Origin of the sequence: Pseudomonas sp. BN515 (genome assembly GCF_029873155.1) — a bacterium.
GTDB lineage: Bacteria > Pseudomonadota > Gammaproteobacteria > Pseudomonadales > Pseudomonadaceae > Metapseudomonas.
In genome coordinates, this window is sequence record NZ_SSOH01000042.1 from 1 (window position 1) to 55,406 (window position 55,406).

Consider the following 55,406-nt stretch of genomic DNA (forward strand, 5'->3'; position numbering starts at 1 on the left):
CCGGCACAGGCGCCGCAGCGTTGGGTTTCGCTGCGCTCTAGCGGAACGCCGCCCGCACCAACCTACGAAACTGGTCGGCAGTCAGCCGGCCTGTAACTACCCTCACCCACAGCCCCTCTCCCGCAAGCGGGAGAGGGGTGCCTCTCAGCCCACCATCGGCTCAGGCCCTGTAGGGGCGAATTCATTTGCCATGGGCCGTGCAGCGGCCCCGTAGGTTGGTCCGAGCCCGCGAGGCCCAACGTGGCCCGGCACAGGCGCCGCAGCGTTGGGTTTCGCTGCGCTCTAGCGGAACGCTGCCCGCACCAACCTACGAAACTGGTCGGCAGTCAGCCGGCCTGTAACTACCCTCACCCCCAGCCCCTCTCCCGCAAGCGGGAGAGGGGTGACTCTCGGCCCACTATCGGCACAGGCCCTGTCGGGGCGATTTCAATCGCTATGCAGGACGCCGTCCTGCCCCTCGGGCAATCAGGAAAATCCAGGTCTAGTCTTGAGCCTGCCGGGGACGTAGCTCAGCTGGGAGAGCGCGGCGTTCGCAACGCCGAGGTCGGGAGTTCGATCCTCCTCGTCTCCACCAGAAAAAAGCCCCCGACGGTGACTGGCCTTCGGGGGCTTTGCATGTCAGGCGTGGCCATAGGCGAGCCAGGCAAGGCCGCTCAGGGTGGTGGCGATGGCCAGGCTGAGGAGTTGGTGTTCCAGCATGAGTTCGAACGAAAGCATGGGGCAGTCCTCGTGTCCGGTTGGGAATCCAGCAGCCACGATCTTGATCCGCCCTGTCGCGTCGGTCGATCTGTCAACTTTTCGCCCTGTAAAGAAAAAGCGCAGGTCGATGCCTGCGCTTGATTCGATCCGACGAACTCAAGTGCCCTTCTTGGCCTGCTTCAAAGGTTCTTCGGAGCTGGACGCGGGACGGCGGCGGTCAGAGAGCACCCAGGCGCCGTCATAGAGTTTCAGAGGAAAGCTCACTTCGCCGCCACTGCGCCTTTCTACCTGCGTCGGCTGCTCGCTCGGCGCCTCCTGTTCGCGCATTGCCGCGCTGGGCAGGCCGTGGAGCACCACATTGCCCAGTTCGGGCAGCGGGAAGGGCTTGAGGAGGATGATGTCGATGCTGCGCTCGATGGCACGGTTGCACACTTCGATACTGGGGTGCGCGGTCATCAGCACCGCTTCGCAGCTATGCAGGCCTTGAATGGCATCGAAGACATCGAAGCCGGTCATGTCCGGCAAGCGATAGTCGAGCACCAGCAGGTCGGGCTTGAAATCCGCGACGACCTGCTGGGCGATTGCGCCATTGGCTGCAGTGCGGACTTCACAGCCGAGCATCTCCAGATAGGTCTGGAAGTTTCCGGCAAGGATTTCTTCATCGTCGACTATCAGTACTTTCTTCGACACTGCGGCTACTCCCCTGTCAGGAGATCGGACGACGGCCAGGCTGACCGCTGCTTGCATCCCTGCACGTTCCGAGCCAAGGCTGCATCGACCCTCTGGGGCCGATGATTACTAGAGTCTAGTTCCGTGGAAGCGTTTCACCAGACGAAAACCCCCGACCCTGGTCGGGGGTTTTCCCGTTAACGGGGCATTCAGTGCTGGTGACGGTCGGGGCGCTCCAGGCCCAGCTTGTCGATGCGATAGCGCAGCATGTCGCGGGTCAGGCCGAGCATGCGGGCGGACTTCGAGATGTTCCAGTCGGTCTTGCCCAGCACCTTCACCACCAGGTCGCGCTCGGCGTCGGACAGGCTCATGTTCTCGTCTTCCAGCCCCAGCTGGCCGCCGTTCACCATGGGCGCGGCGGCCTCGGTGACGCCCGCGCCCGCCAGCAGGCCGCGGCAAATGGTGAGCTGCTCGGGGCCGATGTTGTTGCCCGACGCCAGCAGCACGGTCTGTTCCAGCATATTGCGCAGCTCGCGCACGTTGCCCGGCCAGCTGTAGCCCCTGAGCACGGCCTTGGCTTCCGGGCTGAACCGCAGCCCCGGCTTGCCGTAGCGCTTGCCGTGCTGGGTGACGAAGTGGTCGGCCAGGGTCAGGACATCATCGCCACGGGCGCGCAGCGGCGGCACCTTGATGGTGATGATGCGCAGGCGGAAGAACAGGTCGCGGCGGAACTTGCCCTCCTGGACCATCTGTTCGAGGTTGCAGTTGGTGGCGCTGATGATGCGCAGGTTGACCTTGCGCTCGCGCACCGAACCCAGGCGGCGGATGGTGCGGTCCTCCAGCAGTTTGAGCAGCTTGGCCTGGAGCAGCAGGTCGATCTCGCCCACTTCGTCGAGGAACAGGGTGCCGCCGTCCGCCGCTTCCACGAGTCCCACACGACGGTCCTTGGCATCGGTGAAGGCGCCTTTCTCGTGGCCGAAGAGTTCGGCCTCCAGCAGATGCGAAGGAATCGAGGCGCAGTTGAATTCGACGAAGGGACCTTTGCTGCGCGCGCCGTCGAAGTGCAGGGCGCGAGCCACCAGTTCCTTGCCGGTGCCGGTCTCGCCTTCGATCAGCACCACCGGCAGGTCTTCCCCGGCCATGCGTTCTTCGGCCGCCAGCACCTGGCGCACCATGTCCTTCATGTTGCGCATGGGCTCGGAGTCGCCAATCAGCTCGGTAAGCCCGGAGTCCTGGGCTTCACGCTGTTGGTAGAACGACAGCCGTTGTTCCTGGCGACGCGCCTCCAGCACCTTGTCCACCACCAGCTTGAGCTCGGCCAGGGCCACCGGTTTGGTCAGGTAGTCGCTGGCGCCGGCCTTCATGGCTTCCACTGCGCCCTGCACGTTGCCGTGGCCGGTGATCATGATGACCTTGAGCTGCTCGTCCATGGCACGGGCGCGACTGATCAGGTCGCAACCGCTCATGCCCGGCAGGCAATAGTCGGTGAGGACCAGGTCCGGGTGCTGCGCCTCGATGATCGGCAGGGCTTCCTCGGCAGAACTGCAGACCATGACGTCGAACTGGCGCCGCTGCAGGTAGGTGCAGAAGTTGTCGGCCAGGATCTCGTCGTCCTCGACGATCAGAATGCTGTTACCCATGGTTTGTTATCCCCCTGCCGTGGCCCTGAAAGTCAGGTGCACGTTGGTGCCGGCGTTCTCCCGGCTGTCGATGCTGACGTCACCACCGAAGCGCTCGATGATCTTGCGCACCAGCACCAGGCCAACGCCCAGGCCGCCACGCTTGGTGGTGTGGAAGGGTTTGAAGGCCATCTCCAGCATGGCCGGCGACATGCCGCTGCCGGTGTCGCTGACGGTCAGTGTGAGCAGGCGGCGGCGCGCATCCGGCTCCAGGCAGATGGCCAGGCGGCCGCCGCGCGGCATGGCTTCGATGGCGTTGGAAAGCACGCTGCCCAGCAGTTGCTGCAGCAGCACCGGGTGGCTGACCACCTTGGGCGCCTGCCGGCTCTGCCAGTCCACCTCGATGCCGGCATGGCGGATCTGCGGTTCGTAGGCGGCCAGGGTTTCCTCCAGGGCGACCGTGAGGTCCACCGGCTCCTGGTCGCCGGAGAGCGGGCGGGCCGACATCAGCAGCTCGCGCACCCACTTCGACATGCGATCGACCTGGGTAATGATGTCGCCCAGGTTCTTGTGCAGCGGCCCCGGGTCCACCTCCAGCGCCAGCTCGGCACTGGAGCGGATGGAAGCCAGCGGGTTGCGCAGGCTGTGGGCGACGGCGGTGGACATTTCGCCGAGCAGGGCCAGGGTTTCGTTTTCCACCAGTTTGCGCTGCTGGTCTTCCACCAGGCGCGAGGCGTGGCGGACGAACCAGAACAGGCTGAGGTAGATGACCGCGCCACCCAGCGCGGTGGCGGTCCAGAGCAGGACAAGGCCGCGATTCATGCGGGCAATCAGGTCCACCGGCTCCTTGTAGATCTCGATGACCGAGAGCACTTCGCCCCGGCTGTCCTGCAGCGGAATGAAACTCTCCAGGTAAAGCCCCTTGGGCGCCTGCAGGAAGTAGCGTTCCACCAGGCGCTCGCCGCCGTGGCGGTCGACGGTGACGGTGCTGCGGGTCTGGATGGCTTCCTTGAGGCGGCTGTCGCTGCTGGCGTGGCGGCCCACCAGTTCAGGGCGGGTGGACCAGATCACCATGCCGTCGGGCGCGTAGACGCTGGCCAGCAGCACATCGGGCAGACGCACGATGTGGTCGAAGAATTCCTCGTGGGATTTCACCAACTGTTCGTGGGAAACGCCGAGACGCGCGCCGTCGACGCGCTTGTCGAGGAATTCGCTGAGGCTGAGGCCTGGCGAGAAATTACCGTGGATGACTTCGACATCGGCAATGGACTTGATGAACTGGGCGCTGAGCATGGCATCGCGGTCGATGCTCTCGCGCATGAGAAAACGGGTTGCCGCCGAGCCGAGCAGAATGGCCACCACGAGGATGATCACCAGGCTCACCAGGGAAAACCAACGGAACAGATTGAAGGGCTTGGCAGCCATCGCCATCTTCATCGAGACCTCCCCGTAGGTGACCGTCGGTTCGCTCGCAAGGCGAGTGTCAAAACGGGCCGTCGGCCGGGCCGGCAACTCCTGCGCCGGCTCCGGGTAGTTATAGCGCAGGCCCCGTCGTCCGCGGCCCTACCGTTCAGCGGCGGGTGAGCGGTCGTCCTGGGGATTCCCCATTTCCCTACCCAATTTCCACCCAGATCTGGGGAGCCAGTCCCCAGCGGTCGTCGAGCACATTCGTGCCATCAAGTGCGCGTTTTTTCGCCATCCCCGCGAGGCAGAGCGGGCGGAACCAGATGGCATGGGAGTTGCGCTTTCCCCCTGTCAACGACGGGCCTCCCGCCCATCGGAGCCGGACAAACGGCGAAGTTCATCGACTGGAAGGGCGACACCATGCACAACGCACTCCCGAAACTCGCGCTCCCGCTGCTTCTAGGACTCACGGTCGTCCCGGCCAAGGCCGGTCTCTATGCGGTCGACCAGACAACCTTTACCGAGGCCAACGGATTCTTCGCCGCCTGGTATCAAGACACCCACGGCCGCGCCCTCGACCTGTGCCTGTCCAAGGCACTGAGCACACGCGTACCCGGCTCGTTCATGTGCAACCTGCTGCCGACGCCCGGGGTGTTCGACGAAACCCAGCCCATCGTCTTCCCCGGCAACTTCCCGGATGAGGCGTTCTGGTTCACCGGCGATGCGGCCATCACCGACGCCGCCACCGGCATCGACCTCATCTATGTCTCCGCGCTGGAGGCCGCTTTCAGTGGCGATGCGCCGGCGGCGGGCGACCAGATCAGCTTCGCGCGCATCCGTATCCGGGTGACGGTACCGGTGGCCGGTACCTACACCATCACCCACCCCTACGGCGTGGAAGTGTTCGATGTGGATGCGCCCGGCACCCGCGCGATCAATCTGACCCGCGACGTCGGCATCGGCGCGCCGGGAGATTTCGCTGGCGCGTTGAAGGGCGACATCGGCCCCTTCCTGCGCTCGGTGAACGGCCCCTATGTGGAGACCAACCCGCTGACCGGACTATCGGAGTCCTTCATCGGCGACCCGAATATCCTCGAAGAAGTCACCGGAAGCCCCTTCAGCACCAACTTCGTGCGCATCGAAGGTCCCAACGGAATGCGTGCCGAAACCCGGCTGTTCGCCATCTCCGGCAAGCTGTCGCAGGTGCAGCTGCCGACTCCGCTGATCGTCGAGCGCGCCACCTATTCCCGTGGCGGCGCCAACGGGGTGGCCCAGCAGGACTACTTCACCCAGGCGCCACCGGCCCCCGCCACCGTGACCTGGACCGATACCGCCGGCATCAGCGGCGCCATGCAGGGCAACGCCAACGGCGCCTGGTACGGCCAATCCGCCAGCAGCCCCGCCGGTAGCGGCAGCGTGTCCTTCACTGCCGACAACGCTGCAGCCATTCCCGGCAGCACGGCTACTACCCTGTCCGCCCCGCTGGTGGACCTGGTGACCATCAGCCGCGCCGAGTACAGCGTGGGCACCGGCCAGCTGACCGTGGACGCCAGCTCCAGCGACGAGACCGGCCAGCCCGCGCTGACCCTCGAAGGCCTGGGCACGCTGGTCGCCGGTCACCTGCAGCTACCGCTCAACAGCATTCCTCCGGCGACCGTGCGCGTGCTCTCGGCCAACGGCGGTTCCGATACCGAAGAAGTCCAGATTCTCCCCTGAGGACAACACTCACCCGCCGCCAGCGGGTGAACGGAGGCAGTCATGTTCAAATGGCCAGGAATACTCACCGTGGCGCTGGGCCTGCTCATCGGCCTGCCGGTTGCCGAGGCGCAACTGGCAGCGGTGGACCTCGGACCCTACACCGCCGCCAGCGGCTACTTCCCGCGCTGGTACCAGGACGAGCCAGGCGTACCCCTGGAGCTGTGCCTGTCCAAGGCGCGCAGCTCGCGGGTGCCGGGCAGCTTCATGTGCACCCTGCTGCCGACCCCCGGTGTCTTCGACGACACCAAGCCCATCGTCTTCCCCGCCAACTTCCCCGATGAAAGCTTCTGGATGCTCGCGGAAACCAGCATCGACGACCCCGGCAACGGGCTTCAGCTGGATACCTATGTGGCTGGTGTCGAAGCAGCCTTCGCCGCCGAGGTACCACGCCTGGGCGACCAGCAGAGCTTCGCGCGCATCCGCATCCGCGCCACGGTTCCGAGAGCCGGGACCTACACCGTCACCCACCCCTACGGCGTGGACACTTTCACCGTCACCGGGTCCGGCCGGCGCGCGATCAACCTGACCCGTGACATCGGTATCGGCGCACCCGGCGACTTCACTGGCGCCCTGACCGGCAACATCGGCCCCTTCCTCCATCGTGACGGCCCGCTGTACACGGAAACCAACCCGGAAACCGGCGAGACGGAAACCTTCATCGGCGACCCGAACCTGGCCGAGCGGGTCACCGGCAGCCCCTTCGGCACCAACTTCGTGCGCATCGACGGGCCAAACGGCCTGTCCATCCGGACCGAACTGTTCAACCTGTCCGGCAAGGTGTTCACCGGCGGCATCGCCAGCCAGATAGGCGTCGACCGCGCGACCTACAGCCGCGATGCCCAGCGCACCTGGATCTCGGTGTTCGCCAACTCCGGCGCCAATGCCACGCTGTGCTTCCGCGAGAGCCTCGACCTGGTGGGCGACCCGCCGTCACCCTGCCAGTTCCAGATGACCGGCGATGGCAGCGGCCACTTCTTCGGCCAGGACGTCGCCCCGGCCAGCCTGCCGCCCTTCGTGCTGGTCACCGCCAATGACACCAACGCCTCGGCGACCACCCAGACCCAGCCGCTGGTCGACGTCGTCAACATCACCCAGGCCCGCTACTCCTGGCCGGACAAGACGCTGACGGTAGAGGCGCGCTCCAGCGATGAAGTCGAGATCCCGGCCATGGTGACCGAGGGCTTCGGACGCTTGCTGCCGGTCAGTGGTGCGACCCAGCGCCTGGTGGCCGTGGGCATCGAGCAGCCGCCGGCGATGATCACGGTGAAGTCCGCCGCAGGCGGCAGCGATACCGAGTTCGTGGTCATCGAAGGCAGCCCCTTCCCCCGCCCGGACAACCAGCCGCCCGTGGCCAATCCGGACAGCGCCAGCACCACCGCCGGCGTGCCGGTGACCCTGGCCCTGACCGCCAACGACAGCGACCCGGACGGCAACCTGCCGCTGATCATCGACAATTTTGGCAGCGTCACCCTCGGCGGCCTGGTGCAGAGCGGCAACGGCTCGCTGATCTACACCCCACCGGCGCAGGTCGACACGACGCAGACGCTGACCTTCACCTATCAGGTCCGCGACAATCTCGGCGCCCTCTCCATCCCGGCACCGGTGACCCTCACCGTGCAGCCGAACCTGGCGCCGGTGGTCGCCAACGACACCGCCACCACCAGCGCCGGCGCGCAAGTGACGATCAACGTGCTGGCCAATGATGTGGATCCGGAAGGCAATGCCATGACCGTGGTGAACCTGACGCCGCCGGCGGCCGGGAGCGGCACCGTCAGCACCAATGGCACGACGGTGACCTACATCGCGCCGGCAAGCCTGAACGCCCCCTTGACCGCCACCTTCACCTACCAGGTGCAGGACGCCATCGGCGCCACCTCCACCACCGCGACGGTGACCGTGACGGTGAACCCGGCGACGGCCGCCGATACCCTGGCGATCACCACGGCCAACGTGAAGGCAGGCAACAACGGGCGCGTTTCCTGGGACATCCAGGGCACCACGTCGCGGCCCCAGGGCAACCAGATCCGCATTGAAGTCACCACTACCCGGGGCGTGGTGCAGTTGGGCACCGCCACCCCGGCCGGCAATGGCCGCTGGAAGCTGTCGGTGAACAACTCAACCACCTTCATCCCCAGCGCCACCCCCAGCGTCACCGTCCGCTCCACGTTCGGCGGCGTGAGCACCGCACCGATCACCGTGCGCTGACGGTCCGGCTCCAGTTGCCCCCGGCCGCGCGAGGCGCGCCGGGGGATTTTTTTGTCCGGGGTTGATGGGACACCTTTCCCCGTGGGAGCGGACTCATTCACGATTCCCCCGACGGTCGGCACCTGCACAAAAAATGCACATCAACGCTTGAAAAACCGCGTTATCTCCCGATAATCCCGCCCCCTGCCCTTCCTGCCTCGCAGGCGGCCATGACCAACCAGTCAAGTTTCCACACAGATGGAAACGCTCGAAAACCATTGGAACCCTTGATGAATCGCGCCCTTTCTTCCCTGATGCTCGCCGGCGGCCTGCTGGCGACCGGCAACGCCCTGGCCGACGGCCCCCTGCTGTGGCAGGACAACAGCCTGACCTACCTGTACGGCCAGAACTTCCAGATCAACCCGGAAACCCAGCAGACCTTCACCTTCGAGCACGCCAGCGGCTGGAGCTTCGGCGACCTGTTCATCTTCGTCGACCAGATCAACTACAACGGCGAGGAAGACGCGAACCTGGGCAAGAACACCTACTACGGTGAAATCTCCCCGCGCCTGTCCTTCGGCAAGATGTTCGACCAGAAACTGGAATTCGGCCCCATCAGCGACGTGCTGCTGGCCGCTACCTATGAGCGTGGCGAGAACCGCACCCAGAACTACCTGCTCGGCCCGGGCTTCGACCTCAAGGTCCCCGGCTTCGACTACTTCCAGCTGAACTTCTACTACCGCAAGCCCGACGGCATCACCAACAACCCGTCCGGCCAGTGGCAGGTCACCCCGGTGTGGTCCTACACCATTCCGGTGGGCAACTCGGACGTTGTGATCGACGGCTTCATGGACTGGGTGTGGAACAACAAGGACGCCACCTCCGACCGTCCCAACGACCTGCACGCCAACCTGCACTTCAACCCGCAGATCAAGTACGACCTGGGCAAGGCCATGGGCTGGAGCGCGGTGAAGCACTTCTACGTCGGCATCGAGTACGACTACTGGAAGAACAAGTACGCCATTGACGACAACGGCTTCCTCGGCGACGACATTCTCGGCGGCACCGACCAGAACACCTTCAGCCTGCTGGCCAAGGTGCACTTCTGATATCCGTGGGGCCCGTCGCAACGGCGGGCCCCTCTGGCTTGCGCCATTGGGGAGGCAGGTAGAGAATGCGCGACAGTCTCAGCCTGCAGTCAGACAAGGAACCCACCGATGGCCAGCGACAGCGCCCAAGCCTCCCCTCGCACCCGGGGTGAGAAACTGGTTACCTGCGGCTGGCTCGCCCTGGCCGTTGCCATCCCCGTCAGCTGCATCTTCTCCAGCGAGCCCTTCGACTTCTCCGCAAGCCTCGCCGCGCTTTCCCTGATCACCCTCTGCGCCGCCTTCGCCTGCTGGCCGAAGCTCTTCATCGCCCCCATCGACTACAAGCACCTGTGCGACACCGTGCCCCGCAAGAGCCAGATCGCCATGAGCCTGTTCGTCGGCCTGACCGTGCTGCGCGGCTTCGTCGAACTGATGGCCTGATTGCCACCCGTGGGTCGGGCACTACTCCTGTAGGGGCGAATTCATTCGCCAAGCAGGCCCAAGGTCTGCCCTGTAGTGCCAAACGGGGCAGCTGCGCTGCCCTTGGCGAATGAATTCGCCCCTACAAGCAATTCGCCGCACATGAAAAAGCCCCGCACTTGGCGGGGCTTTTTCATGCGTCGGTCGATCAGGCGCTAGCCGGGGTCGCACCGATGATCTCGGCACGGCTGCGCACGAACTGCGGCAGCAGCGAGCCAATGACCATGCCCAGGGCACTCATCAACAGGCCAGCCAGTTGCGGCGGCCAGAAGTCGGTTTCTGCGTAGGTCGCTTCCAGGAAAACCCAGGAGGCCAGGCCGAGGGCGATGGCTACCAGGGCACCCTGAGTGGTCGCACGCTTCCAGAACAGACCGGCGAACAGCGGGACCACGGCGGCAACCAGGGTCACCTTGTACGCGTTGCCCACCATCTCGTAGATGCTCGCGTCGGAGTACAGGGCGAACAGCGAGGTCGCGATGGTCATGGCGATTACGCTCAGGCGCATGGCCAGCAGGAACTGACGGTCGCTCATGTCCGGGATGAAGCGCTTGAGCACGTTCTCGGTGAAGGTCACCGACGGTGCCAGCAGGGTGCCGGAGGCAGTGGACATGATGGCCGACAGCAGCGCACCGAAGAACATGATCTGGGCGAACAGCGGCGTGCGCTCCATGATCAGGTGCGGCAGGATCATCTGGGAGTCTTCGGCCAGCCACTTCTGCACCATGGCCGGGTCGATCAGCGACGCGGCGTAGGTCAGGAAGATCGGCAGCATGCAGAAGGAGAGGTAGAACACGGCGCCGGTCATGGAAGCGCGGGCGGCGATGTTCTCGGTCTTGGCCGACATCACGCGGGCGTATACGTCCTGCTGCGGAATGGAGCCGAACATCATGGTCACCGCGGCGCCGATGAAGGCGACGATGTCCCGAGGCTCGAAGCTGTGCATGAAGGTGAACTTGCCTTCGCTGGCAGCATGGCTGATCACCACGTCGGCACCACCGGCCATGTCACCGATCAGCCAGGTCAGGTACACCAGGCCGACGACGATGATGATCATCTGCATGAAGTCGGTCAGGGCCACCGACCACATACCGCCGAACAGGGTGTAGAGCAGCACGATACCGGTGCCGATCAGCATGCCCTGGGTGGTAGTGATGGAGCCATCGGACAGCACGTTGAACACCAGGCCCAGTGCGGTGAGCTGTGCAGCCACCCACCCCAGGTAGGAACCGATGATGACCAGGCTGGTGATCATCTCGACGTTCGGACCGAAGCGCTTCCTGAAGAAGTCACCGATGGTCAGCAGGTTCATGCGGTAGAGCGGACGGGCGAACACCAGCCCCACCAGCATCAGGCAACCGAAGGAGCCGAAGGGGTCCTCGATGATTCCGGCGAATCCTTCCTCGATGAAGCTCGCGGGAATGCCCAGCACGGCTTCCGAGCCGAACCAGGTGGCGAACACCATCGCCGCGACCAGGGGGAAGGACATGCTCCGGCCGCCGGCCGCGAAGTCCTTGGAATTTTTCACACGGGTGGAGGCGTAGAAACCGACACCTACGGTGACCAGCAGGTATACCGCAACAAACCAGATCAGCATTTGTTCTTGTTCCAGAGGCACGCCCGTCGGGCCGGAGACCTGGTACTCAGGTGTCTCGACTGACGGAGTTTTTGTTATTGACGGCGAAGCCCGGCACGGAGCGAACCGGACGGTTACCACGGGAGCGAAGTCTGCCAAAGACGTAAAATATGTCAAACGATTACGGCGTCTATGAGCAAAAAAATCGACAGGATGCCTGTGCAAGTACGACACAACGATGAATGCAATGCCTTGATTTGAAAGGCCTCAGAACGTCAGCTTGTGACTCGTCAGTTTTTTATTTTTTACATGCTCCGTTGCTTAAGAAAAACACCAAGCTACCGTTCGTCGTCGTGCAGGAAGCATCTGCTAGCATCCACGCGTCACCCCCACGGAGCCGCTCCGCATGTACGCGCTGACCCCGCAGCAGACCGAAGCCTATCTGCGCCACCTGGACACCCCCGCGCCACAGCGTCCCGACCTTGCCAGCCTCGACCGGCTGATCGCCGCCCACCAGCAGCGGGTGGCGTTCGAGAACGTCGACGTACTGCTGGACCGCCCCATCCACATCGACGCCGATGCGGTGTTCGCCAAGGTGGTGGAGCGTGGCCGGGGTGGCTACTGTTACGAGCTGAACAACCTCTTCGCCCGCTTGCTGCTCGCCCTCGGCTACCAGGTCGAAACGCTGGGCGGCCGGGTGCGCTGGGGCCTGCCGCTGGACGCGCCGCAGACCATGCTCTCCCACCTGATGCTGCGCGTGCTGCTGCCGGAAGGTCCGCATCTGGCGGATGTCGGCTTCGGCTCCGCCACCCCCTGGCGCGCCGTCCCCCTCGAAGGGCCGATGCCCGATGACCTGCCGTACCGGCTGAGCCCCCAGGTCGACGGCACGGGCGAGGTACAACTGGAAAACTTCCGCGCCGAGACGGGCTGGGCGGCCTGCTACCGCTTCGGCCCCGAGGTGAACGCCTGGGTCGATTGCATCCCGCGCAACTGGTACACCTCCACTCACCCCGACAGCGTTTTCCGCAAGATGCTGATGACCGCCTGCAGCGACGGCGAGTGGCGCCTGACCCTGGCCAACGGCACCTTCAACAGGCGCCACCGCGACGGCCGTCTGGAAAGCCGCAAGATCGAGGATGCCGCCGAGTTGGTGGAGGTGCTGAAGAACGACTTCCTGCTGAATCTCACGGACGACGAGATCGAGCCGCTGCAACTTCGCCTGGCCGGCCTGCTCCAGGGCTGACGGTAGGGTGCGCTGCGCGCACCGCTGTCCTGTGCCGAACGGCTGGTGCGCGCGGCGCACCCTACGGCGAAGTCCCGGGCTCCAATGGTGGACCGCTGGAGCCTGGTCCACCCTTGTAGCTCCCCAGTGCAAGAGGACATGCCCATGTCCACCGCCGACCATCTCACCGCCCTGCACGAGCAGGGCTTCACCCTCCTCCCCGGCGTGCTCGATGCAACCGCCGTCGCCACCCTGCGCCAGCTGATGGACCAACTCCAGCCCGTCCACTGGGACTACCTCGGCCTGGTGGACGATCACTTCAAATGCGTGTTCAACCGGGGGCCGGAATGGCTGCCCTGGCTCGACCTGCCCGGCGTGATCGAGCTGGCCGAAGCGGCGCTGGGCGGGGATTGCCATGTGATTGGCCAGACCGCCTGGCGCTGCCATCCGGGCTTCGTCGGCGCCGAACTGCACCTGGATCACCTGGCGATGGAGCTGCCGGAAAGCCTGCTGGCCGATCCGTCCTTCACGCTGCCGATGCAGGTCTGCACCGCGCACCTGTACCTCGACGATATCGACGCCGACCTCTGCCCTACCCTGGTGATCCCCGGCAGCCACCGCGCCGGCCGTAAACCCCGGCCCGGCGAAACCCATTGGCACGGCAAAACGGCCGAGCCCGTACTGTGTCGGGCGGGCGATGTGCTGATGTTCCGCAGCGAGCTCTGGCACGCTGGCAGCCGCAATCGCACCCACGACCGCAGCCGCTACCTGCTGCAGGTCCACTACGGACGGCGCATGGTGGCGCAGAAGTTCTCGCCCTATCTGGACTTCCGCTTCAACCCGCAGGTGCTCGCTGCCTGCACGCCACGCCAGCGCCGGCTACTGGGCGATCACGAGGCTGCCGAGTACGACTGACGCCGAAAAACCGAGCAACCGCTTCCAGCCCAGCTCCCATGGGCAACCCACGCAGTTATCCCGAAGATATCCACAGGACGGCCCACAGATTTTGTGGGCATTCCCCCTTCGTGTGCGACGCGCTATCCGGACCTTCCGGGAGCGAATCCATTTGTGAAACGCCCCAGCATCGCAACCCATCCCGCGAGCACCATCATCACCTGAACAAAATCCGATCACCGCGCTGAAAGCCTCGCAGATCGAGCCCTCCAGCCATTCACCCCAAAGCTATCCACAGCTTGCCCCACAGAATCCGTGGGTATCCGCAATGGGCTGCACGCTCGACAGGGTTGCACCTCATTCGCCCAGGAAACGAGCAACCCGAACCAGCCCTTGCAGCACGGGCTCTGGCGCAATCCATCCAGACGATATCCACAGCCCGATCCACAGAAAATGTGGGTACGTCGACGCCGGGCTGTTCTTTACTCAAGGCAAGCCTCCACGCAGGATTCCGTTCATGCGCGCCATCATCCCCGCCGCCCTGCTACTTGCCTTGTCGCTCCTGGCCGGATGCGTCGGCTTCGTCCAGCACGATCCCTTGCAGGTGGACATGGCGGGCATGGAGCCGATCCATGGCGAGGGCATGGAAATGCGCTTCAACCTCAAGCTGCGGGTGCAGAACCCCAATGAAAGCGCGATCCACTACAGCGGCATCGCCCTGGAACTGGACCTGAACGACCTGCCGCTGGCCAGTGGCGTCAGCAGCCAGGACGGCACGGTAGAGGGTTTCGGGGAAAAGCTGATCGAAGTGCCGGTGACTATTTCCGCCTTCTCGGTGCTGCGCCAAACCTGGAACCTCACTGGCGGCAGCCCGATCCAGAATGTCCCCTATGCCTTGCGCGGAAAACTGGGTGGTGGCTTCTGGGGAACCCGGCGCTTCTCCGATGCCGGCGTGTTGAGCATTCCCGAGCCGATCGACACGCCCTGATCCTCAGTTGCTCAGCACGAACCCAAGCAGTTCGTGGATTGCCAGCGGCAGTGCGGTCACCTCGGTGTCCACTTCCCAGTCCGCATCGAGTGGCGGTTCGTAGGGGCTGTCCAGGCCGGTGAAGTTACGAATGCGCCCTTCCAGCGCCGCCCGGTACAGCCCTTTGGGGTCGCGGCGGGCGCAGGCGTCGAACGAGGTGCTGACGTAGACGGTGGAGAACTCCCTCGGCGCGAACATCTGCCGCGCAGCCTCGCGATCGGCGCGAAACGGCGAGATCGCCGACACGATCACCACCAGCCCCGCATCCACCATCAGCCGCGCCACCTCGGCGATACGCCGGACGTTCTCGCGGCGATCTTCCGCAGACATGCCCAAGTCCCGGCACAAGCCGCCGCGCAGGTTGTCACCATCCAGCACATAGGTGTGCAGGCCACGGGCGTTGAGCTCCACTTCCAGCGCATTGGCCAAGGTGGACTTGCCCGAGCCGGACAGGCCGGTCAGCCAGATGCAGCGCGGGCGCTGATGTTTGATCGATGCCCTGGCCCACATCGGCAGGGTCAGTTCGTAGGGAACGGCGTCATTCATAATCCCAGCCACTCGTAGTCACTTTCGTAAGCCCGCGATTTCTCCGAGCTGGGAGACTAGCAGCCGTTCTGCGCGAATAGATTTGGATAGGGTCAAGTCGATAAAGCATCCGATACATCTGACATACGAAATCGCAGAAATGGGCAAAGCAGCGGCAAAACCTTATATAATTCATGGTTTTTCGTGACACCGAAGTCGAGGTCCCCATGAGCACCCTGCCGCCCTGCCCCAAATGCAACTCCGAATACACCTACGAAGACGGCGCGATGCTGATCTGCCCCGAGTGCGCCCATGAGTGGTCCGCTGACGCCAGCAGCGATGCCACCGGTGATGACAAGGTGATCAAGGATTCCGTCGGCAACGTCCTGCAGGACGGCGACACCATCACCGTGATCAAGGACCTCAAGGTCAAGGGCTCGTCCCTGGTGGTGAAGGTCGGCACCAAGGTGAAGAACATCCGCCTGGTGGACGGCGACCACGACATCGACTGCAAGATCGACGGCATCGGCGCGATGAAGCTGAAGTCGGAATTCGTGCGCAAGGTCTGAGCCACGAATCCACCCCGAGAAAGCCCGGCCTGTGCCGGGCTTTTTTGTGGGCCAGGCAGCGCCTTGCCGCCTATCCCGCTGTCATTCCGCCCTGGACTGACATGCGGAGGATTTTTCGGTTGTCCTCCATCGCCCCACCAAGCTAAACAGTCGTTCAACGAGCAGCAGGATGCCGGCGACAGGAACGACTGATGAGCCCCCAATTTCCCAAGACCTACTACGAAGCCACGGTCGATCGGACCGCCTACCCTGCCCATTCGGGCCGCACCGACGCCAGGGTGTGCATCCTCGGTGGCGGGCTGGCCGGACTGTCCACCGCCCTGGGGCTGGCCGAGCGTGGCGTCACCGATGTGGTGGTGCTGGAGTCCCACGATGTCGGCCACGGCGCCTCGGGGCGCAATGGCGGTTTCGTCTTCGGCGGCTACAGCCTGGGCAACGCCGATCTGCTGGCCACCCTGGGCGCCGAGGAGGCGCGTCGCCTGTATCAACTCACCCTCGATGCGGTCGAACTGATCCGTCACCGCAGCCGCCACTACGGCATCGACTGCGACCTGGTGGACAAGGGTGTAATCCTCGCCAACTGGTTCAACGACCCCGCGCGCCTGGAGACCCCGCGCCAGTTGATGAAGCAGGCCTACGGCGTGGATTGGGAGTACATCCCGCCCGGCGAACTGAAGGAGATGCTCAGGACCGAGCGCTACTTCGGCGGCCTGCTGGAGCGCAACGCCTTCCACTTCCATCCGCTCAAGTACGTCTGTGGCATCGCCCGGACACTGGCCAACCTGGGCGTCCGCCTCCACGAACGATCCCCCGCCCTGGCCATCGAGAAGCGCGCCGGAAAGTACGTGGTCAGGACCGCAGGCGGTGAAGTTCACGCCGAGCATGTGGTGTTCTCCGGCGGCGGCTATTCACGCGGCCTCCACCGCCCCGTCGAGCGCGCGGTGCTCCCCATCGCCACCTACGTGGTCGCCACCGAGCCCCTGGGCGCGCACCTGGCGGAGGCCATCGATTGCGAGTCGGCGGTCTACGACACCCGCTTCGCCTTCGACTATTACCGTCCGATGCAGGACAGCCGGATTCTCTGGGGTGGCCGCATCTCCATCCTCGACCGTAATCCAGATGCCATCGCGAGATTGCTCAAGGCCGACCTCGTCGCGGTCTATCCGCAGCTGGAGGATGTGGAGATCCAGTATTCCTGGGGAGGACTGATGAGCTACGGCCGCCACCAGATGGCGCAGATCGGCCGGGACGCCGATGGCATCTGGCACGCGGTTGGCTTCGGTGGCCACGGCATGGCGCCGACCACAGTGGCGGGCGAAGTGCTGGCCGACGCCATCGCCAACGCCACGCCGATTCCCCCCGGCTTCAGCCGATTCGGCCTGACCCGCACCTTCGGCCTCGCCGGGCTGGTTGCCGCGCAGATGACCTACACCGCCTTCCAGGCCCGCGATGCGTTCGATGCACGGCGGTTGAATCGGTAATCAGGACTCCTGCAACACTCGTAGAGCCGCCGCGGCCAGAAAGCCCGAGCGGCTCTTCTGTTCGGGGTGATTCCGTACGTAATCGTCGATGCGATTCAACAGATAGCCGGGCAAGGTGATGTTCAGCTTCTCCGCCTTGCCCATGTAGCGGGTCACATCGATTTCCACCAGCGCCCAGGTGCAGCCGGCATAGTCTGGATTGGCGGCGTGGAACGTGACCTTCTTCGCCACCGGAATTGGCGCCCCCTCCTCCGCCAGGATTTCCAGATGCCCCTCGATGGCTTCCCGCGCCATCGCCATCGCCTCATCCAGATCATCGCCAGCCGAGAAGCAGCCAGGCAGGTCCGGTACTTCCACACCCCAGGCGTGCCCATCGTCACCGGGGAGAATCGCAATCGGATAAAGCATGTTGAAGCCCTTCGGAAGAGATGAAGACAAGCTCACTTGAGCCCTGCCTGTTTGAGAATGCTAGCCGCGGTCCGAGGTAGCAGGTCCTTCTTCGGATAGGGGATCGTCACCAGACCCGGCTTGCTCGGGTGCTTGAAGTGGTGATGACTGCCCCTGATCCTGACCAGAAACCATCCATCGGCTTCGATCAGTTCCATGAGTTGTCGGCTGTTCACGTCCAGTCCTTGGCCCAGATTTGGTGGTTATAGTAACCACCAAACAGCAAACCGCAATTCCTCCGTCCGATGGGTTGGCGCTGCCCAATGACTTCGCAGTATGTTCAGCCATCCCTCTTCAAGGACGAGCCATGGCCAGCAAAGCTCACCCGACGCACCAGCAGAAGCACCTCGCCGTGCTTATCGATGCCGACAACGCACAAGCGTCCATCATCGAAGGGCTGTTCGAAGAAATCGCCAAGTACGGCGTCGCCAGCGTCAAACGCATCTATGGAGACTGGACCGCGCCGCAGCTAGGTAGCTGGAAGAAGGTCCTGCTCGACCACTCCATTCAACCCATCCAGCAGTTCGCCTATACCAAGGGCAAGAATGCCACCGATAGCTCACTGATCATCGACGCCATGGACCTGCTCTACACCCGGCGTTTCGATGGCTTCTGCCTGGTTTCCAGCGATAGCGATTTCACCCGTCTGGCCGCGCGCTTGAGGGAGGAAGGCCTGACGGTATACGGCTTCGGTGAAGAGAAGACGCCCAAGCCCTTCGTCTCCGCCTGCGACAAGTTCATCTATACGGAGATACTGCGCGCGGAAGCGCTGCCGGAGCCCGCTGCCAGCGGCGACAAACCACAGCCCGTAGCTCCGGCGCCAGCCGCCGAGCCTGCCAAACCGACTGATAAGCCTGCTCCGATCAAGCCGCAGAAGGTTCCCGTGGATGCGATCGCCACGGTGATCGACGGACTCGACGACGAAGACGGCTGGGCTCCGCTCGCGGCAGTTGGCTCCGATATCACCAAGATTCGAACCGACTTCGATCCACGCCTGTACGGCTTCAAGAAGCTGAGTGACCTGATCAAGGGAAACCCTCATCGCTTCGAGCTTGAAGAGCGCGGAACCACGAGCACAGGAGGCAAGGTGCTCTTCGTCCGCAATCGCAAGAACAGCAAGTAGCCGCAACAGCTCCCAGGGTGATCGTGGGATTTTTCCCAAACCATTCGGCGGCCCTTGTTCGTCCCCTCCTCTCTCCCTAACGTGCCCCGGTCGCGGTCAATCCCGCGATCGGGTTTGACGACCTGAAGCCATACGCGCGACTTTGCCTACGGTGCATGTGGGAAACGACGGACGATTCCTACCGCCCCTACCTTGTGTGCAGTTTCTTACACTGCACCGCCCTAATGGCATACCGCGCGGGGAGATCCCTCGGGGTCTGCCGGATCTATGGCCCGGTTCGTCAACCCCGTGCGGTCTGCCACCCTTTCGCTTGACGACGAAGGTGGCAGCTCCTTAACGAGCCATAGGAGTTACACCATGCACGACGCATACATCCCCACCTTCTTCCACCGCCACAACCGCCCTTTGCGCGGCGTGATGATCGACAACCAGCCCTGGTTCTCCGCCTACGACTTCGCCCGCCTGCTCGGTCTACACCATCCCCAATCCCTTCACCGCCGCCTGCGTCCCCACGAGACCCGCCGCATCCCCATCCAGTACGCCAACGGCCATGAAGAAGAGATTCACGTCATCAACGAAGCCGGCCTGTACAAGGCGCTGATCCGCTTCGGTCACCCTGAATGCCAGCAGCTGGATGAATGGCTCACCCGCGACGTCATCCCCACTCTGCGCGACCAACACGCCGAGGATTTCTACCGACCTCGTCGGGTAATGCTGAGCTGGCAATCCCAGCGGCTGACGCTACTGGAATGGCAGGGTGAATTGTGGATGCCGTGGGAGGAAGTACCAAGGCACGTGGGCTCTTGAACGGTGATGGGATTCGCTTCGCTCTGCGCCATCCTACAAAGCACAGCGCAATCATCGGGCAACTCGTCGCGCTGCTCCCGTGGGAGATCGTTCGTAGGATGGGTAGAGCTTGCGAAACCCATGAACAGCCCCGGCAAGGAAGCCATCCGATGACCAATTACCGCCGCGACCACACCCCAGGTGCCAGTTGGTTCTTCACCCTCAATCTGGCGGAACGCCGAAGCCGCTTGCTGATCGATCGAATTGACCTGCTCCGCGCCAGCTTCCGCGCCTGCATGCAGCGCCACCCCTGGCGCATCGACGCCATCGTCATACTCCCCGATCACCTTCACGCGCTCTGTACCTTGCCGCCGGACGATGCGGACTACGCCCTGCGCTGGCGTCAGATCAAGAGCAGCTTTTCCCGTGCATTGCCGCCGTGCGAGCCCCTGTCGGCCAGCCGACTGAGCAAAGGCGAACGCGGTATCTGGCAACGCCGTTTCTGGGAGCACCGTGTCCGCGATGGCGACGACTTCGCCCGACATGTGGATTACATCCACCACAACCCACGCAAACATGGGCATGTGGAGCGGGTGGCGGATTGGCCGTGGTCATCGTTTCACCGCTATGTAGATGCGGGAATCTTGCCGGTGGATTGGGCGGGGGATGGAGCGGACATGGCGCACGGTGTGGGGGAATGGTGATGGGTTTCGCAGGCTCTACCCATCCTACGAAGCACACCCCCGTAGGATGGCGTAGAGCGAAGCGATACCCATCAAACTAAAAAGCCCCGGCGATTGCCGGGGCTTTTGGTTCAACGCATCACTCAGCCGTTGCTGGGGAACGCGAACTGCGCCGCCTCGTGGCTGGCGCGCTGCGGCCAGCGCTGGGTGATGGCCTTGCGGCGGGTGTAGAAGCGCACACCGTCCGGGCCGTAGGCGTGGAGGTCGCCGAACAGGGAGCGCTTCCAGCCGCCGAAGCTGTGGTAGGCCACCGGTACCGGCAGCGGCACGTTGACGCCGACCATGCCCACTTCGATCTCGTCGCAGAACAGGCGGGCGGCTTCGCCGTCGCGGGTGAAGATGCAGGTGCCGTTGCCGTACTCGTGGTCGTTGATCAGCTGCATGGCGTCTTCCAGGCTGCCGACGCGGACGATGCAGAGCACCGGACCGAAGATTTCTTCCTGGTAGATGCGCATGTCGGCTTTGACGTTGTCGAACAGGGTGCCGCCGACGAAGTAACCGTCTTCATGGCCGGCCACGCGGTAGCCACGGCCGTCCACCACCAGCTTGGCGCCAGCAGCGACGCCGTCGTCGATGTAACCGACCACCTTGTCGCGGGCGGCGGCGGTGACCAGCGGGCCCATGTCCAGGCCGCAGTTGGTGCCGGCGCCGATCTTCAGGCCTTTGATCTGCGGAACGATCTTGTCGACCAGCGCATCGGCGATCTGGTCGCCCACGCACACCGCCACGGAGATGGCCATGCAGCGCTCGCCGCAGGAACCGTAGGCCGCGCCCATCAGTGCGCTGACAGCGTTGTCGAGGTCGGCGTCGGGCATCAGTACCGCGTGGTTCTTCGCGCCGCCCAGGGCTTGCACGCGCTTGCCGCGCTTGGTGCCTTCGGCATAGATGTATTCGGCGATCGGGGTCGAGCCAACGAAGCTGAGGGCTTTGACTTCCGGCGCTTCGATCAGCGCGTCCACGGCTTCCTTGTCACCGTTGACCACGTTCAGCACGCCCTTGGGCAGGCCGGCCTGATGGAACAGCTCGGCGATCAGCAGGGTGGAGCTCGGGTCACGCTCGGAGGGCTTGAGGATGAAGGTGTTGCCGCAGGCGATGGCCAGCGGGTACATCCACAGCGGCACCATGGCCGGGAAGTTGAACGGGGTGATGCCAGCGACCACGCCCAGCGGCTGGAAGTCGCTCCAGGCGTCGATGTTCGGGCCGACGTTGCGGGTGTATTCGCCCTTGAGGATTTCCGGGGCGGCGCAGGCGTACTCGACGTTCTCGATGCCGCGCTTCAGTTCACCGGCAGCGTCTTCCAGAGTCTTGCCGTGCTCTTCGGCGATCAGCTTGGAGATCACCGCTTCGTTGGCTTCCAGCAGTTGCTTGAAGCGGAACAGCACCTGGGCGCGCTTGGCCGGCGGGGTGTTGCGCCAGGCCGGGAAAGCGGCCTTGGCAGCGTCGATGGCCTGCTGGATGGTGGCGCGGCTGGCCAGGCCAACCTTGCGGTGGGCTTCGCCGGTGGACGGGTTGAACACGTCTGCAGTGCGACCTTGGTCGTCGATGCGTTCGCCGTTGATCAGGTGCGGGATGAGGCTCATGGGTGGGGTCTCTTGTAGGGCTTTTGTCTTTGCGGCGCCGGATGATCCAAGGGGCGGGAGTTACCCTCACCCCAGCCCTCTCCCAGTGGGAGAGGGGGTTGTCCATGCGCTATTTCAATTCGGTTTCGACGAAGACCACTTCATGGTCGCTGGCGTTGATCACGTTGTGTTCGACGCCGGCCTTGCGGAAGTAACTCTGGCCGGCCACCAGGGGGGCGTGTTTGTCGCCCTCCGGGGTTTCCAGCAGCAGGGTGCCGTTGGTCATCGGCACCACGACGTAGTCGTAGCCATGGCGGTGGCGACCGGTTTCGGCACCGGGGGCGAAGCGCCACTCGGTGACGATCACCTCGTCGTTATCCACCTGCACGGTGGGCACGGCCTGCGGGCGCTGGCTCATCAATTCACGCCCTGCAGGGCCTGGCCGACGGCGTCGAACAGGCGGTCCAGTTCTTCCGGCTTGGCGTTGAAGGTCGGGCCGAACTGCAGGGTGTCGCCACCGAAGCGGACGTAGAAACCAGCCTTCCACAGGGCCATGCCGGCCTCGAACGGACGGACGATGGCGTCGCCGTCACGCGGGGCGATCTGCAGGGCACCGGCCAGGCCGCAGTTGCGGATGTCGATGACGTGCTTGGCACCTTTCAGGCCGTGGATGGCTTTCTCGAAGTGCGGGGCCAGTTCGGCGGATTGCTGCACCAGGTTTTCCTTCTCCAGCAGATCCAGGGCGGCCAGGCCGGCGGCGCAGGCGACCGGGTGTGCGGAGTAGGTGTAGCCGTGGGTGAACTCGACGGCGTATTCGGGCGTCGCCTGGTTCATGAAGGTCTGGTAGATCTCGCGGCTGGCGATCACCGCGCCCATGGGAATGGCGCCGTTGGTGACCTGCTTGGCCACGTTCATCAGGTCCGGAGTCACGCCGAAGTATTCAGCGCCGGTCATCTTGCCCATGCGGCCGAAGGCGGTGATCACTTCGTCGAAGATCAGCAGGATGTTGTTCTGGTCGCAGATTTCGCGCAGGCGCTGCAGGTAGCCGGCCGGCGGCACGATCACACCAGCGGAGCCGGACATCGGCTCGACGATCACGGCGGCGATGTTGGACGCGTCATGCAGTTCGATCAGTTTCAGCAGTTCGTTGGCCAGCTCCACGCCGCCGGTTTCGGCAGCGCCCTTGGTGAAGGCCATGCCCGGCTGCAGGGTATGCGGCAGGTGGTCGACGTCCATCAGTTGCCCGAACATCTTGCGGTTGCCACCGATGCCGCCCAAGGCGGTGCCGGCAACGTTCACGCCGTGGTAGCCACGGGCGCGGCCGATCAGCTTGGTCTTCTGCGGCTGGCCCTTCAGGCGCCAGTAGGCACGGGCCATCTTGATGGAGGTGTCGGCGCACTCGGAGCCGGAACCGGTGAAGAACACGTGGTTCAGTTCGCCGGGAGTCAGGTTGGCGATCTTCTCGGCCAGCTGGAAAGACAGCGGATGGCCGTACTGGAAGCCCGGGGAGTAGTCGAGGGTGCCGAGCTGCTTGGCCACGGCTTCCTGGATTTCCTTGCGCGAGTGGCCGGCGCCGCAGGTCCACAGGCCGGAGAGACTGTCGTACACACGACGGCCCTGGTCGTCGATCAGCCAGCTGCCTTCAGCGGCGACGATCAGGCGCGGGTCGCGCTGGAAGTTGCGGTTGGCGGAGAAGGGCATCCAGTGGGCGTCCAGCTTCAGCTGGCTGGCGAGAGGGAGCTGGGCGGTCTGCGGCATGTTCATGTGTGGCCTCGAAAGTGTCTTGTTCTGAGGAACGACGCGCTACTTGCTGCCGACATTGCCACGGGCATAAAGTCACGAAAATCCAACTTTTCAAATCTTTAGGTTAGAGGTTGCTAAACCATGAGTACCCGCCGTCCCGAGCCGCTGGCGCAGGTGAGCGATTTCGATATCCGCCTGCTGCGCATCTTCCGCAGCGTGGTGGAATGCGGCGGTTTCTCCGCTGCCGAGAGCGTACTGGGCATCGGCCGTTCGGCCATCAGCCAGCAGATGAGCGACCTGGAACAACGCCTCGGCCTGCGCCTGTGCCAGCGCGGCCGTGCCGGATTCGCCCTGACTGAGGAAGGCCGCGAGGTATACCAGTCGTCCATGCAGTTGCTGGCGTCGCTGGAAACCTTTCGGACCGAGGTCAACGGCCTGCACCAGCACCTGCGCGGGGAGCTGAACATCGGCCTCACCGACAACCTGGTGACACTGCCCCACATGCGCATCACCCATGCGCTGTCGCGCCTGAAGGAGCGCGGCCCGGACGTGCAGATCAACATCCGCATGACGCCGCCCAGCGAGGTGGAACAGGGGGTGCTCGACGGCCGCCTGCACGTCGGCGTGGTGCCGCAGACCGCTGCCCTCTCCGGGCTGGAATACCAACCCCTGTACAGCGAGCGCTCGCTGCTCTACTGCGCCGTGGGCCATCCGCTGTTCTATGTGGACGATGCGCAACTGCGCGACGACCGCCTGAACCAGCAAGACGCCATCGCCCCAACCTTCCGCCTGCCGGCGGACATCCAGGCGCACTATCAGGTGCTCAACAGCACGGCCAGCGCCTCGGACCGCGAAGGCATGGCCTTCCTCATCCTCACCGGGCGCTACATCGGCTACCTGCCGGACCACTACGCCAGCTTCTGGGTACAGCAAGGGCGGCTGCGGGCGCTGAAGCCGGCGACGCGCTTCTATGACCTGTCGCTGTCTTCGGTGACCCGCAAGGGCCGCCGGCCGCACCTGGTGCTGGAGAGTTTCCTGGAAGCGCTGGCAGCGACGAGCTGACATCCACCTGTGCGAATTCATTCGCGAATGAATTCACTCCCACAACGAGAGCCTCCCGGCGCCGCTCAAGCCCCATTCCGGTGCGGTCCGGACAAATCCACGAATAACCTGACCGATGCTCCAGTTTTGCTTGTAGGCGCGGTCATCCTGGGTTATCAGTGCTGTCGCCAACCCCCTCTTACAATAAGGAAGCCTATGACTTCACTGGTGCCCGCCCACAGCCCGAACCCTCCCACCAAGCCCGCCGGCCGCATTCGTCAGAAGAACGAAGAGCTGATCCTCGCCGCCGCGGAGGAGGAGTTCGCCCGCCACGGCTTCAAGGGCACCAGCATGAACACCATCGCCCTGCGCGCCGGGCTGCCCAAGGCCAACCTGCACTACTACTTCAGCAACAAGTTGGGCCTGTACATCGCCGTGCTGAGCAACCACCTGGAACTCTGGGACAGCACCTTCAACGCCCTCACCGCCGAAGACGACCCGGCCGAGGCGCTGGCCCGCTACATCCGCGCCAAGATGGAGTTCTCCCGTCGCCATCCGCTGGCCTCGAAGATCTTCGCCATGGAAATCATCAGTGGCGGCGGCTGCCTGGAAGCCCACTTCGATCAGGACTACCGCACCTGGTTCAAGGGCCGCGCCGGGGTATTCGAAGCCTGGATCGCTGCCGGCAAGATGGACCGGGTCGACCCGGTGAACCTGATCTTCCTGCTCTGGGGCAGCACCCAGCACTACGCCGACTTCAACACCCAGATCTGCCGCGTCACCGGCCGCAAGCGCCTGACCAAGGACGATTTCGAAGCGGCCACGCAGAACCTCATCCAGATCATCCTCAAGGGCTGCGGCCTGACTCCGCCCGCGACTGCCTGATGCCGTTCACCCTGTCCGCTCCCGCCGAGTACCGCGAGGAGATCAAGAAGAGCCGCTTCATTGCCCATGCCGCGCAGGTGACCAGCGTCGAGGAAGCGCAGGCCTTCATCGCACGCCTGTCCGAGCCTGGCGCATCCCACAACTGCTGGGCCTGGAAGCTGGGCAACCAGTACCGTTTCAGTGACGACGGCGAACCCGGCGGCACCGCCGGACGCCCGATCCTCGCTGCCATCGAAGGTCAGGACTGCGACCAGGTCGCGGTCCTGGTGATCCGCTATTACGGCGGTATCCAGCTCGGCACCGGCGGCCTCGCCCGCGCCTACGGCGGCAGCGCCGCCAAATGCCTGCAAGGCGGCCAGCGTGTGGAACTGGTAGCCCGCAGCCGCATCAGTTGCCATCCCGGTTTTGCCGAACTGCCGCTACTGAAGGCGCGCCTTGGCGACTTCGAAGCGTTGGTGGAAAGTGAAAGCTTCGATGCCGAAGGCGCCGAGCTGATCCTGGCCCTGCCCGAGGGCCGCATTGCCGGGTTCGAGCAAGTCCTGCGAGATATCAGCCGGGGACGGTTGGAAGTAAAGCGGGTCTGACCCTATCGAATACCACCCACATTTTCTGTGGAGCCCGCTGTGGATAACTCGTGGGCTTTTGCCTGTAACGCCACAACGACGCGGCTTAGCGAGAACTGTTCGCTTTTTGCCCAATACCCGGCTTATCCCCTGCCCCAAACTTAAGCACCTGATTTTTGGTGCATTCCTCCACGCACCAATGCAGCGCAGCAAGCGCTCGACAGGTCCGCCCTTGTCCACGTTCAACGGGGAAAAGGCTGTGGATAAGCTTGGGAGTATCCGCCGCAGCCCAGGGCTGGCGAGCCTTGCGGAAGACTGATCAAAAAACGAGCAAAACCAGACAGGCGAAGAGTGCCCAGCCCCGGCGAATGAATCTGCCCAAACAACAGGTAAACTTTCCGCCATCCCCGCCTGATGAAGAGAATCCACCATGTACGAATGGCTGAATGCCCTGCCCAAGGCTGAACTGCACCTGCACCTGGAGGGTTCGCTGGAGCCCGAACTGCTGTTCGCCCTGGCCGAACGCAACAAGGTGGTGCTGCCCTGGGCCGACGTGGAAACCCTGCGCAAGGCGTACGCCTTCAACAACCTGCAGGAGTTCCTCGACCTCTACTACGCCGGCGCCGATGTGCTGCGCACCGAGCAGGATTTCTACGACCTCACCTGGGCCTACCTGCAGCGCTGCAAGGCGCAGAACGTGATTCACACCGAGCCGTTCTTCGACCCGCAGACCCACACCGATCGCGGCATTCCCTTCGAAGTGGTGCTGTCCGGCATCCGCCAGGCCCTGGAAGACGGTCGCGAGCAACTGGGCATCAGCTCCGGGCTGATCCTCAGCTTCCTGCGCCACCTCTCTGAAGACGAGGCGCAGAAGACCCTCGATCAAGCCCTGCCCTTCCGCGACGCCTTCATTGCTGTCGGCCTGGACAGCTCGGAAAAGGGCCATCCGCCAAGCAAGTTCCAGCGGGTGTTCGACCGCGCCCGTGCCGAAGGCTTCCTCACCGTCGCCCACGCCGGCGAGGAAGGCCCGCCGGAGTACATCTGGGAAGCCCTGGACCTGCTCAAGATCGAGCGCATCGACCACGGCGTACGCGCCGTCGAAGACGAGCGACTGATGCAGCGCATCATCGACGAACAGATCCCGCTCACCGTCTGCCCGCTGTCCAACATCAAGCTCTGCGTGTTCGACCACATGCGCCAGCACAACATCCTCGACATGCTGGAGCGCGGCGTGAAGGTAACGGTGAACTCCGACGATCCGGCGTACTTCGGCGGCTACGTCACCGAGAACTTCGCCGCCCTGCACGAGCACCTGGGCATGACCGAGGACCAGGCCAAACGCCTGGCGCAGAACAGCCTGGATGCGCGACTGATCAAATAAGGCAGCTGCTGAATTCGTAGGGTGCGCTGCGCGCACCGGCTTCGACACTCTGTCAAACCGCCGGTGCGCATGGCGCACCCTACCGGATCGGCTTCGGCGATTCCTACAGGGAAGCTGCCGGACGCGGCGTCAGCAAGCGCAGGATGCCGCCAAGCAACATGCCGTAGAGCGGCACGAAGAGCACCAGGCTGATGGCCAGCTTTACGCCGTAGTCCACGGTGGCGATTTCCACCCAGTTCGCCGCCATGAAGGGGTTGTCGCTGCGCCAGAAGGCCACCGAGAAGAAGGCGAAGGTATCCAGCAGGTTGCCGGCGATGGTCGAGGCCACCGGGGCGATCCACCACTGGCGCATCTGCCGCAGACGGTCGAAGACCTGGATATCCAGCACCTGGCCCAGTACGTAGGCGAGGAAACTGGCCAGGGAGATGCGGGCGACGAAGAGGTTGAATTCGCCGAGAGCCGCGAAGCCCTGGAAGCTCGCTTCCTGGAACAGTACCGACACCCCATAGGACGCCAGCAATGCCGGGACCATGACCCGTGCGATGACCCGGCGCGCAGCCTGCTTGCCCATCAGGCGAACGGTCAGGTCGGTAGCCAGGAAGATGAAAGGAAAGCTGAACGCGCCCCAGGTGGTGTGCCAGCCGAACAGGGTGATCGGCAACTGCACCAGGTAATTGCTGGCGATGATGATCAGGATGTGGAAAGCGATCAGGCCGGTGAGTGCCGGGCGCCAGACCGTGGGAGAAGCTGCGGGCATGGTGATTTGCATCCTTTTTGCCGATGGGGTGAGGGAACCCATGTCGCGGCCCCCTGGCCGACGACGGCGCGCATTCTAACTTGACCCGCGCGTCAGGAAAAGACGGATCGTCCGGACGCATGCATCGGTGGCAAAAAAACCTGTAGGGGCGAATTCATTCGCCAAGCAGGCCGAAGGGCTGCCCTGATGTTGCCCAAATGGGCCAGCTTCGCTGTCCTTGGCGAATGAATTCGCCCCTACAAAGGGAATGCATACGAAAAGGGCCGCGATGCGGCCCTTAGTCGTTAAGCGTCTTGCGTCGCCCGGTCACCATCGACCAGGGCAGGTTCTCGCGCATGCGCACGCTTTCCACCAGCGCAGCGCCGACGTGCACAAAGGCCAGCCAGAACAGGCCGTCGGCCATGAACTCATGGATGTCCCGGGGCAGGTCCTCGCCCCAGAAGTAGTCGACTTCTTCCATCAGGAAGCCGGTGACGCCCAGGCCGACCATCAGCAGCAGCATGAGGATCATCACCAGCCCGCCCAGAGGCGAGTGGCCCAGGCGGTGCATGTGGCCACCGGTCAGCAGCGACTTGGCGTGGGCCACCAGGCGCGCCGGATGCGGCCAGAAGTCCGACCAGCGTGCAGGCCCGGGGCCGACGAAGCCCCAGACCAGGCGCACCAGCACCACCGCCACGGCGTAATAGCCGAGCCAGCGGTGCCAGCCGTCACCCGCCTCGTTGAGGAAGTAGTCACCGATGAAGGCGGCCACCAGGGACCAGTGGCCGATCCGCACTACCGGGTCCCAGAGGCGAACAGTCTCGGCGCTCACGGCTTAGTCCTCGATCTCCTGCTTGACCACCTTGCCGTCAACCGGGTTGAAGTAGATCTCGACCTTGCGCTTGTCCTTGTCCCAGCCGTAGATCTCGTAGCAGTTGCCGGCGGTGACCTTGAACTTCTTGATGTCGTAGCCCTGGGCCTTGAGGTCGTCCTGGAACTTGGTCTGGTCTTGCCACTGGGCCTTGTCGGCGGACGTGCATTCGGTCTTGGCAAAGGTCAGCGGGCTGACAAGGACCAGGGAAAGGAGCAGGAGCTTACGCATGGTATCGACCTCGAATTTTGCGTTGTATGGCGAAAGGCAATGCAAGGCTTTCTCATTCACTGCCATGACGATGGAGAGTAGGCCAGGCCTTGGCGGCTGTCATATGTCGGTCCGCCGATCTCAGCGGTGTTCGACAGCGAATTGTCCCCGACCTGCGTGTTTGGCCCGATAGCAAGCTGTATCAGCCTGTTTCAGAAGCTCTGCAGGCTGCGCGTTAGCGCTGTGGATGCAGGCGATGCCAACGCTGGCACCGACGCAAAACTCCTGCCCTTCCCAGGTCAGCACCAGGCCCTGGATCTGCGCGATGAGCCGCGCCGCCAGCATTTCCGCCTGGGGCAGCGGGCAACTGCGCAGGATCAGCGCGAACTCGTCGCCGCCCAGCCGCGCAAGTTGATCACCGGCCCGCACCTGGGCCTGCATCAGCCTGGCGATCTGGCGCAGCAGTTCATCCCCGGCAGCGTGGCCGGCACTGTCGTTGACCTGCTTGAAGCGGTCCAGGTCGATGAAGCAGAGCACGCTGTTGCCGTCGTTCTGCAGTACGTCGCGACAGCTTTCGGCCAGGGCGTCCTCGAAGGCCGAACGGTTCAGCAGGCCGGTCAACGCGTCGTGGGTGGCGGCATAGCGCAGGTGCTTCTGCATGGCCCGTGCTTCGCTGACGTCGGTGAGCACCAGCACGCTGCCCAGTAGGGTGCCGTCGCCCGCGCGCATGGGCGCTGCCTGGCCACGCAGGGCGATGGTGCCGCCGGCCGGATGGCGCAGCGAGGCCAGCCCCTGGAGGCTGGCGGCACTGCCCTGCTCCAGGCAGTCGCGCACCGGGTTGGGTACCAGACGGCCATCTTCGCCTTCCAGCAGCAGCACCTGCTCGATGGGCAGGCCCTGGGCCTCGTCGCTGCGCCAGCCGCTGAGGCGCTCGGCCACCGGGTTGAGGAAGCTGACCCGGCCTTCCAGGTCGGTGGTGATGACGCCGTCACCGATGGCATCGAGGGTCACCTGCAGGCGTTCACGCTCGTCGCGCAAGCGCTCGGCGAGCTGGCGCAATTCGCTGACGTCCCAGTTGGTGCCGACCATGCGCAGCGGCCGGCCCTGGGCATCGCAGACCAGCCGGGCGTGGCCCTTGAGCACGCGCTGGTCGCCGTCGCCGCGGCGGATTCGGAACTCGATGTCCAGGCGACGACTGCCTTCCCGTGCGGCCAGCACTTCGCGCTCGGCACGGGCGGCGTCATCCGGATGCAGGTGGGCGAGCCAGTCGGCGTAAGAGAGTTCGCCACCCGCCGTACGGCCGTAGAGGCGGTACATGCCTTCGTCCCAAAGCAGGCGGTCGCTGTCCAGGTCCCATTCCCAGACACCGACACCACTGGCCTCGGTGGCCACCGAGTAGCGCCGCGCCAATACGGCTTCACGCTCTTCGGCACGCTTGCGGCGGTCGATGTCTTCGATCTGCGAGATGAAATACAGCGGCTCTCCCTCGTGGTCGCGCACCAGCGACACCGCCAGCAGGCCCCAAATCTCCCGCCCGCTCTTGTGCAGGTAGCGCTTTTCCAGGCGATAGCTGTGGCGGCGGCCTGCAATGATTTCCCGCACCAGTTCGAGATCGCCGGCCAGGTCGTCCGGGTGGGTGACATCCTGGAAGCTCAGGGCAGACAGCTCTGCTTCGTCGTAACCGAGCATCTCGCAGAGTGCATGGTTGACCCGTTGCCAGCGGCCATCCAGCCCCACCAGGGCCATGCCGATGGCGGAGTGATCCATGGCGTCGCGAAAGCGCGTTTCACTGGCCGCCAGTTCGCGGCGACGCTTGCGCAGTTGCTCCACCGCCGAGGCCAGCAGCAGGGCTGGCAGCAACGCCAGCAGCAGCGGCAGGTAGATCAGCAGGTCGCGCCAGCCTTTCTCCAAATCCGGCGTTTCAAGCAGGCCGAGGGCGATGATCAGCCCGCCGCTCACCGAAGCCAGCGCCACCAGCAGTGCAGTGCTGGCGAAGGTCAGGCGGACCGCCGCGATCATCAGCGGCAGGGCCAGGTAGACGAAGGGGAACGGCAACAGCAGCAAGGCGAAGGGCGTGCCCAGCAACACCACGCCGCCATAGAGCAGCAGTTCGCGCCGGCGCCGTTCACCGAGGAATTCCCACCAGCCCTGCTGGCGCATCCAAACGGCCAGGGGCAGCACCGAGACGGCGCCAAGCATGGCGCCCTCGACCCAGTACATCCAGCCACGCTCGAAGGAGCCCACCCCCTGCCAGGCGAGGATGCTCGCCCCCAGGCTGGCACTGGCCAGCGGTGGCAACAGGGCACCGAAGAAGATGAACTGGAGGAAGGCACCCGGGCTTTCGTTCATCCGCAATGCGGCGCCGCTGACCCGCAGCAGGGCCGCCGCGAGGATGACCTCCAGCAGATTCGGCGGGACGAAGCTGGCCGCCAGGGCAAGGGCATCGCCGAAGGCCAGGTTGGCCAGCAGATCGGCCAGCATCGCCGCCGCCAGCAGGGCCGGCCAGCGGCGCAGGGGCTGGTCCCAGAGCAGCGCCACGGCGAAGGCGTTGGCGTACCAGAGGGTGGCGATGCTGCCGGGCTGGCGCGACAGCCAGACGGCTCCCATGGCCAGCAACAGGTAACCGGAGAACACCAGCAGCAGGGTTGGTAGGAGGCTTCCAGGCTCGCGGATGCGCGGCATCAGTCGAGTCTCCAACGGCTTGCGCCGGGCACGGGCCCGGCAGGGATCAGGCAGGTCGGGGTCAGGTCAGCCACGGGAACCTCCATGCGGCCACGGCTTATCCAGACGATAGCGGAACCTGGGTTACGAGCAATTCGATGCTCAGACGCCGACCTGCCCGTGCCCGACACTCAACGCCAGGGCGCGCCGACGAGCAGCGTGGCACAACGCGCCTGGACGAACTCGCGGAGCAGACGCACGGGCTTGCTGAGCTGGGCGCGATGGGCACAGATCAGGTTCAGCGGCGTGGCCTGGCCGAGGTACTGCGGCAGCACCAGCTCCAGGCGCCCGGCACGGACGTCTTCGGCAACGTCCAGCCAGGACTTGTAGATGATCCCCTGCCCCGCCAGCGCCCAGCGCCGCACCACATCGGCATCGTCGCAGACGCGGTTGCCGGTCACTGCCACCACGAATTCGCGCCGCCCCTCGCCGAAGGTCCAGCGGTCGTGGACACGTCCTCCCAATTGATAGAGCAGGCAGTTGTGGCCGGTCAGCGCTTCGGGTTGGCGCGGGCGCCCGTGACGTTCCAGGTACGTCGGCGCGGCGCAGAGCACGCGACGGTTGCCGGGCACGAGGGGCAGCGCCACCAGGCTGGAGTCTTCCGGCTCGCCGTAGCGGATGGCGATGTCCACCGCCTGGCGGAACAGGTCGGCGACACGGTCGCTGAGGTGCAGGCGGATGCCCAGGCGCGGGTGTTCGTGCTGAAACTCGTCCAGCCAGGGCAGCAGCACATTGCGGCCAAAATCCGACGGGGCGGAAAGCTGCAGCATGCCGGCAATGTCCTCACGGCCGCCGACCAATTGCCGCTGCCCCTCGGCGAGGCTCTCCAGGGCACTGCGCGCATGGGCCAGGAATTGCTCGCCTTCCGGGGTCAGGCGCAGACTGCGGGTGGAGCGCGCGAACAGGCGGGTGTCGAGCTGCTGCTCCAGGCGCTTGAGCGCGGCGCTGGCCACGGCGGGCGAGACGTCACGCTTGCGGGCGGCGGCCGAGAGGCTACCGTGGTCAGCGGTGCTGACAAACAGGGCGAGATCGTCGAGGCGCAGCATTTTCAAAACTCCATTGAAAGACTGTCGTTTTCTAGCCGATTTTTCTTGTTTGCGGAATAACCGAACATGGGGCCCATCCAGCCCTTACGCGGAGAATCCCGATGAAAGCCGTCGCCTACTTCCAGAACCTTCCCATCGATAACCCCGAATCCCTGCAGGACATCGTGCTGCCTGAGCCACAACCAGGCCCCCGCGATCTGCTGGTGGAAGTCCGCGCCATTTCGGTGAACCCGGTGGATACCAAGATCCGTCGCAACGCCGCACCGGAAGCCGGCCAGCCCAAGGTGCTGGGCTGGGACGTGGCGGGCGTGGTGAAGGCGGTGGGCAGCGAGGTAACCCTGTTCCAGCCCGGCGACCGGGTGTTCTACGCCGGAGACCTGACCCGTCCGGGCGGCAATGCCGAGCTCCATCGGGTCGACGAGCGCATCGTCGGCCACATGCCCAGAAGCCTGGACTTCGCCCAGGCCGCCGCCCTGCCGTTGACCTCCATCACCGCCTGGGAGCTGTTGTTCGATCGCCTGCAGATCACCGAGGGCACGGCCGAACAGAGCCAGAGCCTGCTGGTGGTGGGTGCTGCGGGGGGCGTAGGCTCGATCCTGGTACAACTGGCCCGACAACTCACCGGCCTGACGGTGATCGGTACCGCCTCGCGCCCGGAAACCCAGGCCTGGGTCCGCGAACTGGGCGCCCACCATGTGCTGGACCACAGCAAGCCGCTGGCCGAAGAACTGCGCCGTGCCGGCCTTTCCCAGGTCACGCATGTCGCCAGCCTGACCCAGACCGACCAGCACCTGGACCAACTGGTGGAAGCCCTGGCGCCCCAGGGCCGCCTCGGCCTGATCGACGACCCAGCCTCGCTGGACGTGGCCAAGCTCAAGCGCAAGAGCCTGTCGCTGCACTGGGAGTTCATGTACACCCGGTCGATGTTCCAGACGCCGGACATCCTCGAACAGCACCGCCTGCTGGAGCGGGTCAGCCAACTGATCGACGCCGGCGTACTGAAAACCACAGTGGGCGAGCACTTCGGCGCCATCAACGCCGCCAACCTGCGCCGCGCCCACACCCTGCTGGAGAGCGGCAAGGCCAAGGGCAAGATCGTGCTCGAAGGGTTCTGAGCCGTTCTCTGTAGGAGCGAGCTTGCTCGCGAAAACTTGTGCTTGGACTTCGCGAGCAAGCCCGCTCCTACAAGACAAACACTGACCGGCGAGCAGATGCGCTGGCGAACGGTCCGGTACGTGAGTGCGAAGAGGCTAGACTTTTCTCGTCTCGCCAGCGGCCGGCTGCGCCGCATCGACTTTTCTCCGCCGGGGTTCAGGATGCATCCCACCCTCGCCCGGCCCGTCATTCGCGCGGGCCTCTACCTGCTGTGCGCAGGCGCCTGGCTCCTGGCCTGGGGGACAGGACCGCTCGGCACCTTCGGACTCATCCTGCTCACCACCCTGCTGATCTTCTTCCTCGAACGCCGCCATCGCCTGGGACGTGAGCGATTGCGCCAAGGCCTGCGACGCACCAACCTGCAATTGGAACAGGCACAGCGCGACGCCATCCTCGGCAACTGGGAATATGACCGCGGTTTCTCCTGGAGCCCCGGCGCCCAGCGCATCCTCGGCTGCGCTGGCGAAGACAATGTCGACGGCCTGCTCAATCGCGTTCACCCGGCCGACCGCAGCGGCGTGCAGCGTGCACTGGAATCGCTGATCCTCCACGGCATCGCCCTGACGGTGAACGCACGCCTGAACTTGCCCAGCGACCAGCCACCGATCTGGCTGGCCCTGCGCGGTGAAGCCCAACCCGACGGTCGCGCCTTCGGCACGGTGCAGGACATCAGCACCCAAAAACGCGACGAGGAAGCATTGCGCGCCAGCGAGCTGCGCTTTCGCCAGCTGTTCGAGCAGACCCCGCGCATCGCCGTGCAGGGCTACGACCGCCAGCGCCGGGTGATCTACTGGAACCGCGCCAGCGAGCAGCTCTACGGCTACACGATGGACCAGGCCATGGGGCGGTATCTGGAAGAGCTGATCATCCCGCCGGCCATGCGCGATCAGGTGATTGCCGACATCAACAACTGGCTGATCGGCGGCACGGCCATCCCCGCCAGCGAGCTGACCCTGCAACGCCGCGACGGCAGCCCGGTGACGGTGTTCTCCAGCCATCTGCTGCTGCGCAACCTGCACAATCAGTTGGAGCTCTACTGCGTGGACATTGATTTCAGCGCCCTGAAGTCTGCGCGGGACGCGCTTCGACAGAGCGAAAAACGTTACCAGGCGTTGCTGGAAAGCATCGGCCGGCGCGCTCCAGAAGGCCAATCAAGCGGCGGGGAACAAGGATAGGACGGGCGGCGGCGACCACCAGTCGGCTGTTTGACCCAAGTCATTTTCTGCCATCTCGGCGGGTCTACACTCATTTTCCCCGCCACTTGAAAGGGAGATGACTGAGGTGAAAATTCTCGTTCGTCCGACCACCACCCCAAAGGGCTCCAGCTGGCAAGTCTGCCTTGACCAGCATGCGGTGAGTTTCCGTAGCGAAGCCGAAGCACGCCGTTTCGTCACGGTTCTCGAGGAGCGCCTGAAAGCGCCCCACGTACTGCCGGACTGGTCACGACGGATCGCGAGTTAGCCCAGCGGCGCCTGGCCATTACGGTCAAGGCGCCCGGTCACTAGCGAGCAGGCAACTGCCGCGCAGCCGCACAGGCTGATGACCAGGGCCAGGGGCATGGCGCTGCCGTCGTGCAGTGCCCCCACCAGGGCGGCGGCCCCCGCCGCCACTCCGAATTGCAAACTTCCCATCAACGCAGAGGCGCTACCGGCGTTCTGGCCCTGACCGGCCATGGCGCAGGCCGATGCGTTGGGCAGGATGCACCCCAGGCTCGCGATGCAGCCGAACAGCGGCAGCAGCAGCGGCCACAGCGATTCGGTATGCAGGCTGGACACCAGCAGCAGCGCTACCGCACACATCAGATAGATCCAGACCACCCGACGCATCCAGAAGGCCGGCCCGCGATGGCGCAGCAGGAAGGCGTTCACCTGCGCAACGAGAATGAAGCCCGCCGCATTGGAGCCGAACAACCAGCCGTAGTGTTCCGGCGGTACGCCATAGAGCTGGATGAAGACGAAGGGCGAGCCGGCGATGTAGGCGAACATTCCGGCGATGGCGAAGCCGCCCGTCATGCCATAAACGAGGAACTGCCAGTCGCCGAACAACCGCCGGTACTGCCCGAGGGCGCCGCTCAAAGGGGCACGCGGCATGACGCGGGACAGGGTTTCCGGCAGCCAGGCGGCGATGCCCAGCAACACCAGGGTGCTGAACAGGGTCAGTCCCCAGAAGATCGATTGCCAGCCGAACAGCTCCAGCAGCAGGCCGCCTCCCAGCGGCGCCAGGATCGGTGCCAGCCCCATCACCAGCATCAGTTGCGAGAACGCCTTGGCCGAAGCGATTGGGTCGCAGAGGTCGCGAACCACCGCCCGTGACACCACCATCCCCGCGCAACCGCCCAGGGCCTGGACGAAGCGTGCGCCAATCAACCATTCGAGACTGGGCGCCAGGGCGCAGGCAACCGATGCCAGGGTGAAGATGGTCACGCCCACCAACAGCGGCGGACGGCGGCCGAAGCGGTCCGCCAGCGGGCCGTAGATCAATTGACCGAACGCCAGGCCGATGAAGTAGGAAGCGAGGGTCAGCTGCACATGCTCCACATCGGTGACGAACGCCTTCGCCAAGGCGGGGAAGCTGGGCAGGTAGAAGTCGATGGCCATGGGGCCGAAAGCGCTGAGGGCGCCAAGGAGCAGGAGAATGCGGAAAGTCATGGTGATATCGGGCGCCATCCATTGCGGACAAGCGCCAGATACTAACAGGGGATTTCACTGGCCTGTGGGAGCGGATTCATTCGCGAATGAATTCGCTCCCACAGACTCGACAGCCGGCGCCTAGCCCTCGTGGACCTCCTCGGCCTTGGGAGTCTTGGGCGCCTTCCGGCTCTCCAGCCAGTCCGAAGCCTTCTCCACCAGCATGAAGAACATGGGGATGAGGAAGGTCGCCAGCATGGTGGCGGCGAGCATCCCGCCGATCACCCCGGTGCCGATGGAATGGCGGCTCGCCGAGCCCGCGCCGGAGCTGATGGCCAACGGCACGCAACCGAGGATGAAGGCCAGGGAGGTCATCACGATCGGACGGAAACGCAGCTTGGCCGCCTCCAGCGCCGCCTGCACCGGCCCCATGCCCTGTTCGCGGCAGAGCACGGCGAACTCGACGATGAGGATGGCGTTCTTCGCGCCGAGGCCGATCAGGGTCACCAGGCCGACCTGGAAGTACACGTCGTTCTGAATGCCCCGCAGCCACACCGCAAGGATGGCGCCGAACACCGCGAAGGGCACCGCGGTGACCACTGCCAGCGGCAGGGTCCAGCGCTCGTACTGGGCGGCGAGGATGAGGAACACCATGATCAGGCCGAAGACGAACGCGGTACTGCCGGAGCCGTGGGACGCGAGTTCCTGGTAGGCGGAACCGATCCAGCCGAGGCTGTAGTCCTCACCCAGTACTTCGTTCGCCACCTCTTGCATTGCCTCCAGTGCCTGGCCCGAGCTGTAGCCCGGCGCCGGTCCGCCCAGCACCTTGGCCGCCGGGTAGACGTTGAAGCGCGCGTAGGAGTCCGGACCGAGGATGCGCTCCACCCGCACCAGCGAGGACAACGGCACCAGGTCGTCGGAGGCCGAGCGCACGTAGACCTGGCTGAGGTCATCCGGCTTGCGGCGGAACTCCGGCTCCGACTGCAGGCTCACCTGCCAGGTACGTCCGTAGAGGGTGAAGTCGTTGACGTAGTAGCTGCCGAAGGTGGATTGCATGGCGGTGAATACATCGTTGATCGCCACGCCCAGGGCACGCGCCTTGGTGCGGTCGAGGTCGATGTAGTACTGCGGCACGTTGGCGTTGAAGGTGGTATTCACCCCCGCCAGTTCGGGACGTTTGGAGGCCGCGGCGACAAACTTCTGCACCACGGTTTCCAGCTGCTGCACGGTGCCGCCGCTGCGGTCCTGGATATAGGACTCGAAGCCGCCGGTGGTACTCATGCCGGTGATCGGCGGCGGGTTGAACGACATCACGATGCCGTCCTTCTGCCCGGCGCCCATCTGCATGAAGGTGTGCGTCAGGTTGCGTGCATCGAGTTCCGGCGTGGTGCGCTCGCTCCAGTCCTTCAGCGGCACGAAGGACACCCCGGCGTTGCTGCGGGTGCCGAAGGTGAGGATGTCGAAGCCGGCGAAGGTCACCACGTCCTGCACCGCCGGGTGCTTCATCAGTTCCTCGGTGACCGTGCTGGTGAGTTCTTCGGTACGGGTCAACGAGGCTGCCGGGGGCAGGAAGTAGGCGTTGAGCACATAGCCCTGGTCCTCGTCCGGCACCAGCGCACCAGGCACCCGCCCGAAGAGGAGGACCAGCAGCGCGATCATTCCGCCGAACAGCACAAGGCCGAGCAGCGAACGCTTGAGGAAGAACTGCACCCCGGCGCCATAACCATTGGTCATGCGCTCGAAGAAGCTGTTGAACCAGCGGAACGGCGCCGCCGGCACACCATGGGTGGGCTTGAGCATCAGGGCACAGAGCGCCGGCGACAGGGTCAGCGCGACGATGCCGGAAATCACCACGGATACCGCAATGGTGATCGCGAACTGCTGGTACATCTGCCCCGCCAGGCCGCCGAGGAAGCCCACCGGGATGAACACCGCACAGAGCACCAGCACGATGGCGATGATCGGCCCGGTCACCTCCTCCATGGCCTCGATGGCCGCTTCGCGCGGGCCGATCTTCTTGGCCGACATCACCCGTTCGACGTTCTCGATCACCACGATGGCGTCGTCCACCACGATGCCGATGGCCAGCACCATGCCGAACAACGTCAAGAGGTTGATGGAGAAACCGAGCATGTACATGCCGGCGAAGGTGCCCACCAGGGAAACCGGAATCGCCAGTACCGGAATCAGGGTGGCGCGCCAGTTCTGCAGGAAGATGAAGACCACCAGCACCACCAGCAGCAGGGCTTCGAAGAAGGTCTTGATCACTTCTTCGATGGAGACCTGTACGAATTTGGTGGTGTCGTAGGGGATCTTGTAGGCGATGCCCTCGGGGAAGCGCTTGGCCAGTCGCTCCATGGTCGACTTCACCGCATCTGCGGTGTCCAGCGCGTTGGCGCCCGGCTGCAGGTAGATACCGAACGCGGCGTTCTGCTGGCCGTTGAGGGAGGTCATCAGGGAATAGTCCTGGGCCCCCAGTTCCACTCGCGCTACGTCTTTGAGCAGCAGGCTGGCGCCGGTGGCGTCGGAACGCAGGATGACGCTCTCGAACTCCTTGGGATCGGTGAAACGACCCTGGGTGGTCACCGTGTAGGTGAAGTCCTGGGGCTGGTTCAGCGGCTGCTGGCCGAAGCTGCCGGCAGCGAACTGGGAGTTCTGTTCGCGGATGGCGTTGACCACGTCGGTCGGGGTGAGGTCGTACTGCGCCAGCTTGTCCGGGCGCAGCCAGATGCGCATGGAGTAGTCCTTGGAGCCGAACTGGCTGGCATCACCCACGCCGGGAATCCGCTTCAGCTCGTCGATCACGTTGATCAGCGCGTAGTTGCTGATGAAGATCGGATCGCGGGAGTTGTCCGGCGAATAGAGGGTGACCACCTGGAGGATGTCGGAGGATTTCTTCTCCACCTTCACACCTTGCCGGCGCACCTCTTCAGGCAGCTTGGCGAGCGCGGCCTGGACCTTGTTGTTGACGTCGATGGTGGCCTGGTCAGGGTCGCGGCCCACCTCGAAGTACACGGTCAGGCTCATGGCGCCGCTGCTGTCGGAGTTGGACAGCTGGTAGATCATGCCCTCCACGCCGTTGATTTCCTGCTCGAGCGGCGCGGCCACGGTTTCCGCGATCACCTGCGAGCTGGCGCCCGGATAGACGGCGCTGACCGAGACCTGGGGCGGAAGGATTTCAGGGTACTGGGCGATCGGCAGTGCACGCATGGCGGCGAGGCCGGCGAGCACGATGACGATGGAGATCACCGCAGCGAAGACGGGTCTGTCGATAAAGAAGCGCGAGATCACGGCGTGCGCTCCTCAAGATTGCTTGGAAGCTTGTTCGGCGGCGGCCTTGCTGGCCTCCACCGCCTTCACCGGCGAGTCGGGGCGTACCTTGGGCAGGCCTTCGACTATCACGCGGTCGCCGGCGGAAACGCCGGACTCGATCACCCAGCGGCCATCACGGGTATCCCCGGTCTTCACCTGGCGCACCCGCGCCATGCCATCCTTGTCGACCACGTAGACGAAGGTGCCGCGCGGCCCCTGGGCCAGGGCGCGTTCGGGCAGGGTGATGGCCTGCGGGCGGGTGAAGCCCTTCACCAGGACGCGCACGAACATGCCGGGCAGCAGTTTCTGCTCGGGGTTGGGCACCACAGCACGGGCGCTGACGGTGCCGGTGCCGGTGTTGACGAAGCTGTCGGTGAAGTCCACGCGGCCGGAAAGCGGGTAGGTGGAACCGTCGCCGAACTTGAGGTCGGCGCTCAGCAGGCCATCGTGGGGCAGTTGGATCTTGCCGTTCTTCACGCCGTCACGCAGGCGCTCGGCTTCGGTATCCGGGTAGGCGAAGTTGACGTAGATGGGGTCGAGCTGGGTGAGTTGGGTCAGCAGGCTGCCGTTGGGGTCGCCCGCCACGATGAGGCTGCCCTCGGAACGGGTCTCCTTGCTGGTCATGCCGGAGATGGGCGCTTCCACCGTGGTGTAGTCGAGGTCGATCTGACGGGCCTTCACCTCGGCCTGGGCGGCTTCGACGTTGGCCTTGCTTTGTTCGAAGTTGGAAATCGCGTTGTCCAGTTCGCTCTCGCTGGCGTAGCCCTTCTTCTGCAGTTCACGGGTACGTTTCAGATCACGTTCGGTCTGGCGGTAGCGCGCCTGCTCCTGGGCCAGGGCGCCCTTGGCCCGCGCCAGGGCCGCTTCGTAGGTGCGCGGATCGATACGGAACAGGATCTCGCCCTGCTTCACCCGGCTGCCTTCGGTGTAGGTGCGTTGCTGGAGGATACCGCTCACCTGGGCCCGCACCTCCACCTCGCGATAGCCCGCAGTGCGCCCGGCGTACTCCAGAACCAGCGGCAACGGCGCGGCCTTGGCGGTCTCCACGACCACTTCCGGGGCGGGCGGTGCACCTCCCGGAGCATCGGCGGCACCAGCTAATCCAGCAAAACTGGCGCTTGCGGCGATTAGTGCAAGGCTAAAAGGAAGGCTGCGAACAAACGGCATAAGGTGTCTCCATACGGTGCCGAACTGGCAAAAAGAACAGGAGCGGAACTCTACATCCACATATGTATGTAAATGATTGTTTACCACGCAAAATCGGTAAACTCCGACCCCCAAACAAGAAGCCTAGACAGTATTGGCCCAACTGCTATGCGCAGAACGAAAGAAGAAGCAGAGAAAACCCGTGGTGCGATCCTGGTCGCAGCCGAACACTTGTTCCTGGAGAACGGCGTGGCGCACACGTCGCTTGAGCAGATCGCCCGTGCCGCCGGCGTGACGCGGGGTGCCGTCTACTGGCATTTCCAGAACAAGGCACACCTGTTCCACGAAATGCTGTCCCAGGTGCGCCTGCCCCAGGAGCAGATGATCGACCGCCTCGGCGGCTGCAACGGGCAGGACCCGATGCTGTCGCTACGCGACCTGTGCCTGGAGGCCATCGTTAATCTCGCGCGGGACGAGCAGCGCCAGCGGATCTTCAACATCCTGCTGCACCGCTGCGAATTCACCGAAGAATTGCGTGAGGCCGAAGAGCGCCATTACGCCTTCGTCGACCAGTTCATCCAGCTGTGTGATGCCCTGTTCGCGCGGGCGCCCTGCCGCGAACGCCTGCGCCCGGGCATCACGTCGCTACAGGCTTCCCGTGCGGTGCACGGCCTGGTGATCGGTCTGTTCAGTGACTGGACCCGCGACCCGACGCTGTTCGACCCGCTGACGGATGCCGAACCCATGGTGGACGCACTGTTCCGCGGGTTGGTGAAGGATTGGGACTGACCCGGACGGGAGCCCGGGGGTCGATCGTGGGAGCGAATTCATTCGCGATTGAAATCGCTCCCACAATCAATGATTGACCTGGTATCAGGCCGCCTCGGCCTGATAACCCTCTTCGCGGATCGCCTCCAGCACCTGCTCTTCCGCCAACCGGCTGGCGACCCGGACTTCACCTGCCGCCAGGTCCACCTGCACTTCGGCAGCCTGGTCGCGGGCCTGCACGGCCTGGGTAATGGCGCGGACGCAATGGCCGCAGGACATGCCTTGAACCTTGAATACCTGCATGGTCGTTCTCCTTTCGAGTGGAAACTGGAGCCAGTCTCATCCTTCCCACCATGGCAAGGTCAATAGGCCTTTTTGCAGCCTGCATCCGCACCGACGGGTTCACTCCGTGGAACTAGAATGGTGCTGTCCACCTCGCAGGAGATTCCCGCCATGTACGGCTTGCGCCCTGCCCTTCTGGCCCTGCTGGCCGCGCCCTTGCTGGCCCAGGCCCAGCCGCCGATCGACTACGGCGTGCTGATCATCTCCCGCGAGCGCATCGAGCTCGCCACCGCCTGCGACGTCGGTCTCTATCTGGAAGACCAGTTGGCCGCGCGGCTGGTGCAGGGGCAGATCGTGTCCTTCAACCTGCCGCCGGGGCCCGTGTCGATCCGCCTCAGCCTGCTCGGACCGGGTCGCTGCAAGCCGGGCATCGAGCAATTGCGCCAGCAGACCATCACCCTGGGGGCCGGGGAGGTGCGCAAGTACCGTCTCGCGCAGAGCACCGAAGGCCTGTACCTGGTGCCGACCACAGCGGTGCAATGACCGCTTGACCTTACCCTTGTGTCAAGGTTGATCCTAGTTCGCAGATTAGGAGGATCAGCCCATGACCCAGTCGATTTCCATCGATCTGCCCATCAGCGGAATGACCTGTGCCAGCTGTGCTGGACGGGTCGAGCGTGCCCTGGCCAAGGTGCCGGGCGTACAGACCGCCAGCGTCAACCTGGCCACTGAACAGGCCCGCGTCGAAGCCCCCGGCGACAGCCTGCCGGCCCTGGTGGCGGCCGTCGAGGCGGCGGGCTACCAGGTTCCCGCCCAGCGCCTGGAGCTCGCCATCGGCGGCATGACCTGCGCCAGTTGCGCCGGCCGCGTGGAGCGCGCGCTGCGCAAGGTGCCGGGCGTAGCGCAGGTAAGCGTGAATCTGGCCAGCGAGCGCGCCCATCTGGAGCTGTTCGGTCAGCCCGACAGCGCCGCCCTGATCCAGGCCGTGGAAGGCGCCGGCTACAGCGCCAGCCTGGTGGATGAAACCCGGCCCCCGGTCGACGACGCCGAGGCCCGCCTGAGCCGCGAGCGCTGGGCGGTACTGCTCGCCCTCGCCCTGGCCCTGCCGCTGGTGGTGCCCATGCTGCTGGAATGGTTCGGCGGCCACTGGATGCTGCCGGCCTGGGTACAGTTCGTCCTGGCGACGCCGGTGCAATTCATCCTCGGTGCGCGCTTCTATCGCGCCGCCTGGAAGGCCGTGAAGGCCGGTGCCGGCAACATGGACCTGCTGGTGGCCATCGGCACCAGCGCCGGTTATGGCCTGAGCCTCTACCAGTGGTGGGCCGCACAACCTAGCCAGATGCCGCACCTGTATTTCGAAGCCTCGGCGGTGGTGATCGCCCTGGTGTTGCTGGGCAAGTACCTGGAAAGCCGCGCCAAGCGCCAGACCAGCGCCGCGATTCGCGCCCTGGAGGCCCTGCGGCCGGAACGTGCCACCCGCCTGCGCGAAGGTCGCGAGGAAGAAGTCGGCATCGCCGCCCTGCAACTGGGTGACCTGCTGGTGGTGAAGCCCGGTGAACGTTTCCCGGCCGACGGCGAAGTCAGCGAGGGCCAAAGCCACGCCGATGAAGCCCTGATCAGCGGTGAAAGCCTGCCGGTGCCGAAGCAGCCCGGCGACCGCGTCACCGCCGGTGCCATCAACGGCGAAGGCAGGCTGCTGGTGCGCACCACGGCCCTCGGCGGCGAAACCGTGCTGGCGCGGATCATCCGCCTGGTGGAAGACGCCCAGGCAGCCAAGGCACCGATCCAGAAGCTGGTGGACAAGGTCAGCCAGGTGTTCGTCCCGGCGGTCCTGCTCATCGCCTTCGCCACCCTGGTGGGCTGGCTGCTGGCCGGCGCCAGCGTGGAAACGGCGCTCATCAACGCCGTGGCCGTGCTGGTGATCGCCTGCCCCTGCGCCCTGGGTCTGGCCACCCCCACCGCGATCATGGCCGGTACTGGCGTCGCCGCGCGTCACGGCATCCTGATCAAGGACGCCGAAGCCCTGGAAGTCGCCCACGCAGTGCAAGCGGTGGCCTTCGACAAGACCGGCACCCTGACTTCCGGCAGCCCGCGCATCGCCCATCTGGTAGCGCTGAACGGCGACGAAGGCGAATTGCTGCAACTGGCCGGGGCCCTGCAGCGCGGCAGCGAGCACCCGCTGGCCAAGGCGGTGCTGGATGCCTGCGCCGAACGCCATCTCGAAGCCCCCACGGTGGACGCGAGCCAGGCCCTAGCCGGACGCGGCATCCAGGGCCGGGTGAATGGCCGCCTGCTGGCCCTCGGCAACCGTCGCCTGCTGGACGAGCAGAATCTCCCGGCCGGCGACCTGGCCAATCACGCCAAGGCCTGGGAAGCCGAAGGGCGCACCCTGTCCTGGCTGCTGGAACTGGAACCGGAGCGGCGTGTGCTGGGCCTGTTCGCCTTCGGCGACACCCTGAAGGACGGCGCGGCTGACGCCGTGGCGGCCCTGCGTGACCGCGCCATCCACAGCCACCTGATCACCGGCGACAACCGTGGCAGCGCGCGGGTGGTGGCCGAAGCGCTGGGCATCGAGTCGGTGCATGCCGAAGTGCTGCCGGCCGACAAGGCCGCCACCGTGGCCGAGCTCAAGGCCAAGGGCGCTGTGGTCGCCATGGTCGGCGACGGCATCAACGACGCCCCGGCCCTGGCCGCGGCCGACGTCGGCATCGCCATGGGCGGCGGCACGGACGTGGCCATGCATGCGGCCGGTATTACCCTGATGCGCGGCGATCCGCGCCTGGTGCCAGCGGCCCTGGATATCTCCCGGCGCACCTATGCGAAGATCCGCCAGAACCTGTTCTGGGCCTTCATCTACAACCTGATCGGCATTCCCCTGGCCGCTGCCGGCCTGCTCAGCCCCGTGGTGGCAGGCGCGGCCATGGCGCTGTCCAGTGTCAGCGTGGTGAGCAACGCCCTGCTGCTGAAAACCTGGAAGCCGGACGAATGATGCACGCTCCTGTAGGAGCCAGCTTGCTGGCGAAGGTTCGCGAGCAAGCTCGCTCCTACGGTCGAGCGCGTGCACAAGAGAGGAAATCGGTATGAACATCGGCCAAGCCGCAAAGAAAAGCGGGCTGACCTCCAAGATGATCCGCTACTACGAAGGCATCGGCCTGCTGCCGGAAGCGGGACGCAGCGACAGCGGTTACCGCCAGTACAGCAGCCAGGACCTGCACACCCTGGCCTTCATCAAGCGCTCGCGGGACCTGGGGTTCTCACTTGAAGAGGTGGGCCGGCTGCTGGAGCTCTGGCAGGACCGCCAACGCGCCAGCGCCGACGTGAAGTCCCTGGCCCGCGACCATATCGAGGCGCTGAACCGCAAGATCGCCGAACTGGCCGGCCTGCGTGACACCCTGCAGGAACTGGTGGATCACTGCCAGGGCGACCACCGCCCGGACTGCCCGATCCTCAAGGACTTGGAGTCAGGCGGCTGTTGCCACTGAAGACACGATCGATCACCGACTTGGGCAGCACCGTGATCGCGAGACCGGTGAACACCAGTACGCAGGCGAGCCAGCCGCTCGTGCTGAGTGCTTCGCCCAGCAACAGCCAGCCGGCCAGCAGGCCGGATACCGGCACCGCGAGAGCGAAGGGCGTCACCAGGCTGGCCGGGTAGCGATGCAGCAGGAAACTCCACAAGCCGTAGCCGACGGTGGTGGCGAGGAAGGCGACGTTGAGCAGCGCGCCAATCCCGCCCCAGCTGGGATGGGTCAGGGCTGCGACGATGGCCTCCGGCCCCTCCAGCAGATAGGAAAGCGCCAGCAGCGGTAACGGCGGGATCAGGCTGACCCAGCAGATCAGCCGCAGCATGTCCGTCGCACCGCTGCGCTTGGTGGCGATATTGGAGAAAGCCCAGGCCAGCGCGGCGGCGATCACCATCATGAACGCCACCAGGCTGTTCCCCATCGGCCGGTCGAGCCCGATCAGCACCAGGCCAGAGGCCGCCAGCACCAGCCCCACCAGGCTCCGGCGGCTGGGGCGCTCGCCGAGGAACAGGGCGGCCAGCAGGATGGTGAAGAACACCTGGCTCTGCAGCACCAGCGACGACAGCCCCGCCGGCATCCCCATGTGCATACCCACGAACAGGATGCCGAACTTGATCACCCCGAGCAGCACGCCAATCTGCACGATGCGCCAGAACGGCGCCGGCATCGGTCCGCGCAGGAACAGCAGCGGCAGCGCCGCGAGGGCGAAGCGCAGGGCGCAGAACAGCAGCGGCGGGAAGTCCTCCAGGCCGACCTTGATGAACACGAAGTTGACGCCCCAGATCAGGGTGACCAGCAGGGCCAGGAGAATGTGCGGGAGAGGCATGGCGAGGGCTCCGGGAATTGGGGCACACGCTAGCAGCCAGGCGCTGAAATGTATGGATACAGATTCCGGGGAAAACTGTGGTGGGCTGTATGCGCCGTGCGCGCTATCCGCTCCTTGTGGGGGCGAATTCATTCGCGATGCAGGCCGAAGGGCTGCCCTTCAATACCGTGCCACTCCCACCATCCCTCACCCCAACCCTCTCCCAGAGGGAGAGGGAGCTGTCCGTGCGGGCGTCCAGCTATTGCACATCCCTGTAGGGGCGAATTCATTCGCCAAGCAGGCCGAAGGGCTGCCCTGCAAGGCCGTGCAATACCCGCCTGCCCTCACCCCCGGCCCCTCTCCCTGAAGAGGAGAGGGGTGAGTCGCGCCGGCAATTGCGTGCACTCCTGCCACTCCCTGTGGGAGCGAATTCATTCGCGAATGGCGTCGGAACGACGCCCAAAGAAAAAGGGCCGCAAGCGCGGCCCTTTCTTTCAACCTGAAACCCTCACACCTGCGACTGCAGGTAGTTCTCCAGGCCGATGCGGTCGATCAGGCCAAGCTGCTGTTCCAGCCAGTAGGCGTGATCCTCTTCGGTGTCCTTGAGCTGGGCGGCGAGGATGTCGCGGCTCATGTAGTCCTTGTGCTTCTCGCACAGGGTGATGCCCTTGCTTAGCGCGGCGCGTACTTCGTATTCCAGCTTGAGGTCGGCGCGCAGCATGTCCGGTACGGTGTGGCCGGGATGGATGGTGCGCGGGCGCATGTCCGGGGTGGCTTCGAGGAAGAGGATGCGCTGCAGCAACGCATCGGCGTGCTGGGTCTCTTCTTCCATCTCGTGGTTGATGCGCTCGAAGAGCTTGTTGAAGCCCCAGTCCTGGTACATCCGCGAATGCAGGAAGTACTGGTCACGGGCAGCCAGCTCGCCGCGCAACAGGTCCTTTAGGTACTCCACCACTTCGGCTTGGCCTTGCATCTGTCCATCTCCTGAAAAAACCAATGAGCAAGGATCGTGCGCCGCCCCGAACTGGTCAAGTGCGGCTCAGCCGCGCATCCACGGTGGCTCAGGCTCTTCCCGTCCTTCCGGCGCGTCCTGTTCGGCAAGCGCCGCCTGGCGCCGGGCTTCATCGGCCAGGGCCGCCTTGATCTCGCGCATCACGGCATCCAGATCGGCGGCGTCTTCGGGCTCGTCGAAGTGACCGGTGAGCGGGGATTCCGGGGTCAGCTTGCCTTCCTCGAAGAGTGCCCACATTTCCTTCGCGTACCGGGTGTACAGCAACTCGGGGGCGAACTGCCCGAAATAGGCCGCCATGTTGCCGACATCACGCTCCAACATGCGGAAGGCGTGGTTGTTGCCGGCAGCGTCCACCGCCTGGGGCAGGTCGATGATCACCGGGCCGTAGGGGTCGAGCAGCACGTTGAACTCGGACAAGTCGCCATGCACCAGGCCCGCGCAGAGCATCTTCACGATCTCGCCGATCATGAAGGCATGGAATTCGCGGGCATCCTCAGGGGTCAGATCGACATCGTTCAGGCGCGGTGCGGCATCGCCCTCGCCATCGCTGACCAGTTCCATCAGCAGCACGCCGTCGAGGAAGTCGTAGGGCTTGGGCACCCGGACCCCGGCATTGGCCAGGCGGAACAGCGCCGACACCTCGGCGTTCTGCCAGGTCTCCTCGCGCTCGCGGCGGCCGTACTTCGAGCCCTTGGCCATGGCGCGGGCGTCGCGGCTGTTGCGGACCTTGCGGCCCTCCTGGTACTCGGCGGCCTGGCGGAAACCGCGCTTGTTGGCCTCCTTGTAGACCTTGGCGCAACGCAGCTCGCTGCCGCAGCGCACGACATACACGGAGGCTTCCTTGCCGCTCATCAGCGGACGCAGGACTTCATCGATCAGGCCATCTTCCAGCAATGGCTCGAGGCGCTTCGGGGTCTTCATGCAGGTGCTGCGGGTGCCTTCAAAGGAGAGGAGAGAATGGGCCGACGTTATACGGCATGCGGGCAGCGGCGGCTATCCACGTCGTGAAAGGCCGCGACGAAGCGCCTCTATTCCATAGCGCACCTTGGCCGGCAGGGCATCACGGCGCGGGGTGACGATATACAGCCCCACCGGCGTCGGCTGCCACTCCGGCAACAGCGCCAGCAAGCGGCCGCTGGCCAGTTCCTCGCGGACTTCCGGCTCCGGCTGCAACGACAGGCCTAGCCCGGCCAGGGTGAAGCTGCGCACCGCGAGGATGTTGTTGCAACCCACGCGCGGTTCCAGGCGCAGCCGTTGCTGCTCGCCGCCGGGGCCGGTGAAGGTCAGTTGATGCTGCTGGCGCTCGCCGTTGAGGCTGATCCAGTCCAGCTCCAGCAATTGTTCGGGTCGCTGGATCGGGCCACTGCGGGCCAGATAGGCCGGCGCGCAGCAGAGCACCGCCGGCCAGTCGGCGAGGTGACGGGCCACCAGGCTGGAATCCTCCTGGCGGCCGACGCGGATGGCGAGGTCGATACGCTGCTCCACCAGGTCGATCTGTTCGTCATGGAAGAACAGCTGCAGGCTCAGCCCCGGATGGGCCTCCAGCAGCGGCGCCAGGGCCTCGGTCAGCATGCCGTTGGAGAAACCCACGGGTGCCGCGATGCGCAACTCCCCCACCGGCGCATCGCGCAGTTCGGCCAGCCGCTGCTCGGCCTGCTGCGCCAACTCCAGCACCTGGGCGCAGCTCTTGTAGAACACCGCACCGGCCTCGGTCAGGGTCAGCTTGCGGGTGGTGCGGTGCAGCAGGCTGACCTGAGTTTCCTCCTCCAGCTTGCGGATCTGCTGGCTGACCGCCGAGGCCGTCATGCCCAGCACTTCCGCCGCCGCCACCATGCTGCCGCGCTCCACCACCGTGGCGAATACCGCCATGCGCTTGAGCTGCTCCATTCGTAAGCTCCGCTTAATTGTGAAAGCACCTTTCGGCACTTTTTCCGCCGATTATCCAGCAGCGATTATGCGTCACCTCGCAACCTGCCATGGAGACGCACATGAAAATCGCCCTGATCGGCGCCACCGGATTCGTCGGTTCCGCTGTCCTCAGCGAAGCCCTGCAACGCGGCCACCAGGTGACCGCCATCGTCCGCCACCCGGAAAAACTGCCCCAGCACACCGGCCTCGCCGCCGTGAAAGGCGATGCCTATGACGCCGCCGCCATCGCCCAGGCCGTCGCCGGGCATGACGCAGTGGTCCACGCCTTCAACCCCGGCTGGGGCGAGGCGCGGATTCGCGAACTGTTCATCGAAGGCACCCGCGCCATCTTCGCCGGGGTCAAGCAGGCCGGCATCAAACGCCTGCTGGTGGTCGGCGGTGCCGGCAGCCTGTACGTCGCACCGAATCTGCAACTGATCGACACGCCAGACTTCCCCGCCGAGTACAAGGAAGGCGCGGAAGGCGCGCGCCAGGCACTCAACCTGATCCGCGAGGAACAGGGCCTGGACTGGTCCTTCATCTCCCCGCCCGCCTCGCTGGAACCGAGCGAGCGCAGCGGCCGCTTCCGCATCGGCGGCGACCAGCTGCTGATGAGCGGCGAACACCCGGCGCGCATCAGCGTGGCCGACCTTGCCGTGGCGATCGTCGACGAGCTGGAACAGCCCCAGCACATCCGTCAACGCTTCACCGTAGGTTACTGAGGACCACGCCCATGACCCTGACCGCATCCGCCCATGTCGTCACCGCCACCCCGGCGCGCTACATCACCCGCCTGTGCAAACACTTCGCCCACCGCGTGCCGGTGAGCCATGACGAACAGCAGGGCCGCATCGAGTTCGACCTGGGCCTCGGCCTGCTCCGCGCCGAAGGCGACGGCCTGACCCTGGCCGTGGAAAGCCAGAGCCCGGAAGGCCTGGAGCGCCTGAAGGACATCGTCGGCAGCCACTTCGTACGGGTGGCGTGGCAGGAAGAGCTGACGCTGGAGTGGCGATGACCTCGGGGCAGCTGCGCTGCCCTTGGCGAATGAATTCGCCCCTACAAAATCCAATCCTTCACCGGCTTCTACCGAAACAACTCACCGGGCGTCACGCCGAACAAGCCCTTGAATGCGGCAATGAACGCCGACGGTGATTCGTACCCGCTGGCCAGCGCCACTTCGGTAACGCTGGCACCGCCCTCCAGAGGCTGCAATGCGGCGAGCAAGCGCAGGCGTTGCCGCCACTGGCGAAAGCTCAGTCCCGTCTCGCGCTGGAAGGCGCGGGTCAGGGTCTTCTCCGAGCTGTTCAGCCGCGCCGCCCACTCCCCCAGGCTGTGCCCGAGATCCGGCTGGGCCACCAGTTCGCTGCACAACCGCAGCAGGCGTGGCTCAGCCGGCATCGGCAGGGAGAACCCCGCCTCCGGCAAGGCTCGTAGCTGGTCCAGCAGCACGCTAACCAGCCGCGCCTCGGCGCTTTCGCCCTCGGGGTACTCCACCGGCAGCTCGCAGAAGGCCTTGATCAGCTCCCGCGCCAACGGCGTCACTTCCAGCACCCGGCAGCGTTCGGGGGCCCAGGCGCTGGCATCGCGGCGCACGTAGAGACTGCGCATCTCGGCGTTCATCGACGTCACCACCTCATGCTCCAGCCCGGCCGGCACCCACACCGCCCAGTGCGGTGGCGCGTAATAGCTGCCCTCGGCGGTATGCACACCGAGCACGCCACTGATGGCATAGGAAAGCTGCACCCAGTCGTGGGTGTGACGGGCCGTCCAGGAACCAGCACGCAGGCTTTCCGCACGGGCATAGAGGGGACGGGGCAACTGCTCGAGCCGAGGAATCTGGCGTTGCAGGTCGATTTGTCCGTTTGGCGACATATGTTGATCCCATGTCGTTAGACGGTCGGATTCTGCGCCCGTTAGTCTCCGGCCTCAAGTTCGCGCGACTTCGGAGGCCCCATGTCAGCACTCAAACCCCTGAAACGCCTGTTCACCGACTGGTTCCTCGGCGGCATGCTGCTGGCGGTCACCCTCGCCTGGCTGTTCCCCAATGTCGGCAAGCACGGCGGCACCCTGCATGCCGGCAGCCTGATCAACGCCGGGGTGTTCCTGGTGTTCTTCCTCCACGGCATCAACCTGTCCACCGAGCAGATCAGGAAGGGCCTGGGCAACTGGCGCCTGCACGTGATGGTGCAGGTCTTCACCTTCGCCATCTTCCCGCTGTTCTGGCTGGCGGCGAACAAGCTGCTGGACGGCCAGGTGCCGCCCGCCTTGATGCTGGGCTTCTTCTACCTCTGCGCCCTGCCCTCGACCATTTCCTCATCCGTGGCCCTGACCGGCAGCGCCGGTGGCAACGTACCGGCGGCCATCCTCAACGCCAGCCTGTCGAGCCTGCTGGGGGTGTTCCTGACGCCCTGGCTGATCAGCCTGGTGGCCGACGCCAACGGTGGCATCGACCTCGGCCAGACCCTGCTCGACCTCAGCCTGCTGCTGCTCCTGCCGCTGGTGCTCGGCCAGGCGCTGCGGCCGCTGTGGGGCAAATTCTTCGCCCGCTACAAGCGCTACACCGGGATCTTCGACAAGCTGGTGATCCTGCTGCTGGTGTTCGCCTCCTTCAGCGACTCGGTGGCCGGTGGCGTCTGGCAACAGCAAGGACCGGAAACCCTGCTGGTGGCCTTCGTCGGCTGCGCCCTGCTGCTGGCCCTGATGCTCTGGCTGACCACCCGATCCGCCCGGAGCCTGGGCTTCAACCATGAGGACGAGATCGCCGCGGTGTTCTGCGCCACCAAGAAGTCCCTGGCCGCCGGCGCGCCGATGGCCGCCATCATCTTCGGCGCCAGCCCGACGTTGGGCCTGATCCTGCTGCCGATCATGCTCTACCACCAGATGCAGCTGATCGTCTGCGCGGTCATGGCCGAGCGTTATTCCCTGCGCGGCCGGGCCCTGGCGGCCAGCGCCGCCTGATGCCCACTCGCTCCGTCGCCCAACTCCGCTTCCCCTGCGCAGAGCGCCCCTGCAGGCGCGGCAGGGGGTTCCGCGAGGCAAAAAAAAAAAGGGCGGCCCCGACATTGCGGGCCGCCCTAAATCACGGAGTTGCTTACATCACGTGGCAGCGATGACTTGCCGCCACGGGTATTGGATTACTTTTCTAGGATCGCGGTCACACCCTGGCCACCTGCGGCGCAAATCGAGATGAGCCCGCGCCCCTCGCCCGCCACCGAAAGCAGCTTGGCCAGGTTGGCGACGATGCGCCCGCCAGTGGCGGCGAAGGGATGTCCGGCGGCCAGGGAGCTGCCCTTGACGTTCAGCTTGCCGTGGTCGATGGAGCCCAGCGGCTTGTCCAGGCCGAGGCGGGTCTTGCAGTACTCAGCGTCTTCCCAGGCCTTGAGGGTGCAGAGCACCTGGGCGGCGAAGGCTTCGTGGATCTCGTAGAAATCGAAATCCTGCAGCGTCAGGCCATTGCGCGCGAGCAGACGCGGCACGGCATAAGCCGGCGCCATCAGCAGCCCCTCCTTGCCGCCGACGAAGTCCACCGCCGCCGCTTCGCCATCCTTGAAGTAGGCGAGGATCGGCAGCCCGCGCGCCTTGGCCCATTCCTCGCTGGCCAGCAGCACCACCGAGGCACCATCGGTGAGCGGTGTGGAGTTGGCCGCCGTCAGGGTGCCGCGCGGGCCGCGCTCGAACACCGGTTTCAGGCTCGCCAACTTCGCGGGGTCGATGTCCGGGCGCAGGTTCTGGTCGCGGTTCAGGCCACGGAAGGGGCTCATCAGGTCGTTCTGCCAGCCTTCGGCATAGGCTGCCGCCAGCTTCCGGTGACTGGCGACGGCAAGTTGGTCCTGCTCATCACGGGGGATGGCCCAGGTCTGCGCCATCAGCTCGCAGTGCTCGCCCATGGACAGCCCGGTGCGCGGCTCGCCGTTGCGCGGAATATGCGGCGCCAGGTGGCGCGGGCGCACCTTCAGCAGGGTCTTGATCTTGTCGCCGGTGGTCTTGCCGCGATTGGCCTCCAGCAGGATCTTGCGCAGCTCCTCGTGCACGCCGATGGGCGCATCGGAAGTGGTGTCCACGCCGCCGGCGATGCCGCACTCGATCTGCCCCAGGGCGATCTTGTTGGCCACCAGGATCGCTGCCTCCAGGCCGGTACCGCAGGCCTGCTGGATGTCGTAGGCCGGGGTTTCCGGCGCCAGGCGCGAGCCCAGTACGCACTCGCGCGCCAGGTTGAAGTCGCGGGAGTGCTTGAGCACCGCGCCCGCCGCGAACTCCCCTACGCGCACGCCATGGAGGTTGAAGCGTTCCACCAGGCCTTCGAGGGCGCTGGTCAGCATGTCCTGGTTGCTCGCCGTGGCGTAGACGGTATTGGAGCGGGCGAAGGGGATGCGGTTGCCGCCGACGATGGCGACCCGGCGAAGCTGGGCCATGGTGACTCCTTGCGATGAGGGTTTGCAGGTTGCAGTGTCGGCTACAAGACTAGACGCCTGGATTGGCCGCCTTGCCGGCTGGCAGGTCAGCGCGGTCAATTGCGCGCAACCTGCCTCTGCGTAGAGTGGGCCCACTTTCGATTGACCAGCAGGAGCGCTATCCCATGAACGACCGTTACCTCGCCTTCGCCAACTCCAACGCCGGCCGGCGCCTGGTTGGCGCCCTCGGCCTGCCGGCGCCGGTGCGCCTGGAGCGCTGGATGGCGGGCCGCACACGGCCGGTGGATGGCGCCTTGCTGATCGGCGGCTCGGGCAGCCTGGCCGAAGCCGCCAGCGCCGCGCTGAACCGGCTCACCGATCAGAACTTTGCGGACGTTGAGGGCCGCTTCGGCCTGCCGCGCTGGACCGCCGAGCACGGCCCGAAACTCAAGGCGCTGATCTTCGATGCCAGCGGCCTGACCCGCTTCGAGCAACTGATCGAACTGCGCGACTTCTTCCAGCCGGCCATCAAGGGCCTGGGCAAGTGCCCGAAAGTGGTGGTCCTGGCCCGCACTCCGGAAGCCACCAAGGACCTGGTGGCCGCCAGCGTGCAGCGTTCCCTGGAAGGCTTCACCCGTTCGCTGGGCAAGGAAATCCGCCGGGGCGGCAACGTCCAGCTCGTCTATGTGGGCAAGGGTGCCGAGGACCAACTGGAAGGCACGCTGCGTTTCTTCCTCTCGCCGAAGAGCGCCTATGTGTCCGCCCAGGTGCTGCGCCTGACGGCCTGCGCCGAGAAGGTGCAGGACTGGACCCGCCCGCTGGCCGGCAAGCGCGCGCTGGTCACCGGCGCCTCCCGGGGCATCGGCGCCGCCATCGCGGAAACCCTGGCGCGCGACGGGGCCGAGGTCATCCTGCTGGACGTGCCCCAGGCAAAAGACGCCCTCGCCGGCCTGGCCGCGCGCCTGGGCGGTCGTGGCGTGGCCATGGACATCACCGCCGAAGATGCCGCCAGCCAGCTGGTGGACGCGCTGCCGGAGGGTGTGGATATCCTCGTGCACAACGCCGGCATCACCCGCGACAAGACCCTCGCCAAGATGAGCGACGACTTCTGGAATTCGGTGATCAACGTCAACCTGCGCGCGCCGCAGGTGCTCACCCAGGCCCTGCTGGACGCCGGCAAGCTGCACGACAACGGCCGCGTAGTGCTGATCGCCTCCATCAGCGGCATTGCCGGCAACCTGGGCCAGACCAACTACGCGGTCAGCAAGGCGGGCGTCATCGGCCTCGCGCAGAACTGGGCGCCGGTACTGGGCAAACGTGGCATCAGCATCAATGCCGTGGCGCCGGGCTTCATCGAAACCCAGATGACCGCCGCCATCCCCCTCACCATCCGCGAAGCCGGCCGGCGCATGAACTCCATGAACCAGGG

Annotated in this window: 52 protein-coding genes and 1 tRNA gene (1 of these 53 running past the window's edge); 28 read left to right on the plus strand and 25 right to left on the minus strand. The window is 65.1% G+C overall.

What is annotated here, in order from left to right; genetic code table 11:
* Positions 1 to 498: 498 nt before the first annotated feature.
* A tRNA-Ala gene (locus E8E91_RS10770) sits at positions 499 to 574 on the plus strand.
* A 281-nt stretch (positions 575 to 855) separates the two neighbouring features.
* Here the strand turns inward: E8E91_RS10770 and E8E91_RS10775 are convergent.
* The 3 genes from E8E91_RS10775 to E8E91_RS10785 form a co-directional block, all read right to left on the minus strand.
* Positions 856 to 1,389, minus strand: coding sequence for a response regulator (locus E8E91_RS10775; protein WP_280375751.1), 534 nt, complete (start codon positions 1,387 to 1,389; stop codon positions 856 to 858).
* Positions 1,390 to 1,577: 188 nt separating this feature from the next.
* On the minus strand, positions 1,578 to 3,008 hold the full coding sequence (locus E8E91_RS10780) for a sigma-54 dependent transcriptional regulator (protein WP_280375752.1): 1,431 nt from the start codon (positions 3,006 to 3,008) through the stop codon (positions 1,578 to 1,580).
* Between the two features lie 6 nt (positions 3,009 to 3,014).
* Positions 3,015 to 4,424, minus strand: a complete 1,410-nt coding sequence (locus tag E8E91_RS10785) for a HAMP domain-containing sensor histidine kinase (protein WP_280375753.1) — start codon at positions 4,422 to 4,424, stop codon at positions 3,015 to 3,017.
* A gap of 387 nt (positions 4,425 to 4,811) precedes the next feature.
* Between E8E91_RS10785 and E8E91_RS10790 the strand changes: the two genes are divergently transcribed.
* The 4 genes from E8E91_RS10790 (at position 4,812) to E8E91_RS10805 (ending at position 9,862) form a co-directional block, all read left to right on the plus strand.
* Positions 4,812 to 6,107, plus strand: coding sequence for a hypothetical protein (locus tag E8E91_RS10790; protein ID WP_280375754.1), 1,296 nt, complete (start codon positions 4,812 to 4,814; stop codon positions 6,105 to 6,107).
* 42 nt (positions 6,108 to 6,149) lie between these two features.
* Positions 6,150 to 8,354 carry an Ig-like domain-containing protein gene (locus E8E91_RS10795; protein WP_280375755.1) on the plus strand — a complete coding sequence of 735 codons (2,205 nt, stop codon included), beginning with the start codon at positions 6,150 to 6,152 and terminating at the stop codon, positions 8,352 to 8,354.
* Between the two features lie 269 nt (positions 8,355 to 8,623).
* Positions 8,624 to 9,442 (plus strand): outer membrane protein OmpK, encoded by an 819-nt coding sequence (locus tag E8E91_RS10800; protein WP_280375756.1) that lies wholly within the window; start codon positions 8,624 to 8,626, stop codon positions 9,440 to 9,442.
* Between the two features lie 108 nt (positions 9,443 to 9,550).
* Positions 9,551 to 9,862, plus strand: a complete 312-nt coding sequence (locus E8E91_RS10805) for a hypothetical protein (RefSeq protein ID WP_280364313.1) — start codon at positions 9,551 to 9,553, stop codon at positions 9,860 to 9,862.
* A gap of 187 nt (positions 9,863 to 10,049) precedes the next feature.
* Here the strand turns inward: E8E91_RS10805 and E8E91_RS10810 are convergent, their stop codons facing one another.
* Positions 10,050 to 11,495 carry a sodium:solute symporter family protein gene (locus E8E91_RS10810; protein WP_280375757.1) on the minus strand — a complete coding sequence of 482 codons (1,446 nt, stop codon included), beginning with the start codon at positions 11,493 to 11,495 and terminating at the stop codon, positions 10,050 to 10,052.
* Between the two features lie 385 nt (positions 11,496 to 11,880).
* Between E8E91_RS10810 and E8E91_RS10815 the strand changes: the two genes are divergently transcribed.
* From E8E91_RS10815 to E8E91_RS10825, 3 genes are all read left to right on the plus strand, one after another.
* Positions 11,881 to 12,717 carry an arylamine N-acetyltransferase gene (locus tag E8E91_RS10815; RefSeq protein WP_280375758.1) on the plus strand — a complete coding sequence of 279 codons (837 nt, stop codon included), beginning with the start codon at positions 11,881 to 11,883 and terminating at the stop codon, positions 12,715 to 12,717.
* 138 nt (positions 12,718 to 12,855) lie between these two features.
* A complete protein-coding gene (locus E8E91_RS10820; protein WP_280375759.1) occupies positions 12,856 to 13,611 on the plus strand; it encodes a phytanoyl-CoA dioxygenase family protein in 756 nt (251 codons plus the stop codon).
* A 496-nt stretch (positions 13,612 to 14,107) separates the two neighbouring features.
* Positions 14,108 to 14,578 carry an LEA type 2 family protein gene (locus E8E91_RS10825; protein ID WP_280375760.1) on the plus strand — a complete coding sequence of 157 codons (471 nt, stop codon included), beginning with the start codon at positions 14,108 to 14,110 and terminating at the stop codon, positions 14,576 to 14,578.
* 3 nt (positions 14,579 to 14,581) lie between these two features.
* Here the strand turns inward: E8E91_RS10825 and cysC are convergent, their stop codons facing one another.
* The gene (cysC, locus tag E8E91_RS10830) at positions 14,582 to 15,163 is read right to left on the minus strand and encodes an adenylyl-sulfate kinase (RefSeq protein ID WP_280375761.1); all 582 of its coding nucleotides are present in this window, start codon (positions 15,161 to 15,163) and stop codon (positions 14,582 to 14,584) included.
* A 206-nt stretch (positions 15,164 to 15,369) separates the two neighbouring features.
* Between cysC and E8E91_RS10835 the strand changes: the two genes are divergently transcribed.
* Positions 15,370 to 15,711, plus strand: coding sequence for a zinc ribbon domain-containing protein YjdM (locus tag E8E91_RS10835; RefSeq protein WP_280364324.1), 342 nt, complete (start codon positions 15,370 to 15,372; stop codon positions 15,709 to 15,711).
* A 191-nt stretch (positions 15,712 to 15,902) separates the two neighbouring features.
* Positions 15,903 to 17,192, plus strand: coding sequence for an FAD-binding oxidoreductase (locus E8E91_RS10840; protein ID WP_280375762.1), 1,290 nt, complete (start codon positions 15,903 to 15,905; stop codon positions 17,190 to 17,192).
* Here the strand turns inward: E8E91_RS10840 and E8E91_RS10845 are convergent, their stop codons facing one another.
* On the minus strand, positions 17,193 to 17,600 hold the full coding sequence (locus E8E91_RS10845) for a type II toxin-antitoxin system HicB family antitoxin (RefSeq protein WP_280375763.1): 408 nt from the start codon (positions 17,598 to 17,600) through the stop codon (positions 17,193 to 17,195).
* A gap of 32 nt (positions 17,601 to 17,632) precedes the next feature.
* Positions 17,633 to 17,815 carry a type II toxin-antitoxin system HicA family toxin gene (locus E8E91_RS10850; protein ID WP_280375764.1) on the minus strand — a complete coding sequence of 61 codons (183 nt, stop codon included), beginning with the start codon at positions 17,813 to 17,815 and terminating at the stop codon, positions 17,633 to 17,635.
* Positions 17,816 to 17,946: 131 nt separating this feature from the next.
* Here E8E91_RS10850 and E8E91_RS10855 point away from each other — a divergent pair, with 131 nt between their 5' ends.
* The 3 genes from E8E91_RS10855 to E8E91_RS10865 all read left to right on the plus strand — a co-directional run bounded on the left by E8E91_RS10855 (position 17,947) and on the right by E8E91_RS10865 (position 20,252).
* Positions 17,947 to 18,762 carry an NYN domain-containing protein gene (locus tag E8E91_RS10855; RefSeq protein ID WP_280375765.1) on the plus strand — a complete coding sequence of 272 codons (816 nt, stop codon included), beginning with the start codon at positions 17,947 to 17,949 and terminating at the stop codon, positions 18,760 to 18,762.
* Between the two features lie 357 nt (positions 18,763 to 19,119).
* Positions 19,120 to 19,569 carry a Bro-N domain-containing protein gene (locus tag E8E91_RS10860; protein ID WP_280375766.1) on the plus strand — a complete coding sequence of 150 codons (450 nt, stop codon included), beginning with the start codon at positions 19,120 to 19,122 and terminating at the stop codon, positions 19,567 to 19,569.
* A 149-nt stretch (positions 19,570 to 19,718) separates the two neighbouring features.
* Positions 19,719 to 20,252 carry a transposase gene (locus tag E8E91_RS10865; RefSeq protein ID WP_280375767.1) on the plus strand — a complete coding sequence of 178 codons (534 nt, stop codon included), beginning with the start codon at positions 19,719 to 19,721 and terminating at the stop codon, positions 20,250 to 20,252.
* A gap of 122 nt (positions 20,253 to 20,374) precedes the next feature.
* Here the strand turns inward: E8E91_RS10865 and E8E91_RS10870 are convergent, their stop codons facing one another.
* The 3 genes from E8E91_RS10870 to E8E91_RS10880 all read right to left on the minus strand — a co-directional run bounded on the left by E8E91_RS10870 (position 20,375) and on the right by E8E91_RS10880 (position 23,614).
* Positions 20,375 to 21,871 (minus strand): CoA-acylating methylmalonate-semialdehyde dehydrogenase, encoded by a 1,497-nt coding sequence (locus E8E91_RS10870; RefSeq protein WP_280375768.1) that lies wholly within the window; start codon positions 21,869 to 21,871, stop codon positions 20,375 to 20,377.
* A 109-nt stretch (positions 21,872 to 21,980) separates the two neighbouring features.
* A complete protein-coding gene (locus E8E91_RS10875) occupies positions 21,981 to 22,268 on the minus strand; it encodes a cupin domain-containing protein (RefSeq protein WP_077524298.1) in 288 nt (95 codons plus the stop codon).
* A complete protein-coding gene (locus tag E8E91_RS10880) occupies positions 22,268 to 23,614 on the minus strand; it encodes an aspartate aminotransferase family protein (RefSeq protein WP_280375769.1) in 1,347 nt (448 codons plus the stop codon). Before E8E91_RS10880 ends, E8E91_RS10875 begins: the two co-directional genes overlap by 1 nt.
* Before the next feature lie 120 nt (positions 23,615 to 23,734).
* Here E8E91_RS10880 and E8E91_RS10885 point away from each other — a divergent pair, with 120 nt between their 5' ends.
* The 4 genes from E8E91_RS10885 (at position 23,735) to E8E91_RS10900 (ending at position 27,463) form a co-directional block, all read left to right on the plus strand.
* Positions 23,735 to 24,655 carry a LysR family transcriptional regulator gene (locus E8E91_RS10885; RefSeq protein ID WP_280375770.1) on the plus strand — a complete coding sequence of 307 codons (921 nt, stop codon included), beginning with the start codon at positions 23,735 to 23,737 and terminating at the stop codon, positions 24,653 to 24,655.
* A gap of 195 nt (positions 24,656 to 24,850) precedes the next feature.
* Positions 24,851 to 25,519, plus strand: a complete 669-nt coding sequence (locus E8E91_RS10890; protein ID WP_280375771.1) for a TetR/AcrR family transcriptional regulator — start codon at positions 24,851 to 24,853, stop codon at positions 25,517 to 25,519.
* Entirely contained in the window at positions 25,519 to 26,103 is a 585-nt protein-coding gene (locus E8E91_RS10895; RefSeq protein WP_280375772.1) for a YigZ family protein, read from the plus strand. The genes E8E91_RS10890 and E8E91_RS10895 overlap by 1 nt, the downstream gene beginning before the upstream one ends.
* A 409-nt stretch (positions 26,104 to 26,512) precedes the next feature.
* Positions 26,513 to 27,463 carry an adenosine deaminase gene (locus E8E91_RS10900; protein ID WP_280375773.1) on the plus strand — a complete coding sequence of 317 codons (951 nt, stop codon included), beginning with the start codon at positions 26,513 to 26,515 and terminating at the stop codon, positions 27,461 to 27,463.
* 103 nt (positions 27,464 to 27,566) lie between these two features.
* On the opposite strand, the gene E8E91_RS10905 is transcribed toward E8E91_RS10900, so the two are convergent.
* From E8E91_RS10905 to E8E91_RS10925, 5 genes are all read right to left on the minus strand, one after another.
* Positions 27,567 to 28,220: a 7-cyano-7-deazaguanine/7-aminomethyl-7-deazaguanine transporter gene (locus E8E91_RS10905; protein WP_280375774.1), complete on the minus strand. Its 654-nt coding sequence runs from the start codon at positions 28,218 to 28,220 to the stop codon at positions 27,567 to 27,569.
* A 277-nt stretch (positions 28,221 to 28,497) separates the two neighbouring features.
* Positions 28,498 to 29,031: a cytochrome b/b6 domain-containing protein gene (locus E8E91_RS10910; RefSeq protein ID WP_280375775.1), complete on the minus strand. Its 534-nt coding sequence runs from the start codon at positions 29,029 to 29,031 to the stop codon at positions 28,498 to 28,500.
* Positions 29,032 to 29,034: 3 nt separating this feature from the next.
* Positions 29,035 to 29,301, minus strand: coding sequence for a PepSY domain-containing protein (locus E8E91_RS10915; protein ID WP_280364356.1), 267 nt, complete (start codon positions 29,299 to 29,301; stop codon positions 29,035 to 29,037).
* A 120-nt stretch (positions 29,302 to 29,421) separates the two neighbouring features.
* The gene (locus E8E91_RS10920) at positions 29,422 to 31,962 is read right to left on the minus strand and encodes a PAS domain S-box protein (RefSeq protein ID WP_280375776.1); all 2,541 of its coding nucleotides are present in this window, start codon (positions 31,960 to 31,962) and stop codon (positions 29,422 to 29,424) included.
* 170 nt (positions 31,963 to 32,132) lie between these two features.
* On the minus strand, positions 32,133 to 33,047 hold the full coding sequence (locus E8E91_RS10925; RefSeq protein ID WP_280375777.1) for a LysR family transcriptional regulator: 915 nt from the start codon (positions 33,045 to 33,047) through the stop codon (positions 32,133 to 32,135).
* 101 nt (positions 33,048 to 33,148) lie between these two features.
* On the opposite strand from E8E91_RS10925, the gene E8E91_RS10930 reads away from it, so the two are divergent.
* From E8E91_RS10930 to E8E91_RS10940, 3 genes are all read left to right on the plus strand, one after another.
* A complete protein-coding gene (locus E8E91_RS10930) occupies positions 33,149 to 34,162 on the plus strand; it encodes a zinc-binding alcohol dehydrogenase family protein (protein ID WP_280375778.1) in 1,014 nt (337 codons plus the stop codon).
* A gap of 201 nt (positions 34,163 to 34,363) precedes the next feature.
* The gene (locus E8E91_RS10935) at positions 34,364 to 35,377 is read left to right on the plus strand and encodes a PAS domain S-box protein (protein ID WP_280375779.1); all 1,014 of its coding nucleotides are present in this window, start codon (positions 34,364 to 34,366) and stop codon (positions 35,375 to 35,377) included.
* A gap of 106 nt (positions 35,378 to 35,483) precedes the next feature.
* Positions 35,484 to 35,663, plus strand: coding sequence for a hypothetical protein (locus E8E91_RS10940; protein ID WP_190831704.1), 180 nt, complete (start codon positions 35,484 to 35,486; stop codon positions 35,661 to 35,663).
* On the opposite strand, the gene E8E91_RS10945 is transcribed toward E8E91_RS10940, so the two are convergent.
* The 3 genes from E8E91_RS10945 to E8E91_RS10955 all read right to left on the minus strand — a co-directional run bounded on the left by E8E91_RS10945 (position 35,660) and on the right by E8E91_RS10955 (position 41,308).
* On the minus strand, positions 35,660 to 36,850 hold the full coding sequence (locus E8E91_RS10945; protein WP_280375780.1) for a multidrug effflux MFS transporter: 1,191 nt from the start codon (positions 36,848 to 36,850) through the stop codon (positions 35,660 to 35,662). The genes E8E91_RS10940 and E8E91_RS10945 overlap by 4 nt on opposite strands.
* A 120-nt stretch (positions 36,851 to 36,970) precedes the next feature.
* The gene (locus E8E91_RS10950; protein ID WP_280375781.1) at positions 36,971 to 40,120 is read right to left on the minus strand and encodes an efflux RND transporter permease subunit; all 3,150 of its coding nucleotides are present in this window, start codon (positions 40,118 to 40,120) and stop codon (positions 36,971 to 36,973) included.
* Positions 40,121 to 40,132: 12 nt separating this feature from the next.
* A complete protein-coding gene (locus E8E91_RS10955) occupies positions 40,133 to 41,308 on the minus strand; it encodes an efflux RND transporter periplasmic adaptor subunit (protein ID WP_271470842.1) in 1,176 nt (391 codons plus the stop codon).
* Between the two features lie 147 nt (positions 41,309 to 41,455).
* On the opposite strand from E8E91_RS10955, the gene E8E91_RS10960 reads away from it, so the two are divergent.
* A complete protein-coding gene (locus E8E91_RS10960; RefSeq protein WP_271470841.1) occupies positions 41,456 to 42,076 on the plus strand; it encodes a TetR family transcriptional regulator in 621 nt (206 codons plus the stop codon).
* An 84-nt stretch (positions 42,077 to 42,160) separates the two neighbouring features.
* Here the strand turns inward: E8E91_RS10960 and E8E91_RS10965 are convergent, their stop codons facing one another.
* A complete protein-coding gene (locus E8E91_RS10965; RefSeq protein WP_069085773.1) occupies positions 42,161 to 42,358 on the minus strand; it encodes a cation transporter in 198 nt (65 codons plus the stop codon).
* Between the two features lie 117 nt (positions 42,359 to 42,475).
* On the opposite strand from E8E91_RS10965, the gene E8E91_RS10970 reads away from it, so the two are divergent.
* From E8E91_RS10970 to cueR, 3 genes are all read left to right on the plus strand, one after another.
* Positions 42,476 to 42,880, plus strand: coding sequence for a hypothetical protein (locus tag E8E91_RS10970; RefSeq protein WP_280375782.1), 405 nt, complete (start codon positions 42,476 to 42,478; stop codon positions 42,878 to 42,880).
* A 61-nt stretch (positions 42,881 to 42,941) separates the two neighbouring features.
* On the plus strand, positions 42,942 to 45,326 hold the full coding sequence (locus E8E91_RS10975) for a heavy metal translocating P-type ATPase (protein ID WP_280375784.1): 2,385 nt from the start codon (positions 42,942 to 42,944) through the stop codon (positions 45,324 to 45,326).
* Between the two features lie 91 nt (positions 45,327 to 45,417).
* Positions 45,418 to 45,819 (plus strand): Cu(I)-responsive transcriptional regulator, encoded by a 402-nt coding sequence (gene cueR, locus E8E91_RS10980; protein ID WP_280375785.1) that lies wholly within the window; start codon positions 45,418 to 45,420, stop codon positions 45,817 to 45,819.
* Here cueR and E8E91_RS10985 read toward each other — a convergent pair.
* From E8E91_RS10985 to E8E91_RS11000, 4 genes are all read right to left on the minus strand, one after another.
* Positions 45,785 to 46,687 (minus strand): EamA family transporter, encoded by a 903-nt coding sequence (locus E8E91_RS10985; protein WP_280375786.1) that lies wholly within the window; start codon positions 46,685 to 46,687, stop codon positions 45,785 to 45,787. The genes cueR and E8E91_RS10985 overlap by 35 nt on opposite strands.
* Positions 46,688 to 47,174: 487 nt before the next feature.
* Entirely contained in the window at positions 47,175 to 47,639 is a 465-nt protein-coding gene (gene bfr, locus E8E91_RS10990) for a bacterioferritin (RefSeq protein WP_280375787.1), read from the minus strand.
* A 66-nt stretch (positions 47,640 to 47,705) separates the two neighbouring features.
* On the minus strand, positions 47,706 to 48,599 hold the full coding sequence (locus tag E8E91_RS10995; RefSeq protein WP_280375788.1) for a PA4780 family RIO1-like protein kinase: 894 nt from the start codon (positions 48,597 to 48,599) through the stop codon (positions 47,706 to 47,708).
* Positions 48,600 to 48,671: 72 nt separating this feature from the next.
* Entirely contained in the window at positions 48,672 to 49,565 is an 894-nt protein-coding gene (locus E8E91_RS11000; RefSeq protein WP_280364392.1) for a LysR family transcriptional regulator, read from the minus strand.
* Positions 49,566 to 49,666: 101 nt separating this feature from the next.
* On the opposite strand from E8E91_RS11000, the gene E8E91_RS11005 reads away from it, so the two are divergent.
* Positions 49,667 to 50,308, plus strand: a complete 642-nt coding sequence (locus tag E8E91_RS11005; protein ID WP_280375789.1) for an NAD(P)-dependent oxidoreductase — start codon at positions 49,667 to 49,669, stop codon at positions 50,306 to 50,308.
* Positions 50,309 to 50,319: 11 nt separating this feature from the next.
* Entirely contained in the window at positions 50,320 to 50,601 is a 282-nt protein-coding gene (locus E8E91_RS11010; protein ID WP_280375790.1) for a DUF2218 domain-containing protein, read from the plus strand.
* A 68-nt stretch (positions 50,602 to 50,669) separates the two neighbouring features.
* Here E8E91_RS11010 and E8E91_RS11015 read toward each other — a convergent pair whose 3' ends face one another.
* A complete protein-coding gene (locus E8E91_RS11015; RefSeq protein WP_280375791.1) occupies positions 50,670 to 51,458 on the minus strand; it encodes a helix-turn-helix transcriptional regulator in 789 nt (262 codons plus the stop codon).
* An 81-nt stretch (positions 51,459 to 51,539) separates the two neighbouring features.
* Between E8E91_RS11015 and E8E91_RS11020 the strand changes: the two genes are divergently transcribed.
* On the plus strand, positions 51,540 to 52,544 hold the full coding sequence (locus tag E8E91_RS11020; RefSeq protein WP_280375792.1) for a bile acid:sodium symporter family protein: 1,005 nt from the start codon (positions 51,540 to 51,542) through the stop codon (positions 52,542 to 52,544).
* A 176-nt stretch (positions 52,545 to 52,720) separates the two neighbouring features.
* Here E8E91_RS11020 and E8E91_RS11025 read toward each other — a convergent pair whose 3' ends face one another.
* Positions 52,721 to 53,998 (minus strand): acetyl-CoA C-acetyltransferase, encoded by a 1,278-nt coding sequence (locus E8E91_RS11025; protein WP_280375793.1) that lies wholly within the window; start codon positions 53,996 to 53,998, stop codon positions 52,721 to 52,723.
* Positions 53,999 to 54,162: 164 nt separating this feature from the next.
* Between E8E91_RS11025 and E8E91_RS11030 the strand changes: the two genes are divergently transcribed.
* Positions 54,163 to 55,406: the 5' portion of a 3-oxoacyl-ACP reductase gene (locus E8E91_RS11030; RefSeq protein ID WP_280375794.1), read on the plus strand. Its footprint extends 112 nt past the window's final position; the window shows 1,244 of its 1,356 coding nt (coding positions 1–1,244); the start codon lies at positions 54,163 to 54,165; the stop codon falls past the right edge of the window.

Excerpts from the sequence above, each read along its gene's own strand:
- E8E91_RS10995 (WP_280375788.1), bottom strand. The coding sequence starts at position 48,599 with ATGAAGACCCCGAAGCGCCTCGAGCCATTGCTGGAAGATGGCCTGATC.
- E8E91_RS11025 (WP_280375793.1), bottom strand. The coding sequence starts at position 53,998 with ATGGCCCAGCTTCGCCGGGTCGCCATCGTCGGCGGCAACCGCATCCCC.
- E8E91_RS10925 (WP_280375777.1), bottom strand. The coding sequence starts at position 33,047 with ATGCTGCGCCTCGACGATCTCGCCCTGTTTGTCAGCACCGCTGACCAC.
- E8E91_RS11010 (WP_280375790.1), top strand. The coding sequence starts at position 50,320 with ATGACCCTGACCGCATCCGCCCATGTCGTCACCGCCACCCCGGCGCGC.
- E8E91_RS10900 (WP_280375773.1), top strand. The coding sequence starts at position 26,513 with ATGTACGAATGGCTGAATGCCCTGCCCAAGGCTGAACTGCACCTGCAC.
- E8E91_RS10845 (WP_280375763.1), bottom strand. The coding sequence starts at position 17,600 with ATGCTTTATCCGATTGCGATTCTCCCCGGTGACGATGGGCACGCCTGG.
- E8E91_RS10915 (WP_280364356.1), bottom strand. The coding sequence starts at position 29,301 with ATGCGTAAGCTCCTGCTCCTTTCCCTGGTCCTTGTCAGCCCGCTGACC.
- E8E91_RS10825 (WP_280375760.1), top strand. The coding sequence starts at position 14,108 with ATGCGCGCCATCATCCCCGCCGCCCTGCTACTTGCCTTGTCGCTCCTG.
- E8E91_RS10955 (WP_271470842.1), bottom strand. The coding sequence starts at position 41,308 with ATGCCGTTTGTTCGCAGCCTTCCTTTTAGCCTTGCACTAATCGCCGCA.
- E8E91_RS10960 (WP_271470841.1), top strand. The coding sequence starts at position 41,456 with ATGCGCAGAACGAAAGAAGAAGCAGAGAAAACCCGTGGTGCGATCCTG.
- E8E91_RS10790 (WP_280375754.1), top strand. The coding sequence starts at position 4,812 with ATGCACAACGCACTCCCGAAACTCGCGCTCCCGCTGCTTCTAGGACTC.
- E8E91_RS10975 (WP_280375784.1), top strand. The coding sequence starts at position 42,942 with ATGACCCAGTCGATTTCCATCGATCTGCCCATCAGCGGAATGACCTGT.
- E8E91_RS11020 (WP_280375792.1), top strand. The coding sequence starts at position 51,540 with ATGTCAGCACTCAAACCCCTGAAACGCCTGTTCACCGACTGGTTCCTC.
- E8E91_RS10780 (WP_280375752.1), bottom strand. The coding sequence starts at position 3,008 with ATGGGTAACAGCATTCTGATCGTCGAGGACGACGAGATCCTGGCCGAC.
- E8E91_RS10890 (WP_280375771.1), top strand. The coding sequence starts at position 24,851 with ATGACTTCACTGGTGCCCGCCCACAGCCCGAACCCTCCCACCAAGCCC.
- E8E91_RS10860 (WP_280375766.1), top strand. The coding sequence starts at position 19,120 with ATGCACGACGCATACATCCCCACCTTCTTCCACCGCCACAACCGCCCT.
- E8E91_RS10935 (WP_280375779.1), top strand. The coding sequence starts at position 34,364 with ATGCATCCCACCCTCGCCCGGCCCGTCATTCGCGCGGGCCTCTACCTG.
- E8E91_RS10970 (WP_280375782.1), top strand. The coding sequence starts at position 42,476 with ATGGTGCTGTCCACCTCGCAGGAGATTCCCGCCATGTACGGCTTGCGC.
- E8E91_RS10945 (WP_280375780.1), bottom strand. The coding sequence starts at position 36,850 with ATGACTTTCCGCATTCTCCTGCTCCTTGGCGCCCTCAGCGCTTTCGGC.
- E8E91_RS10805 (WP_280364313.1), top strand. The coding sequence starts at position 9,551 with ATGGCCAGCGACAGCGCCCAAGCCTCCCCTCGCACCCGGGGTGAGAAA.
- E8E91_RS11015 (WP_280375791.1), bottom strand. The coding sequence starts at position 51,458 with ATGTCGCCAAACGGACAAATCGACCTGCAACGCCAGATTCCTCGGCTC.
- E8E91_RS10875 (WP_077524298.1), bottom strand. The coding sequence starts at position 22,268 with ATGAGCCAGCGCCCGCAGGCCGTGCCCACCGTGCAGGTGGATAACGAC.
- E8E91_RS10785 (WP_280375753.1), bottom strand. The coding sequence starts at position 4,424 with ATGAAGATGGCGATGGCTGCCAAGCCCTTCAATCTGTTCCGTTGGTTT.
- E8E91_RS10820 (WP_280375759.1), top strand. The coding sequence starts at position 12,856 with ATGCCCATGTCCACCGCCGACCATCTCACCGCCCTGCACGAGCAGGGC.
- E8E91_RS10930 (WP_280375778.1), top strand. The coding sequence starts at position 33,149 with ATGAAAGCCGTCGCCTACTTCCAGAACCTTCCCATCGATAACCCCGAA.
- E8E91_RS10800 (WP_280375756.1), top strand. The coding sequence starts at position 8,624 with ATGAATCGCGCCCTTTCTTCCCTGATGCTCGCCGGCGGCCTGCTGGCG.
- bfr (WP_280375787.1), bottom strand. The coding sequence starts at position 47,639 with ATGCAAGGCCAAGCCGAAGTGGTGGAGTACCTAAAGGACCTGTTGCGC.
- E8E91_RS10810 (WP_280375757.1), bottom strand. The coding sequence starts at position 11,495 with ATGCTGATCTGGTTTGTTGCGGTATACCTGCTGGTCACCGTAGGTGTC.
- E8E91_RS10895 (WP_280375772.1), top strand. The coding sequence starts at position 25,519 with ATGCCGTTCACCCTGTCCGCTCCCGCCGAGTACCGCGAGGAGATCAAG.
- E8E91_RS10870 (WP_280375768.1), bottom strand. The coding sequence starts at position 21,871 with ATGAGCCTCATCCCGCACCTGATCAACGGCGAACGCATCGACGACCAA.
- E8E91_RS10880 (WP_280375769.1), bottom strand. The coding sequence starts at position 23,614 with ATGAACATGCCGCAGACCGCCCAGCTCCCTCTCGCCAGCCAGCTGAAG.
- E8E91_RS10815 (WP_280375758.1), top strand. The coding sequence starts at position 11,881 with ATGTACGCGCTGACCCCGCAGCAGACCGAAGCCTATCTGCGCCACCTG.
- E8E91_RS11005 (WP_280375789.1), top strand. The coding sequence starts at position 49,667 with ATGAAAATCGCCCTGATCGGCGCCACCGGATTCGTCGGTTCCGCTGTC.
- E8E91_RS10795 (WP_280375755.1), top strand. The coding sequence starts at position 6,150 with ATGTTCAAATGGCCAGGAATACTCACCGTGGCGCTGGGCCTGCTCATC.
- E8E91_RS10905 (WP_280375774.1), bottom strand. The coding sequence starts at position 28,220 with ATGCCCGCAGCTTCTCCCACGGTCTGGCGCCCGGCACTCACCGGCCTG.
- E8E91_RS10835 (WP_280364324.1), top strand. The coding sequence starts at position 15,370 with ATGAGCACCCTGCCGCCCTGCCCCAAATGCAACTCCGAATACACCTAC.
- E8E91_RS10985 (WP_280375786.1), bottom strand. The coding sequence starts at position 46,687 with ATGCCTCTCCCGCACATTCTCCTGGCCCTGCTGGTCACCCTGATCTGG.
- E8E91_RS10840 (WP_280375762.1), top strand. The coding sequence starts at position 15,903 with ATGAGCCCCCAATTTCCCAAGACCTACTACGAAGCCACGGTCGATCGG.
- E8E91_RS10965 (WP_069085773.1), bottom strand. The coding sequence starts at position 42,358 with ATGCAGGTATTCAAGGTTCAAGGCATGTCCTGCGGCCATTGCGTCCGC.
- E8E91_RS11000 (WP_280364392.1), bottom strand. The coding sequence starts at position 49,565 with ATGGAGCAGCTCAAGCGCATGGCGGTATTCGCCACGGTGGTGGAGCGC.
- E8E91_RS10865 (WP_280375767.1), top strand. The coding sequence starts at position 19,719 with ATGACCAATTACCGCCGCGACCACACCCCAGGTGCCAGTTGGTTCTTC.
- cysC (WP_280375761.1), bottom strand. The coding sequence starts at position 15,163 with ATGAATGACGCCGTTCCCTACGAACTGACCCTGCCGATGTGGGCCAGG.
- cueR (WP_280375785.1), top strand. The coding sequence starts at position 45,418 with ATGAACATCGGCCAAGCCGCAAAGAAAAGCGGGCTGACCTCCAAGATG.
- E8E91_RS10920 (WP_280375776.1), bottom strand. The coding sequence starts at position 31,962 with ATGCCGCGCATCCGCGAGCCTGGAAGCCTCCTACCAACCCTGCTGCTG.
- E8E91_RS10855 (WP_280375765.1), top strand. The coding sequence starts at position 17,947 with ATGGCCAGCAAAGCTCACCCGACGCACCAGCAGAAGCACCTCGCCGTG.
- E8E91_RS10885 (WP_280375770.1), top strand. The coding sequence starts at position 23,735 with ATGAGTACCCGCCGTCCCGAGCCGCTGGCGCAGGTGAGCGATTTCGAT.